Origin of the sequence: Catellatospora methionotrophica (assembly GCF_011297335.1) — a bacterium.
Lineage (GTDB): Bacteria > Actinomycetota > Actinomycetes > Mycobacteriales > Micromonosporaceae > Catellatospora > Catellatospora methionotrophica.
Genome location: NZ_JAAOTJ010000009.1, coordinates 169,914 through 227,584, shown reverse-complemented (window position 1 = coordinate 227,584; position 57,671 = coordinate 169,914). Strand labels below are relative to the sequence as shown.

The window sequence follows — 57,671 nt, the reverse complement described above, 5'->3', positions numbered from 1 at the left end:
CGTACCGGTCCGCAGCCCTGGTCCGCATCGGCTGGTCCACAGGCCGGTTCGCACGCCGGTTCGGTTGGCAGGGATCCGGGGGAGCTGCCCGGTGGGCTGGCGGGTTCACCGACCGGGCAAGATCGCTGTTTGCGGTCAAAAGGTGCGGTCTAACCACAGGTTTTGACCGCAAACAGCGATCTTCCCCAGTGGACACGGGGCGCGGGGTGGGCGGCGCGTTAAGGAAGGGCACCTTCCTCTACGCGAAGCGTTTGGAAGGTGCCCTTCCTTCGTCCGAAGCGCGCGGAGCGCGCGGCCCTGCGGAGCCCCCGGCCCCAGCCGGGCGCGCGGGGCTTGCCGGGCGCGCGGGGCTTGCCGAGGGTGCCGGGGGGTGGAGCAGTGGGGTTAGGCGAGGTTGGCGGAGCGGGGGTAGGCGTCGTCGGGGTCGGTGATGACGTTGACGAGGTAGGGGACGCCTGAGGAGAAGGCGCGGTCGAGGGCGGCGGGGAGGTCGGTGGCCTTGGCTACGGTTTCGCCGCCGCCGCCGAGGGCCTTGACGACGTCGTCGTAGCGCAGGCCGGGCTGGAGGTCGGCGGCGACATCGTAGCCGTACATGGCGCGCATGGGGTGCTTCTCCAGGCCCCAGATGCCGTTGTTGCCGACGACCATCACGACGGGAAGCTGCTGGCGGACCAGGGACTCGACGTCCATCAGGGAGAAGCCGGCCGCGCCGTCGCCCATCAGGACGCAGATCTGGCGGTCGGGGTAGGTGACGCGGGCGCCCATGGCGTAACCCATGCCGGTGCCGAGGCAGCCGTACGGGCCGGGGTCGAGCCAGCTGCCGGGCACGGACGGCTCCAGGTAGCGCCCGGCGTACGAGACGAAGTCGCCGCCGTCGCCGATGGTGACCGCGTCGGCAGCCAGCACCTTGCGCAGCTCGCCGTACACCCGGGCCGGTTTGATCAGCTCGGTGTCTGCCTGCATCTCCAGCTCGTGCTTGGCTGCCTGTGCCTGCTCGGCGGCCCGCAGCGTGGCCACCCAGTCGCCGTGGTCCACCCGGTCCCCGGCGTGTGCGGCGATGCCGGTCAGGATCGCGCGCAGGTCGCCCGCGGGCGAGACGGCGACCGCGACGTGCTCGGCGCGCTGGCTCGGCGCGTCGACGATGTGTACGACCTGTGCCGCGCCGAAGTCGCCGAAGCCCAGCCGGAAGTCGAGCGGGGTGCCCACGACGACGACCACGTCCGCCCCGTCCAGGGCCTTGCGGCGGGACTTGGCGAAGGCGAGCGGGTGGCTCGGCGGCAGCGTGCCGCGGCCCATGCCGTTGGCGAAGACGGGCACGGTCAGCGCCTCGGCGGCAGCGCGCAGGGCCTCGGTCGCGTTCCCGCCGTACACGTCGGAACCGGCGATGATCACCGGGCGCTGCGCACCCGCGATGAGCCGGGCGGCCTTCTCCACCAGCTCGGGGTCCGGTTCCAGCACCTGGATCTGCGGCGCGACCGCCTTGCCGTCGCCGGTGCTGAAGACGACTTCGAGAGGCAGGTCCAGGAACGACGGCCCGCGGTGCGGGGCGAGCGCGTGTTCCAGCGCGGTGGTGACCGCCGCGGCGATGTCGTCGGTGGCGCCGACGGTGGCGGCGTGTTTGGTGACCGGCGCGACGATCGGCAGGTGGTCGATCTCCTGCAGCGAGCCGGAGCCCCAGCGGAACTGCGGGGCCCGCCCGCCGAGCACGAGCACGGGCGCGGCGTTGAAGAAGGCGCTGGTCAGACCGGAGACACCGTTGGTGACGCCGGGACCGGCGGTGAGCACCGCGACGCCGGGACGGCGCTGCAGTTTGGCCACCGCCTCGGCGGCGAACACGGCGGTCTGCTCGTGCCGTACGTCGTAGAGCGGGAAGCCTTCCTGATGGGCCGCGTCGTATAGCGGGAAGACGTGCCCGCCGGAGAGGGTGAACATCTCGCGTACGCCCGCGGCCTGCAACGCGGCCAGCGCGAGCTGTCCACCGTGGCCGGAAACAGCGCTGTCAGAAGCCATGACCGTGTCCCTTCGTGTGCCGGGAGCCTATCCAGCACGCGAGAAAATATGAAGAGGACTCACGAAATCGCGAACGCAATGCCGCACCGCGTCGCGGTCGGCGGCGACGCGGCGGCTGTGACCGGGCGGTGTTCAGGGCCGAGGCCCGGCGCGCCGCCCGGTGGCCGGACTCAGCGGCCGATGAACTTGGCCTGGCGGCGCTCCACGAACGCGGTCATGCCCTCGCGCCGGTCCTCGGTGGCGAACAGCGCCGCGAACAGCTGGGACTCCCAGGCCAGACCCGTCGCGAGGTCGTGGTCCAGGCCGCCGTCGATGGCCAGCTTCGCCGCCTTCAGCGCCTGCGCGGGGCCGTTCACGAAACCGGCGACCAGAGCCTTGGCCTGGTCGTACACCATCTCGGCGGCGCACACCCGGTCGGCGAGCCCGATCTCCAGAGCCTCCTCGGCGTCGACCATACGGCCGGTGAAGATGATGTCCTTGGCCTTGGCCGGGCCGATCAGCCGCGCCAGCCGCTGGGTGCCGCCCGCGCCGGGGATGATGCCCAGCTTGATCTCGGGCTGGCCGAGTTTGGCGTCCTCGGCGACGACCCGCCAGTCACAGGCCAGCGCCAGCTCGCAGCCGCCGCCCAGGGCGTAACCGGTGATCGCCGCGACGACCGGTTTCGGGATGCGCGCGATGGCGTCGAAGGCGCTGCTCAGCGCACCGGCACGAGCGGACATGTCCACGTACGACATGTCTGCCATCTCTTTGATGTCGGCGCCCGCCGCGAAGACCTTCGGCCCGCCGTAGACGACGACGGCGGCGATCCGGCTGTCCGCGGTCACGGCCAGCGCCGCGGCCCGCAGCTCCTCCTGGACCTGCACGCTGAGCGCGTTCATCGGCGGGCGTTCCAACCGGATGGTGCCGATCCCCGCGTCGACTTCCACGTTCACGAATTCGCCCACCGCTGCCTCCTCGTCGAGTGCCGTTAGGACGATCTTAGGCGGTTTGCGTACATCGCCTACGGTGAGGGCCGGAGGCTGCGATGATCGTCTATTACCGCGATCCCGCGGTGGAAGTCACCTCCACCGCGATCCACATCCACGACCGCGTCTTCCAGCTCGGGGACCTGGAGTACGTCTGGCACCGCGAGATCACCGCGGATCCGCGGTCCATGCGCCGGATGGCCGGCCGGGGCGCCCTCAACGCGGGCCTCGTGGTCGGCGCGGCGCTGACCCTGCTCGGGCTCATCTACCTGGTCGCCACCACCGTCGGCGACTCCGGGGCGGCGGGCCGGGTGCTGGTGCCGCTGGCCATCGTGGTGCTGCTGGTCGGCCTGGCCGGCCCCGCCCTCGAATGGACCCTGCACCGCCTCGACCACAGCTACGACCAGGGCATCGCCATGCACGAGATCTGGGCGGTGTGGCGCGGCCGCGAGCTGCTCCTGCTCCGCGTGAACGACGAGGCCCGCTTCGGCCGCATCTACCGCTCCATCCAGCGCGCCCTGGAACAGCACCGCTGACCCTGCACCGACATTGCCCTACATAGACGCTGGCCTATTACATCGATTATTTGTAGATCAAACTCGACGTAATAGGCCAGCGTCTATCAAAAGCGGGGCCGGCCGACCGGGCCGGGGCGATCAGGGGCGTTCGACGATCTCTCGGCCCAGCGGCCACAGGGCGGCGGGGACCAGCTTGAAGTTGGCGACGCCGAACGGGATGCCGATGATGGTGATGCACTGGGCGACGCCGGTGACGATGTGCGTCAGCGCCAGCCACCAGCCCGCCACGATCAGCCAGACGACGTTGGCGAGCGTGGAGGCGAGCCCCGAACTCGGCTTCTCCACGATCGTGTAGCCGAACGGCCAGAGCGCGTACCGGGCGATCCGGAACGAGGCCACGCCGAACGGGATGGTCACGATCAGGACGAAGCAGATGATGCCGGCCAGCCCGTACGCGATGGCCAGCAGGAAGCCGCTGCCGAAGATGAACCACAGGATGTTCAGGAGCGTGCGCATACCTACGATCGTGACCGGTCAAGGCAAGGCCCGTGCCGCTTCGGCGGACGTCAGCGGGCGCGGGCGGTGAACCGGCCTCCGGTCGAGGCGACCTCCAGCGGCAGGCCGAACGTCGCCGACAGGTTGTCCGAGGTGATCGTCTGCGGGATCGGCCCGGCCGCCACGATGCCGCCCTCGCGCAGCAGCAGCGCGTGGGTGAAGCTCGGCGGGATCTCCTCGACATGGTGGGTGACCAGCACCAGCGCGGGCGCGTCCGGGTCGGCGGCCAGCTCGGACAGCCGGGCCACCAGGTCCTCGCGGCCGCCCAGGTCCAGCCCGGCGGCGGGCTCGTCGAGCAGCAGCAGCTCCGGGTCGGTCATCAGGGCGCGGGCGATCTGGGTGCGCTTGCGCTCGCCCTCCGACAGCGTGCCGTACTGGCGCTGCGCCAGCCCGGCCATGCCCCATTCGGCCAGCAGCGCCTCGGCGCGGGCCTCGTCCATCGGGTCGTACGACTCCCGGAAGCGCCCCACCACCGACCACGACGCGGTGACCACCACGTCGCGGACCAGCTCGGCCGGCGGCACCCGCTCGGCGAGCGCGGCCGTGGACAGCCCGATCCGGGTGCGCAACTCGTGCATGTCGACGCGGCCGATGCGCTCGCCGAGCACGTACACCGCGCCCTTGGTCGGGTGCGCGCGGCCCGCGGCCAGGTGCAGCAGCGTGGTCTTGCCCGCACCGTTGGGCCCGAGCACCACCCAGCGCTCGTCCAGCTCGACCCGCCACGAGATGTCCCGTAGCAGGTGCTTGCCTTCGCGCACGACATCGACGCCCTCGGCGGCGATGACGAGATCGGGGTCGTCCGGGGCGACCGCCCGGTTCACCTCGGGGACGGTCTGAGCAACGCGGTGCAGTCCTGACACGCCGATATCCAATCACGGCCGCCGCCGCACAGGTGCGACGTGCCAGCCAGATCACAGTCCGGGCCGCTGACCGACCCCACGGGCGACGCCGCATCACATACGGTGGCGTGGCACACAGACCGATGGGGAGGCGCTGTGACCGCCGTGATCGAGATCAACGGGCTGTGCAAGACGTTCGGCAGCCTGTGGCGTGACGACAAGACCGCGCTCGACGGATTCGACATGTACGTCGAGAAGGGCCAGGTCCACGGGTTCCTCGGCCCCAACGGCTCGGGCAAGACCACCACCCTGCGTACGCTGCTCGGCCTGCTGCGGCCCGACGAGGGCGTGCTGCGCATCCTGGACCGGCCCAGCACCGAGTTCGGCGCGGTGGCGCACCGGGTCGGCGCGATCGTGGAGAGTCCCGCGTTCTTCACCCCGTTCAGCGGTCGCAAGACCCTGCAGTTGCTGGCCACCGCGGGCGGGCTGCCCCGGGGGCGGGTCGACGAGGCGCTGACCGCCGTCGGGCTGCGCGACCGCGCCGACGAGCCGGTCAAGGTGTACTCGCTGGGCATGCGCCAGCGGCTCGCCGTCGCCTCGGCCCTGCTCAAGCGGCCGGAGCTGCTGATCCTGGACGAGCCCGCGAACGGGCTGGACCCTTCCGGCATCCACGCCATGCGCACCCTGATGAGCGATCTCGCCGCGCAGGGTGTCACCGTGCTGTTGTCGAGCCACCTGCTGTCGGAGATCGAGCAGGTCTGCGACGCGGTCACCATCATCGACCGCGGCCGGCGGGTCGCCCACGGCCCGGTCTCGGTGGTGCTGGCCGGGCACGACACCGGTGAGCACCTGGTGCGGGTCGCCGACACCGAACGGGCCGCCGGGCTGCTGCGGGCGGCGGGCGCGACGGTGCGCATCGCCGAGGGCGCGCTGTTCGTCGGCGGCGTCAGCGGCCCGGCCGCGATCAGCGAGACGCTCGGCCAGGCCGGCCTGTGGCTGACCGAGCTGACGCCGCTCACCCCCGACCTGGAGAGCGTCTTCCTGGACCTCACCGGCACCCGGCCCGCGCCCGACGCCCCACCGCAGATCGCGATACCGGCCCGCCGCCGACCGCCCACGGACAGCGTCATCGACCTCGACGTGCGAAGCGAGGAGAAGGCATGAATCTGGTACGCGCCGAGGTGAGCCGCCTGCTGTCGCGCCGCTTCACCGTCATCATGGTGATCGGGCTGTTCGCCGTCTTCGGGATCACCGCCGCGACCACCCTGGCCAACTCCACCCGGCCGACCGGCGACGCCTGGGCCGCCGCGGAGCGGACCGCCCAGGAGCGGCGCAACAGCCTCGCCCAGTTCAAGGTGACCTGCCAGGAGGCGTTCGTCGAGGACAGGGAGGCAGCGGAGGCCGCGTTCCGGCAGGGCTGTGACGTCGCCGCCGACGCCTCCCACATCCGGCCGGAGCTCTACCTCGAGGACGCGTTCGTGTTCACGCAGGAGATCTCGGGCCTGACCGTCTTCCTGGCGGTGTACCTGAGCTTCTTCGCGTTCGTGATCGCCGCGTCGTTCATCGGGGCGGAGATGAGCAGCGGCGGCATCACCAACCTGCTGCTGTGGCGGCCGCAGCGCTCGTCGATCCTGGGCGCGAAACTCGCCGCGCTGACCGGCTGCGTGGTGGCGTTCTCGCTCGTGTTCACGGTGCTGTACGTCGGCGCGTTCTACCTGATCGCGTACACCTCGGGCTGGACCGGCGACACCGGCGCGGCGTTCTGGGGCGAACTGCTGGCGCTCTGCGGACGCGGGATCGCGCTGTCGACTGCCTCGGCCGCGTGCGCCTTCGCGCTGGCCACGCTGGCCCGGCACACGGCGGCCGCGCTGGGCATCGCGGTCGGCTACTTCCTCATCTGGGAGGCGGGCGCGCGCATCGTCTTCGAGATCGGCGGCATGCTCCCGTACGACCCGTACTTCCTGTCCAGCTACCTGTCCGCGTTCGTCACCGGCGACCTGAAGTACTGGACCGGCCTCGACGGCGCGGGCGACCTGGTGATCACCCGGCTGAGCGGCGGCATGGTCCTGGCCGGGCTGACCGCGGTGCTCACCGTCGCCGCGTTCGCGAACTTCCGCCGCCGCGACCTCACCTGATCCCCGGCGGGGCCGACCCGGCCGGTTCGGCGGGGTCGGCCTGGCCCGGTTCAGTCGACGGTGGAGCCGAACACCTCGTCGCGGACCGCGTCGAGGGCGGTGAGCAGCGCGCCCTGCAGCACGGGTTCGTCGGCCACGCCGGTCATCACGACCCGCGGGGCGACCGGGCTGATCGCGGCGACCTCGTGCTGTACGCGCTCGGCCAGCGGGGTGCCGCCCGCCGCGCCGACCTCACCGGCCAGCACGACCAGCGGCGGGTCGAGCACTATGCAGGAGGCCGCGACGCCCAGCGCCAGCCGCCGGGCGACCTCGTCGAGCACGGGGCCGCCCTTGGTCCCGGCGGCGATGGCGGCCTTGACCGCTTCGGCCGCCGTGCTCGCCCGGAAGCCGTGCTCGCGGGCCACCTGGCGGACCGCGTCGGCCCCGGCGACCTGCTGGAAAGCGCCCTTGCCGCGGCGGCTGACCTCGCGCGGGATGTCCGCGCCGGGCACCGGCAGGTAGCCGATCTCACCGGCAGCTCCGGCGGTGCCGCGGTGCAGCCGACCCCCGAGCATGACGGCCAGGCCGACGCCCTGGCCGATCCAGACGAGCAGGAAGTCGCCCACCTCGCGGGCCGCGCCGGTGTGCGCCTCGGCGACGGCGGCGAGGTTCACGTCGTTCTCGAACACGATCGTGGTGTGCAGGTCGTCGCGCAGGGCCGCGGCGAGGCCGCGCTGCCAGCGGGGCAGGTTGAAGGCGAAGACGATGTCGCCGGTGTTCGGGTCGACCAGGCCCGGGGTGCCGAGCACGATGCGGCGTACGTCGCCGAGCTGCGCGCCCGCCTGCTCGGCTGCCTGCACGACGGCGTTGTGCACGAGCCGGACCGGGTCCTCGCCGCCGCCGTTGGCGTCGGGCTTGGTGGACACCTCGACCCGCCCCACCACCGCGCCGGTGATGTCGGCGCAGGCGGCCACCACGTGCTCGTCGCCCACCTCGACGCCCACCACGTACGCGCTGTTCGGGGCGACGTTGTAGAGCTGCGCGTTGGGTCCGCGGCCGCCTGCCTGCTCACCGACCCGGCGCACCAGACCGCGCTCCTCCAGCCGCTCGACCAGCTGGGAGGCGGTGACCTTGGAGAGTCCGGTCAGCTCGCCGAGCTGGGAGCGGGTGAGCGGACCCCGGGCCAGCAGGAGTTCGAGCGCGGCCCGGTCGTTGAGCGCGCGGAGCAGCCGGGGCGTGCCTGGTTGGGATACTGCGGCCATGGTGCGTCATCCTAGAGTTCGGCATGCGGCACCACCGGTTACGGCGCGCGCTGGCTTTTAGTAAAGTTTCTTATTAGATTGGGTTACCTTAACCGGTACGGCCGTAGCCTACGGCCTACGCGCACAAAACCACTATGGATGGCAAGACCCGACACTCTGGCCGAAGGGCCTACCACCGAAGTCGGGTCGAAGCGGAGGACACCGTGACCACTGATCCAGGTCTGCGCCGGCTGGCACTGCGCACCATGCTCGCCGCGTTCCCGGGCCACACCGCACCCGAATGGGCCACCGGCCTGCTCGGCGAAGGCCTGGCCGGCTACACGCTGTTCGGGTTCAACGTCGCCGAGCCCGGCCAGCTCGCGGGGCTGACCGCGCAGCTGCGCGCCGCGCGCCGGGACACCCTGATCGCCATCGACGAGGAGGGCGGCGACGTCACCCGGCTGGCGCACCTCACCGGCAGCCCGTACCCGGGCAACGCGGCGCTGGGCGCGATCGGCGACCTCGACCTGACCCGCCGCGTCTACCACTCCATCGGGCGGGAACTGGCCGACGTCGGCGTCAACCTGAACCTCGCGCCGACCGTCGACGTCAACACCGCCACCGACAACCCGGTCATCGGCACCCGCTCGTTCGGCGCGGACCCGGTCCGGGTCGCCGCGCACGCCGCCGCAGCCGTCGTCGGCCTGCAGCAGGCCGGGGTCGCCGCCTGCGCCAAGCACTTCCCCGGGCACGGCGCGACCGTCGCCGACTCCCACCTCGAACTGCCGACCGTCGACGTGAGCCCGCAGCTGCTGCGCGACCGTGAGCTGCCCCCGTTCGCGGCCGTCATCGCGGCGGGCACCAAGGCGATCATGACGGCGCACATCCGGGTGCCCGCGATCACCGGCGACGACCCGGCCACCTTCAGCGAGAAGCTGCTGGTCGACGTGCTGCGCAAGGAGTACGGCTTCACCGGTTGCGTGGTCACCGACGCGCTGGAGATGCAGGGCGCTGCGCGGGCCGCGGGCGGCATCGGCCCGGCGGCGGTACGGGCGCTGGCGGCCGGGGCCGACCTGCTGTGCCTCGGCGCGGACATCGACCTGGAGATCACCGAGCAGGTGGCGGCCGCCATCGCCGGGGCGATCGCCGACGGCACGCTGCCGATCGCGCGGGTCGAGCAGGCCGTCGCCCGCAACCAGGCCCTCGCGGCCTGGACGCACGGGATCGAGGAGATCGAGCTCAGCCCACGGCTGGGCTACGACGCGGCGCGGCGCGCGGTGAGCGTCGAGGGCAGCCTGACCGGGTTCGAGCACCCCTTCGTCGTACAGCTGCGGGCCGGGCACACCATCGCCGAGGGCGCCGTGCCGTGGGGCCTGTCCCCGCACCTCGACGGCACGCCGCAACTGGCCGTGGCCGCCGACGAGACCAGCGCGGGCGCGCTCATCGACGCCGCCGCCGGGCGGCCCATCGTGCTCGTGGGGCGGCACACCCACCGCAACCCCGCCGCCCGGTCCCTGGCCGAGCAGCTGGCGCTGGCCCACCCGCTGGCCGTGGTCGAGATGGGCTGGCCCGCGGGCTGGCGGCCCAGCGGCGTGAAGGCCTTCGTCACCACGTACGGCGCGAGCCACGCCAACGGCCGCGCCGCCGCCGAGGTACTGGGCCTCGTCGCGTAGGCCATCACTCCGGTATGGACCGGCGACCCCCCCGATGGCGGCTCGCGCGCGCCCACCTCGCGGAACGACTGCGGGGACGACCCCCGATGAGGAGGGTCGCCCCCGCAGTTCAGGCGAGATCGCCGTGGCCGGGTCAGGCGGCGGCGGTGCGGACCAGCGTGCGGATCTGGCGGAGCAGCACGGACAGCGGGGCCAGGTCGGCCTTGATGCCCTCCAGCTCGCCGATCGACTTGCGGGCCTGGGCGATGGTCGCGGCGTTGCGCTGCTCCCACTGCGCCACGCGTTCCTGGGCGGCACCGGCTGGGGTGGCCGCCAGGACCTCGCCCGTCAGCGCCGCCAGGGCGGCGTAGAGGTCGTAGCGCAGGGCCATCCGGGCCAGGGTCTGCCAGCGATCGTCGCGCGGCAGCTGGGAGATCTTCGTCAGCAGCTCGTCGACGCGGAAGCGCTCCGACAGGACGAAGTAGACGCCCGCCACCTCGTCGAGGTCGTGGCCGGTCGCCGAGGCGACCTCGACGACGTCGAGCAGCGCGAAGCTGTACAGCGTGCGCGCGCCCCACTCGGCCAGCTCGGGCGTCGCGCCCAGGCCGGTCAGCTCGGCCTCGTGCTCGGCGATGCCCTCGCGCTCCGCGCCCAGGAACATCTCCTTCATGCGCGGGGCCAGCGCGGACACGCCGGGCTTGAGCTTGGCGATCTCGCCGGGCACGTCGAGCGGCGAGCGCCGGTTCTGGATCAGCCAGCGCACCGCCCGGTCCATCAGCCGCCGCGCCTTGAGGTAGACCGCCGTCTGCGCGGCCGTCGGCACGACGTTGTCGGTAGCCTCCACCGCCGCCCACAGCGAGGGCAGGTCGAAGACCTCCCACACGATCTCGAAGGCGCGCAGCACGTCCGCGGCGGACGCGCCCGTCTCCTCGACCGTACGGTGCACGAACGTGATGCCGCCCCGGTTGACGGTCTCGTTGACCAGCACCGTGGTGACGATCTCGCGGCGCAGCCGGTGCTCGGCCATCTGCTGGGTCATGCCGTGCAGCGGCGTCGGGAAGTAGTCGGCCATCGTCTGCGCGGTCCACGCGTCGTCGGGCAGGTCGGAGTGGACGATCTCCTCCTCCAGCGCGATCTTCACGTACGCCATCAGCACCGCGAACTCGGGCGTGGACAGTCCCTCGCCGTTCTCCGAGCGGGCCACCAGCTCCTCGTCGGTGGGCAGGCCCTCCAGCGCCCGGTCCAGGCGGCCGGAGCGCTCCAGCTCGGTGATGAGGCGGCGGTGCACGGGCAGCAGCGACAGGGTCTGCGCGCGGGCGTTGCCCAGCGCCGTGGCCTGGCTGTAGTTGTCCCGCAGCACCAGCGCGGCGACCTCGTCGGTCATCGAGGCCAGCAGCTCGTTGCGGGCGTCGCGGCCCAGCTCCGGGTCCGCGCCCAGCAGGATCTTGATGTTGACCTCGTGGTCGGAGCAGTCCACCCCGGCCGTGTTGTCGATGAAGTCGGTGAAGATCCGGCCACCGGCGCCCTGCGCGCCCTTGCGGGCGTACTCGATGCGCCCGGCCTGGGTCAGGCCCAGGTTGCCGCCCTCGCCGACGACCCGGGCGCGCAGGTGCCCGCCGTTGACCCGGATCGCGTCGTTGGCCTTGTCGCCTACCTCGGCGTGCGACTCGGTGGTCGCCTTGACGTACGTGCCGATGCCGCCGTTCCACAGCAGGTCGACCGGGGCGAGCAGGATGGCCTTCATCAGCTCGGCCGGGCTCATCGCGGTGACCGTGTCGGCGAGCCCGAGCGCGGCGCGGACCTGCGGGGTGACCGGGATCGACTTGGCGGTGCGCGGGAACACCCCGCCGCCCTGCGAGATCAGCAGCGTGTCGTAGTCGGCCCAGGAGCTGCGCGGCAGGGCGAACAGCCGCTGCCGCTCGGCGAACGACGCGGCCGCGTCGGGGTCCGGGTCGAGGAAGATGTGCCGGTGGTCGAACGCGCCCACCAGGCGGATGTGCTCCGACAGCAGCATGCCGTTGCCGAACACGTCACCGGACATGTCGCCGACGCCGACGACGGTGAAGTCCTCGGCCTGGATGTCGCGGTCCAGGTCGCGGAAGTGCCGCTTGACCGACTCCCACGCGCCCCGGGCGGTGATGCCCATGCCCTTGTGGTCGTATCCGGCTGAGCCGCCGGAGGCGAACGCGTCGCCGAGCCAGAACCCGTACGAGGCGGAGATCTCGTTGGCGATGTCGGAGAACGTCGCGGTCCCCTTGTCGGCGGCGACGACCAGGTACGGGTCGTCGCCGTCGTGGCGGACCACGTCGGCCGGCGGCACGATCTTGCCCGCGTCGAGGTTGTCGGTGATGTCGAGCAGCGCCGAGATGAACCGCTTGTAGCAGGCCACGCCCTCGGCCTGCAGGGCGTCACGGTCGCCGCCGACCGGAGCCTGCTTGAGCACGAAGCCGCCCTTGGCCCCGACCGGCACGATCACCGCGTTCTTGACCATCTGCGCCTTGACCAGGCCCAGCACCTCGGTCCGGAAGTCGTCGCGCCGGTCCGACCAGCGCAGCCCGCCCCGGGCCACCGCGCCGAAGCGCAGGTGCACGCCCTCGAAGCGGGGCGAGTACACGAAGATCTCGAACTTGGGCCGGGGCGCGGGCAGGTCCGGGATCGCCTGCGGGTCCAGCTTGAACGCGATGTAGGACTTCGGACGGCCGTCGGCCGCCTTCTGGAAGAAGGACGTACGCAGCGTCGCCTGCATCAGGGTCAGGTAGTTGCGCAGGATGCGGTCCTGGTCCAGGCTCGCCACGGACTCCAGCTGGCGGCCGATCGCCGAGATCAGCTCCTTGGCCTGGCTGCTGCGCTCGGTGTCACTCAGCTGCAGGTTCGGGTTGAACCGGGTCTCGAACAGCGCCACCAGCATCGCCGCGATCTGCGGGTACGCCGTGAAGGTGGCCTCCATCGACTCCTGCGCGAAGACGGTCCCGGCCTGGCGCAGGTACTTGGCGTACGCCCGCAGCACGACGACCTGACGCCACGTCAGCCCGGCGCGCAGCACCAGCTCGTTGAAGCCGTCGACCTCCGCCTCACCCCGCCACGCGGCGGCGAAGGCGTTCTCCACGTGCGCCCGCACCTCGGCCAGGTCACGCGCGCCCGAGGGCAGCTGCAGGCCGAAGTCGTACACGAACACGGTCGCGTCGTCACGGCGCACCTCGTACGGCCGCTCGTCGGTGACCCGCACGCCCAGCGAGTGCAGCACCGGCAGCACCGCCGACAGCAGCATCGGCTCGCCGTACCGGTACACCTTGAAGCGCACGTCGTTGCCGGGCGTGGTGGCCTCGACGACGCTGCCCGAACCGGCCGTGAAGCGCCGCCGGAACAGGTGCATCTCCAGCTGGCCGGGCTCGTCCAGCAGCTCCAGCTTCGCCAGGTCCTGCGCGCCCTCGTAGGGCAGGTGCCCGTCCTTGTACGTCTCCGGCAGCGCGTCGGTGTACCGCGCGGCCAGCAGCTTGGCCTGCTCGTCGCCGACCTTGCGCTCCAGCACGAGACGGAAGTCGTCGTCCCAGTTGCGGGTGGCGTCGCCCAGCATCTCGGCCAGCGCGTCGGCGTCGACCTCGCCGGGCGGGTCGTTGGGGTCGGTGCGCACGATGAAGTGGATACGCGCCAGGTTCGATTCGCTGACCCGCGTCGTGTAGTCGACGCCGACGCCGTTCAGCTCGCGCAGCAGGATGTCCTGCATGGCGAGGCGGTGCGCGGTGGTGAACCGGTCGCGGGGCAGGTAGATCAGGCAGGAGATGAACCGGCCGTAGCCGTCGCGGCGCAGGAACAGCCGCAGCTGGCGGCGGCCCGCCATGCGCAGCACCCCGGTCACGGCCGCGTACAGGTCGTCGGTGCTGATCTGGAACAGCTCGTCGCGCGGGTACGTCTCCAGGATCTCCAGCAGGTCCTTGCCGGAGTGGCTGCGCGCGGACAGGCCGGAGCGCTCCAGCACGTTGTCCACCTTGCGGCGGATCACCGGCAGGTCCCGCACGCTGGTGCGGTACGCCGCCGACGAGAACAGGCCGAGGAAACGGCGCTCGCCGACGACGTTGCCGTCGGTGTCGAACATCTTGAAGCCGATGTAGTCCAGGTAGGCCGAGCGGTGCACGGTGGCCCGCGAGTTCGCCTTGGTGATCACCAGCAGGCGCTTCTCCAGCGCCTTCTGCTGCGCCTCCGGCGTCATCGACTCCAGCGTGCGGGCGGTGGACTCGTCGCCGCGCAGGATGCCCAGGCCGGTGCCCGGCACGGCGCGCATCAGGTCGGTCGCCGACCCGGCCGCGCCGGGCACGTGGATCAGCTCGTACTCGCGGTAGCCGAGGAAGGTGAAGTGGTGGTCGGCCAGCCAGCGCAGCAGGTCCACCGAGTCGCTGATGTCGCGGTCCGGCACGGGCAGCTCGGCCCCGGAGATCTCGTCGGCCAGCGCGAGCGCCTGCGCCCGCATCCGCGGCCAGTCCTCGACCGCCCGGCGTACGTCGCCGAGCACCCGCTCCAGGTCGGCGCGCAGGCCCCTCAGCTCCGACTCGTCGCGGATCGCGCCGACCTCGATGCGCATCCAGCTCTCGACCAGGTCGCCGGCGATGGCGTCGTCGGGCTCGACCTCGGCGCAGACCTCGGTCAGGTGACCCTGCTCGTCGCGGCGCACCACCATCACCGGGTGCACCAGCAACTGCACGTCCTTGCGCGCGGACAGCGCCGCGGTCACCGAGTCGACCAGGAACGGCATGTCGTCGGTGACGACCTCCACGACGGTGTGGCGCGGTTCCTGGGACAGCGACAGGCGCAGTTTCAGCTCGCCGGGCATCCGCGACGCGGCCAGCTCCCGGTGTGCGCGGGCGGCCTCGACCAGGCGGGCCGGGGTGAGGTCGACGAGTTCCTCGTCGGGGGCGAAGCGCCAGTACCGCTGCACCAGCTGTGCCTCGGCCAGCCGGTCGTCGGCCAGGCTCGGAGTGTCCGGGCTGCCCCCGGCCGCCAGCGCGACCGCGGCCGCGATCAGGCGCTCGCCGTTGGGCAGCGGCTCGTCGAGATCGCTGTCATCCAGGTCGTCGGGGTGCGCCTGCGGCAGGCCCTCATTCCTGATGGTGTCGCCGCTCGCACCGGCCTCGACCTCGGCAGCAGCGCTGCCGCCGTCGATTGCGCCGCCAGACTCCATGAAAAGCACTCCCCTTCGCCCACCGCGCTGTGGGTCGTTGGTGGGACGAGCCGTTGCAGGGGCCGCCCCGTCGTCGAACCCCAGCCTAGCCAGCACCCCCCGCCTGGCACTCGTTCGGGGCCGCCGACATCAGCGGTCGCCGAGTCCGGTCCCGGACAGCGCGGGTGCGACACGGCCGGTGCCGTTGCGGCAGAATGCCCGCATGGCTCTGCGCGCGAACATCCGCCGTCCCAAGTTCGTCCTCTCCCTGGTGGCGATGTCGCTGCTGGTGCCCGCCATCGCCGCCTGTTCGAAGGACGACGGCCCCGAGCCCATGCTCGACGCGTTCCTGACCGGCTGGAAGACGGGGACCTATGACAAGGTCACTTTCGTCAGCCCGACCGGCCAGGGTGTGGCCGCCGACACGGTCAAGACCGAGCTGCGCGCGCTGGAGGGTGTCCTCCGGGACACTCCCCCGACGCTGACCAGGCAGGACCCGGCCGTGAACCAGGGCCTGGCGACCACCCAGATCAAGGTGGCCCAGCCGCTGCCGGACAAGACCGTCTGGGAGTACACCACCACGGTGCGGATGACCAAGGCCAAGGACAACTGGCAGGTCATCTGGGAGCCGTCGGTCGTACACGAGAAGCTGACCAAGGGCGACGAGCTGGCCGTACGCCGCCTCGCCCCGGCTCGGGCCGGCGTCTTCGACGGCACCGGAGCCGAGATCGTCCGGCCTCGGCCGGTCGTCGTGATCGGCATCGAGCCGCGCAAGGTCAAGGACATCGACGCGCTGGTCAAGGAGCTGACCACGATCTTCACCTCGGGGGCGTACGACGTCGGCAAGGACGACCTCGCCAAGCTGCCCGCCCGGGTCAAGGAGGCCAAGCCGGACGCGCTGGTCGAGATCGTGACCCTGCGCCGCGAGATCTACGAGCCGATCAGCGCACGGCTGCGGGCGCAGATGGAAGCCGGAGTGGCGTTCCGCGAGGAGGACTGGCTGCTCTCGCCGACCCGTACGTTCGCGCGGGCGCTGCTCGGCACCGTCGGGCCGGTCACCAAAGAGATCATGGACAGCAAGCCCGGCGTGTACCAGATCGGCGACCAGGCCGGCCTCGGCGGCATCCAGCGCAGCTACGACGACCGGCTGCGCGGCACCGCGGGCCTGAGCGTCGTGTCCAGCCGCAAGGCCTCCGACGGCACCGTGCAGGACACCCCGCTCTACAAGGTCGACAAGAAGGACGGCGAGAAGCTCCAACTCGCGATCGACCAGAAGTACCAGATCGCGGCCGAGAAGGCGCTGGCCACGGTCAAGCAGCGCAGCGCGATGGTGGCGATCCGGATCAGCGACGGCAAGCTCGTCGCGGTGGCCAACAGCGGCGCGGACAACCTCGCCTTCACCGCGCAGGTCCCGCCGGGCTCGACCTTCAAGGCCGTCTCGGCGTACGGGCTGCTCGACGCGGGCAAGGTGACCGCCAACCAGATCGTCGCCTGCCCGAAGTTCTTCACCGTCGAGGGCCGCCAGTTCAAGAACTCGAACTTCCTGGAGCTCGGCAACGTCCCGTTCCACACCGACTTCGCCAAGTCCTGCAACACCGCGTTCGCCTCGCTGGCCCCGCAGCTGGGCCCCGACGGCCTGCTCAACGCCGGTACGGCGCTGGGCCTGGGCCAGACCTGGGACCTGGGCGTGCCCGCGTTCACCGGACGCGTCTCGGCGGGCGGCAACGCCACCGAGCTGGCCGCGGCCAGCTTCGGCCAGGGCCAGACCATCGTCAGCCCGGTCGCCATGGCCGGGGTCGCCGCCGCGATCGCCCGTGGCCAGTGGAAGCAGCCCGTCCTGCTGCTCGACCCGGTCCCGGCCAAGCCCGCCGCCGACGGCCCGGCCCTCAAGCCGACCACCGTCGAGCCGCTGCGCGCCATGATGCGTGAGGTCGTCACCGTGGGCACCGCCACCGCCCTCAAGGACGTCCCCGGCGGGGCCGTCTTCGGCAAGACCGGCACCGCCGAGTACGACGACAACCCCGCGCACACGCACGCCTGGTTCATCGGCTGGCAGGGCGACTTCGCCTTCGCCGTCTTCGTCGAGAACGGCATCAAGCCCAGCGAGACCGCCGTCCCCGTCTCCGAAGCCTTCCTCCGCAACCTCCGCTGACCGGTTTTCCGCGATGATCGCTGTTTCGGGTCACATCCTCAGGCCACACCAGAGGTTCTGACCCGAGACAGCGATCATGCCTCCGCAGGTCCGGCGGGGGTCTTGCGGCGGAGCCAGATGAGGCCGAGGACGGGCAGGACGAGCGGGAGGTAGCCGTAGCCCTCGCCGAAGCCGGACCAGACGGTGGCGTCCGGGAAGTCCTGGGGCTGGAGCACGCTGAGCGTGCCGACGGCCAGCACGCCGACCAGCTCGACCGTGAAGCAGAGCCGCGCCAGGCGGCGGCCGCCCTCGTCGCCGCGCACCAGGCCGACGGTGGCGACGATGTAGAGCACCGCGGCGAGCGCACTGAGCAGGTACGAGACCGGGGCCTCGCCGAACTTCGTGATGATCTGCACGCCCGCCCGGCAGGTCGCCGCGACGGCGAACAGGCCGTAGACGAAGACGAGCACCCGGCCGAGGCCGGTGTTGACGGGTCTAGGCACCGAACACCTGCCCGATCCGCAGCACCAGCACGGGCACGATCAGCGCGGCCACGCCGATGATCACGCTGCCGAACCGGGTCGGCTCCATCCGGCCGACGACCCAGGCGCCCGCGGGCAGGAGCACCATCGTCAGGGCGTACCCCAGGAAGGTCGTCGTCTCGCGCGGCGAGTGACCACCGATCCAGCTCGCGACCGCCGCACCGACCAGCAGCACCGCGGCGATGGTGACCACGACGGTGCCGATCAGCTGCACGCGGTCCGGGGCGCGGTCGCGTGCCGCCGCGAGCAGGGCGACAGCGGCCAGCAGCAGGGCGACCACGGTCGTCGTGGTGGATAGCACAGCGGGCATGCGCGCCACATTAACCGCCGCGACCGCCCGCACCGCGCGCACCTCCACCCCGGGTAGCCCGCACCACCACCGCCCCCGCAGATCGATCATGAAGTTGCGGGCGGTGACACACCGTCGAACACGTGGACAAGTTCATGATCGACCCCGAGGGGGGGGTCAGGCGGCGGTGCGTTTCTCCGAGGCGGTGCGCGGGCTGGGGACGCGGGGGGCGCGGGTGGGGCGTTTGGGGGGGAGGAGGGGGGCCAGGCCGGTGACCAGGGTGGTGACCAGTTCGGCGGCGTGGCGACCGTCGGGGTCGTGGTCCGGGTCGAAGACGGTCAGTTCCATGCCGAGGCAGTCGGGGGTGTTGACGAGGCCGGTGAGGAGGAGTTCGAGTTCGGTGAGGGCGATGCCGCCGGGCTCGGGGGCGTCGACGGCGGGCATCACGGCGGGGTCGAGCACGTCGACGTCGATGTGCACCCAGTAGCCGGCGCAGTCGGCCAGGCGCTCGCGGGCCCACTGGGCGGTGCGGCGGGCGCCCTCGGCGCGCACGGCAGTGGCCGGGCGGGTGGCGAAACCGGCCGCCTGCAGGTCGAGGCGGTACTCGTCGTGCTCGCGGATGCCGAGCACGACGACGTCGGTGTCCCGGAAGTACGGGCGGCGTCCCTCGATCCCGGCCAGCTCGGTCTGGCCCCGGCCGGTGACCAGGGCAAGGTCCTCACCCGCGGCCGCGCCGACGTACGGCGCGTTGCCGGGGTGGCGGAAGTCGGAGTGCCCGTCGACGAAGACCAGGCCGATCCGTCCGCCGACCTCCTCGCCGAGCCGCCGCATGGCCAGCGCCGAACCGAGCAGGATCGAGCAGTCACCGCCCAGCACCAGCGGGAACTCCCCGGCGTCGACGATCGCGCCGATCCGCTCGGCCAGCCGCACGCTGTACGAGTGGATCTGCAGCGCGTGCGCCACCCCGTCGCCGGGACGCCAGTCGCCGGGGTCGTAGCGGGGCGGGGTCAGGCAACCGGCGTCGCGCGCGTCGAGACGGGTCAGCAGGTGCTTGTCCCGCAACGCGCCCGGCGCCTTGGCGCAGCCGGGCACGGAGGTCTCGGTGGGCGGGCGCAGGCCCAGGTTCGACGGCGCGTCGAGAACCGCGATGCGGCGCATACCTCTCCCCCCTGGCCTCATGCACGCTGGTGGGGAGTTCCCGGTGGCCCGCCGTACTGGCGGGCCGTCCGGGACGGGCCACGAGCGGTTCTAGAACAATGCGCTGGCCAGGGCACGCCGCGCGGCCGCCACCGCGGGGTCGTCCGGGCCGGCGACGGCGAACAGCGACACGAGGTGCTGGCGCACCGTCTCCCGATCGTCACCGTAGACGCGGCGCACGAGATTGACCAGCCGCTGATACGCCTGCTCTGCCTGACCGGCCAGCACCTCGACGTCGGCTGCTTTCAGCTGCGCGGGCAGGTCGTCGGGTGCGGCGTCGGCGGCGGCCACCGCGGCCTGCGGGTCCACCCCGGCGACCCGTTTGGCCAGCACGACCTGGGCCAGGCCGGCCTCTGCCGCGGCGTCCTTAGGCGAGTCCGACAAGATCTTGCGGTACGCCTTCTCGGCCTCGTCCAGGTTGCCCATGATCAGGGCCTCGTCGGCCTCTTCCAGGCGCGGGTCCTCGGGCACCGCCACGTCGACGCCACCGGCCCGCAGCACGGCGTCCAGCCACTGGCGCAGCTGCGCGGCCGGCACGGGCCCGGCGAACGCGTCGATCGGCTGCCCGCCGACCACGGCGTACACGGTGGGCACGCTCTGCACCCGGAACATGGCGGCCAGCCGGGGGTCGGCCTGCGCGTTCACCCGCGCGAGCACCCAGGTGCCGCCGTCGGCGGCGTTGAACTGCGCCAGCTCGTCGGCCAGCTGGTCCACCTCGGGGTAACCCGGGGCCAGGAACGCCACCACGACGGGCAGGGTCATCGACTTCTGCAGGACCTCGTCCTGCACGTTGGCCTCGGTGACGTCCACCACGTGACCGCCCCCCGCGGGCGCACCGGGGAAGCCGCCGTTACCACCGTTGCCGGGACCGGCCGGGGTGTTCGCGGGCGCGGCCGGGGTCGCGGCCGGTGCCTGCTGGGTGCGCGCAGCCAGCGCGCCGAGATCCACGGCACCGCGCGTGAAGATCGACTGTCCGGGTCGGAGATCGCTCATGGTTACCCAGTCTCCCACGCCCGTGACAATGCCCCCGCCATGGTCCCCACCCACGCCGCGAACCAAAGGAAGGGCACCTTCTTAACGTTTCGCGTTGCGGAAGGCGCCCTTCCCGACTCGCCCGTCGGCGCACGGCTGTCCGGCCCGCGACGGCAGGCCGGACAGCGGGCCCGCGCCTGCTACGGCACGGGCCGGTCATCCCATCGTCGGTCGGCGGATCAGAAGCGGGCGGGCTCCCGGTATACGCCCCACTCGCCGCGCAGCGCGTCGCAGATCTCGCCGAGAGTGGCTTCGGCGCGGCAGGCGTCGAGCATGGCGGGAACCATGTTGGCCTCGGTGCGGGAGATGTCGATCATCCGCTTGAGGGCGGCGTCGACGGTGGCCTGGTCGCGGTCGGCGCGACGGGCCTGGAGCAGCTTGACCTGCTCGCGCTCCACCTCGTGGGAGACGCGCATGATCTCCAGGTCCTTGGCGATGGTGCCGGTGTGGCAGTTCACGCCGACGATGCGCTTGTCGCCCTCCTCCAGCGCGCGCTGGAAGGTGTACGCCGAGTCGGCGATCGCCGAGGTGAACCAGCCGTCCTCGATGCCGCGCAGGATGCCGCTGGTGATGGTGCCGTCGGTGCCCCGCTCCTTGATGCGCTGGAAGATCGCCTCGGCCTCGGCCTCGATCTTGTCGGTGAGCGCCTCGACGTACCAGGAGCCGCCCAGCGGGTCAGCCACGTTGATCACGCCGGTCTCCTCCATCAGCACCTGCTGGGTACGCAGCGCGATCTCGGCCGACTCGTCGGTGGGCAGCGCCAGGGTCTCGTCCAGGGCGTTGGTGTGCAGCGAGTTCGTGCCGCCGAGGATCGCCGACAGCGCCTCGACGGCGGTGCGCACCACGTTGTTGACCGGCTGCTGCGCGGTCAGCGAGACACCGGCGGTCTGCGTGTGGAAGCGCAGCCACTGGGCCTTCTCGCTGGTCGCGCCGTACACGTCGCGCATCCAGCGGGCCCAGATGCGCCGGGCCGCGCGGAACTTCGCGATCTCCTCGAAGAAGTCCACGTGCGCGTCGAAGAAGAAGCTCAGACCGGGGGCGAACAGGTTGACGTCCAGGCCACGCGACAGGCCCAGCTCGACGTATCCGAAGCCGTCGGCCAGGGTGTACGCCAGTTCCTGCGCGGCCGTCGCACCCGCCTCGCGGATGTGGTAGCCCGACACCGACAGCGGCTTGTACTTCGGGATGTTGTGCGCGCAGTACTCCATCAGGTCGCCGATGAGGCGCAGGTGCGGCTCGGGGTCGAACAGCCACTCCTTCTGCGCGATGTACTCCTTGAAGATGTCGGTCTGCAGGGTGCCGTCGAGCTTGCTCAGGTCGGCACCCTGGCGCTCGGCGGCGACCAGGTACATGCAGAACACCGGCACCGCGGGCCCCGAAATGGTCATCGAGGTGGTGACCTTCTGCAGGTCGATGCCGCCGAACAGCACGTCCATGTCGGCGGCCGAGTCGATGGCGACGCCGCAGTGGCCGACCTCGCCCAGCGAGCGGCCGTCGTCGGAGTCGCGGCCCATCAGCGTCGGCATGTCGAAGGCGACCGACAGGCCGCCGCCGCCCGCGCCCAGGATCAGCTTGTAGCGCTCGTTGGTCTGCACCGCGTTGCCGAACCCGGCGAACTGGCGGATGGTCCAGGTCCGGCCCCGGTAGCCGGTCGGGTACAGGCCACGGGTGAACGGGAACTCGCCGGGCCAGCCGATACGCTCGAAGCCCGGGTAGTCGACGCCCTCGGCGGGACCGTACAGCGGCTCGACCTCGACCCCGCTGAGCGTGGTGAAGTCCGCGACGCGTTTGTGCGCCTTGTCGTACCGCTGCTGCCAGCGCTCGCGACCGGCAGCGATCTCGTTCGCGTCCACGTTTCCTCCCGGGGTCTGACACCTGGATCACAGGATCTCGAGCACAGCGTAGCCCGATTGCCTGAACGATCGCTCAGCCAGTCGCTACCCACCGGTCACATCGCCCCCGCGCACGCTTCACGCTCTTGACACCCCGCCCCCGGCATGGCGCATCGCGGCGTACCGGCAATCAGTGGTGACCCTTTCATCGCGGTCAATACTTCGTTACCATCCCGTACACGAAATTGCTTCACGTAAGTGCGTCGGCGGCGGACATGTCGCGCCAGGCTGCGCGTGGGCCTGCTGTCCGATGCGGATCAGCGGACCCGTCCCGTCCTGCCGAAGGGATCCACCCATGTCCCGACGCACCACCGCCCACGGCCCCTGGGCGAAACGCCCCCTCGCGGCCACCTTCGCCCTGCTCACGGCCGCCGCCTTCGCCGTGGTCGCCCCGTCGGCGCCCGCCGCCGCGGCCGTGCTCGCCCCCAACGACTACTGCCTGGCCGAGTGCTCCGACATCCTGCCGCCCGGTCAGAACGGCAACGCCACCCTCGTCGACATCCTCGGCCACCAGGTGTTCGGCACCCGGCCCGCGCACTCGGCCGACCAGCTCGACCGGTACGCCAACCTCGTCTACAACTACGCCGGGCTCACCGACGAGCAGATCCCGTCGTACTTCAACGACGCCTCGTTCGGTGTGCCCGCCGGGCAGGTCGAGCGCAGCTACGCGCCCCGCTCCGACGTGACCGTGGTCCGCGACAAGGCCACCGGCACGCCGCACGTCACCGGCACCACCCGCGCCGGGACCATGTTCGGGGCCGGTTACGCCGGTGCCGAGGACCGCCTGTTCACCATGGACCTGCTGCGCCACGTCGGGCGCGGCACGCTGACCCCGTTCGCGGGCGGCGCGGCGGGCAACCGCTCGCTGGAGCAGAGCGTGTGGCGCAACGCGCCGTACACCGAGGCAGACCTCCAGGCGCAGGTCAACGCGCTACAGAGCCTCGGCGGGCGCGGCGCGCAGCTCTACACCGACGTGCAGAACTACATCGCGGGCATCAACGCCTACATCGGCAAGTGCATGGCCGACCGCAACTGCCCCGGCGAGTACGTGCTCACCGGCCACCTCGACGCGATCACCAACGCGGGCGGCCCGGTGCAGTTCACGATGACCGACCTGATCGCCATCGCGGGCGTCGTCGGCGGCCTGTTCGGCGGCGGTGGCGGCGGCGAGATGGAGTCCGCCCTGGTCCGCGTGGCCGCGCGGGCCCGCTACGGCGCGGTCGAGGGCGACGCGGTGTGGAACGCGTTCCGCAGCCGCAACGACCCCGAGACCGTGCTGACCATCCACGACGGCACCAGCTTCCCGTACGGCGCGGCCGACGACAACGCCGCCGGGGTCGTACTGCCCGACGCGGGCTCGGCCGTGTCCGAACCCGTCGTCACCAACCCCACCGGCTCGGCCAACAGCGCCGTCACCGCGCAGTCCGACATCGCCGCCGCCCTGGGCAGCCTGACCATCGGCCACAAGGGCAAGGGCATGTCGAACGCCGCGGTCATCTCCGCCGCGCACTCGGCCACCGGGCACCCGGTCGCCGTGTTCGGGCCGCAGACCGGCTACTTCTCCCCGCAGCTGCTCATGGTCCAGGAGCTGCAGGGCCCCGGCATCAGCGCGCGCGGCGCGGCGTTCGCCGGGCTCAACCTGTACGTGCTGCTCGGCCGTGGCCAGGACTACGCGTGGAGCGCCACCTCGGCGGCCCACGACATCACCGACACGTACTCGCTGCCGCTGTGCACCACCGACGGCAGCGCCCCCACCCTGAACAGCAACAAGTACCTCTACCGGGGTGCGTGCACCGCGATGGAGGAGCTGTCGCACACCAACGCGTGGACGCCGACGACCGCCGACGGTACTGCCGCCGGGTCGTACAAGCTGGTCACGTACCGCACCAAGCTCGGCCTGGTGGCCTGGCGCGCCACCGTCGGCGGCGTGCCGCACGCCTTCACCCGCCTGCGCTCCACCTACCGCCACGAGGCCGACTCGGCGATCGGCTTCCAGATGTTCAACGACCCGGCCGCGATGGGCACCCCGGCCGACTTCAAGACCGCCGCGGGCAACGTCGGCTACTCGTTCAACTGGTTCTACGTCAACGCGACCGACACCGCCTACTTCATGTCCGGCAGCAACCCGCAGCGCGCCGCCGGGCACAACCCCAACCTGCCGGTACGCGGCGACGCGGCGTACGAATGGCAGGGTTACCAGGCCGACACCAACAACGCGACCTGGGCGGCCAACGCCACCCACCCGCAGTCGGTGAACCAGGACTACTACGTGAGCTGGAACAACCGGCAGGCCAAGGACTTCGGCGCGGCCGACGGCGACTTCAGCTTCGGCTCGGTGCACCGCGCCGACCTGCTCGACGCACCCGTCAAGGCCGCCATCGCGAGCGGGCACAAGTTCACCCGCTCCTCGCTGGCGACCCTGGTCGAGAACGCCGGGGTCACCGACCTGCGCGGCTGGAAGGTGCTCGACGACCTGCTCCGCGTGATCGAGAGCCAGGCCGTCACCGACCCCACCCTGGCCAGCGCGGTCAGCAAGCTCAAGGCCTGGCAGCAGTCCGGCGCCAAGCGCGTGGAGACCGCCCCCGGCTCGAAGGTGTACGCCCACGCCGACGCGATCCGGATCTTCGACGCCTGGTGGCCGCTGCTGGTGAGCGGCCAGTTCCAGTCCGCGCTCGGCGACGGCCTCTACGGGGCCCTGGTCGACGCCATGTCCATCAACGAGTCCCCGTCGGGCGGCCAGAACGGCCCCGGCTCCAGCCTGCCCGGCTCGCTCAGCTCGGCCCAGGCCCACAAGGGCTCGTCCTTCCAGCACGGCTGGTGGGGCTACGTCGAGAAGGACGTCCGGACCGTGCTCGGCGACCCGGTCGCGGGCGGGCTCGGCCGCACGTACTGCGGCAACGGCGTGCTCAGCGCCTGCCGCTCGGTGCTGCTGTCGACCCTGGGCAGCGCCAACGGCCAGGCGGCGACCGCCGTCTACCCCGGCGACGACCACTGCGCCGCCGGTGACCAGTGGTGCGCCGACGCGATCCTGCAGTCGGCCCTCGGCGGCATCACCGCGCCGCTGACCGCCTGGCAGAACCGCCCGACGTACCAGCAGGTGGTGTCGTTCCCGGCCAAGCGCGGCCAGGACATCGCCAACCTCGCCCAGGGCCGCCCCGCCTCGGCGAACGGCAGCCAGCTGTTCTACCCGGCCGGCAACGCCGTCGACGGCAACCCGACCACCCGCTGGAGCAGCAGTTCCGCCGACAACAGGCAGATCACCGTCGACCTGGGCAGCGTACGCACCGTCGGCCGGACCATCCTTCGCTGGGAGACGGCGTACGGCCGCTCGTACCGCATCGACGTCTCCACCGACGGCAGCACCTGGACCACCGCCTTCACCACCACCACCGGCAACGGCGCCGTCGACAACAACACCTTCACCCCTGTCAACGCCCGCTACATCCGCATGCAGGGCATCACCCGCGCCACCACCTACGGCTACTCCCTCTGGGAATTCGAGATCTACAGCCGCTGACGCGTTGCAGCTCCGTTCCCGGGTGCGTAGCATATATGCTACGCACCCGGGAACGGAGACTCATGGACAGCGCATTCTGGGACGACCTGGCAGGCAACCTCGACGACCCCGAGTTCCTGCGGGCGTACCTCACCGAATCAGTGCGGATCTCCACCGTCGACGCGCTCATCAACGCGCTGGAGGATGCCCGGGAGTCCGCGCACCTGAACAAGGCCGAACTCGCTCGGGCCATCGGAGCGGAACCCGCGGTCGTCCGTCGCCTGCTCTCAGCCACCAGCCCGAACCCCACGATCGGCACCCTGGCCGAGGTGGCCGCCGCCTTAGGCCTGCGGGTCAGGCTAGAGCCCATGCCGGAGCACGAGCGCCGGGCCGTCACCGACGCACTCCGCTCAGGCCGCCCCACCCCGGAGACCCGCGCCCGGCTCGCCGCCGCATGACATGTCAGCCGATCGATCTCGGATTGCGGGCGTGGTACTCCTCGCCCAGCCGCCGCACCGCCGCGTAGTCGCCGTCCGACAACGTCGTGGCGACCGGCTTCATCAGCCCGGTCACCACCACCAGCAGCGGCTTCTCCCTGCCGATCGCCGTGAAGTCGACCAGGCAGAAGAGCCGATAGTGGTGCCGCCCCCGACCTCCACCGGGCTTCGGCCCGTCCAGCCGCACCTCGTACCAGCCCGACATCGAGCCGTGCATCACCTCCCACAGGCCTCCCCCGGCAAAGCGGTGCGGCGGAGCCTTGGCCACCGCGACCAGCACGGCGAAGAACTTCGCGCGCACCGTCGGCGGGCAGGAACGCAGGAACACCTGCCCCGGTGCCGTCCGCCGCGCGTCGTCCGCCACATGACGACGGAAGTACACGACATCGTGAGGGTCATCGTGGTGCGGCGAGATCGGCACTTCATCAACTACCACAACAAGGCACCGTACCCCACCCTCCACATACGACACATCCCCGCCCACAACCTGCGACAACTCTTAAAGACTTGCGGCCTCCGAAGAACTCGGAGGCCGCAAGTCTTTAAGAGTTGCGGAAGAGGGGGGTCAGCGGGGCGCGGGGGTGGTGGCGTGGCCGTCGATGAGGTGGAGTTCGTCGTCGCAGGCGGCGGCGGCTTGGGGGTCGTGGGTGGTGAAGACGACGGCTGCGCCTCGGTCGGCTTCGGCGCGGAGGAGGGTCAGGACGGTTTGGCGGTTGGCGGCGTCCAGTTCGCTGGTCACCTCGTCGGCGAGCAGGACGGGGCCGCGTAGGGCGAGGCCGCGGGCGATGGCGGTGCGCTGCTGCTGGCCGCCGGACAGTTCCTCGACCAGTTGCTCGGCCTGGTTGGCGAGGCCTACGCGCTCCAGTGCCTCGGCGGTGAGGCGGCGCGCGTCTCCGGCCCGTACGCCCGCTGAGACCAGTGCGACGAGGATGTTCTCGGCGGCGGTCAGGGTCGGGGCGAGGCCGTTGTGCTGCGGGATCAGGATGATGCCCTGGGTGACGGCCTGGTCGCGGTCGCGCAGCGGGGCGCCGTCGAGGGTGACCTGGCCCTCGACCGGGCTCAGCAGTCCGGCCAGCGCCCACAGCAGCGTGGTCTTGCCCGCGCCGGACGCGCCGGTGACGGCCAGGATGCGGCCCGGCTGGGCGGCCACGGTGATGTCGCGCAGCACCGCCCGGTCCTTGCCGTACGCCATGGTGATCCGGTCGGCGAGCAGCATCCGGGTCATCAGGCCACCTCACGGCTGTAGTCGGGGACGATCTGCCCGCGCCGGTAGGCGGTCGCGTCGTCCTCGGGCTCGTACTCGTCGGCGGGCACCAGCTCGCTGCCGGGCTGGGCGGCGTGCGCGGGGGCCAGCACGACCGTGCCGTCGGGGCGCGGGTGCACGCGCAGCCGGGTGCCGGGCGGCAGCATGGCCAGCACGTCGGGGGGCAGGTGGACCGCGCCGTCCCGGCCGACGACGGCGAACTCCTCGCCGAGGCGGCCCTCGCCGCCGACCCGCCCGTCGCGGATGGTGACCTGGCGGCCCATGCCCGCGCCGACCTCGGGGTCGTGGGTGACCACGACGACGGTGGTGCCGTTGCGGCGCACCGACTCCAGGGCGGCGATGACCTCGTCGCGGGCGACGGAGTCGAGCTGGCTGGTCGGCTCGTCGGCCAGCAGCAGCCCCGGCTTGTGCGCCAGGGCCACGGCCAGGGCGAGGCGCTGCCGCTCGCCGGGGGTCAGCTCGTGCGGGCGCTGGCGCAGCCGTCCGCGTACGCCGAGCAGGCCGACCAGGGCCAGCACGTCGCGCGGGGCGGGCAGGTCGCCGACGCCGTGGGCGCGGGCGGCGCGCTGGGCGAAGCGCACGTTCTGCTCAGCGGTCAGGTACGGCAGCAGGTTGCGCTCGGCGCCCTGCAGCACGACGCCGACCTCGGTGGCGCGCATCCTGGCCAAGTCGGCCTCCGACGCCTTGGCCAGGTCGGTCTCGCCGACCGTGGCCCGCCCGGCGGCCGGGCGGATCAGCCCGGCCAGCAGGGAGAGCAGCGTGGACTTGCCGGAGCCGGACGGGCCCAGCAGGGCCACCGACTCGCCGGGTGCGATGTCCAGGTCCACCCCGCCGAGGGCGACGACGTCGTAGCCCTCGAGCCGGTAGATGTAGACCAGGCCGCGACAGGTAACCGTGCCGTTCACCGGCCGCCTCCTCGGATCAGTTCAGGGGTCGCCTGCTTGACCAGCCGGCCGCCGCGCAGCACCGCCACCACGAGCACCAGCAGCGCACCACCGATGGCCAGCGGCAGCGCGTCCAGGGCCAGGCCCGGCACCAGCGCGCCGAACACGTCCCCGGTCAGGTTCGGGGCTCCGGCCGTGCCGACGGTGACCAGCGGGATACCGGGCAGCATCAGGGCCGCGGCCCCGAGGCCGACCAGCAATCCGACGATCATCGGCAGGCCGATCAATGAGAACCGTTCCCGCCGCAGGCTGCGGCGCAGCACGTTGGGGCGTACGCCGGTGATGCGCAGCGCGGCCAGTTCGGCGCGGCGGTCACCGGCGCCGAGCCGGGTGCTGAGCATGAGCACGCCCAGCGCGAGCAGCGCCGCCGCGATACCGGCCAGCAGGTACAGCCGCAGGCCGAGCGCGGGTGCGCGGCGGCCGAGGCGGGCCAGCTCGTCCGGCACCGTCTCCGTGCGCAGCACGCGTACGCCCTGGCCGGCAAGCTTGGCGGCGAGGTCGGACGGGGCGTCTGCCGCGGCCCACACCTCGTAGCGCAGGTCGCTCGCGTCGGACAGGCCCTGCGTCACCGATGCCGCCCGGGTCGCCAGGTCCAGGTCGAACAGCAGGCCGCGCTCGCCGGCGCGGGGCAGCACGGCGGCCTTCTCCAGCACGCCGAACGACTGCGGGGCCTCGGCGAACGCGGGCAGGTCGAAGTGCTCCGGGTCGTCGCTGCTCGGCGCGGAACCAGCCAGCACCGCGGGCAGCTCCTCCGGGGTGTCCAGGTAGGAGACGAGCACGTCGCCCTGGTCGGCCGAGGTCACGCTGAGGCCGAGCTGCGGGCCGGGCGTGATCCGCACGGTCGCGTTGGGCGTACGGTCCCGCAGGAACCGCCACGCCGCCGTCGCGCCGAACCGCACCGGCAGCGGCTGCCCGCCCGAGCGCAGCTCGTCGACGCTCAGCTGGACCTGCACCGGCCCGGTCTCGCCGGTCACCCGGGCGACCGCGAGGCCGACCAGGCGGCACGGCACGGTCGCGCAGGCCGGGGCGGCGGCAGTGTAGCTGCGTACGCCCTCCTTCAGGCGGCCCAGCCAGACCACACTCGGCGGCTCGCCGGGCGAGGAGACCAGCGCGCCGATCCGGGCGGGGGTGTCACCGAGCACGCTCACCGACACCCGCGCGGTCAGCTGCCCGCCGACCTCGGCGACCTGGGGCACGTCGGCGCGCAGGCGTCCGGCCAGGGCGGACAGCTCGGCGGCGTCGTACCCGCGCCAGATGGCGACGGCGGGCAGCCGCTCCGACTGCACCCCGATCAGCTCGACCCGCTGGTTGTTGTAGAGCTCGTCGACGCGCACCACGGCCATCGACCGGTTCGTCGGGTCGGCCGAGGCGAGCGCCTTGACCAGTGCCTGCGGGTGCGCGGCGGAGACGGCGTAGACGGTCGGCGCGCCGACCGCGTCGTCGGCCCGCTCGGCGCGGGCGTCGGCCGCCACGTCCCACGCGGCGGCGGAGAAGGTCAGCAGCGCGACGGCGGCGGTGAGCACCGCGACGGTCCGGGCGGCGCCGGGACGGCGGGACAGCTGCGCGGCCGACAGCATGGCCGGTAGCCGCCCACGGCGGCGGGCCAGGCCGAGCCGCACCCGCGACCACAGGCTCAGCGTCCGGCCGGCCAGCACGCCCGCCACGATGGCGAGGGCGGCGGGCGCCAGCAGCGCCAGCGGGGCCGACCGGTCGCGCAGCGCCGCGGCCAGCGAGGCGATCGCCAGTGCCGCGGCGACGCCTTCGAGCACGCCCGCACGCCAGGTGCCGCGCTGCGGCACGCGCCGCAGCAGGCCCAGCACGCTGCGGCCCAGCGTGGCCCGCGCGGCCAGCCAGGCAGCGGCGCAGGCCAGCAGCAGGCCACCCGCGGCGGCGGCGAAAACCGGCCACCGGATCTCGACGTGTACGCCCTCCGCCAGCACCGAGCGTGCGGCCAGCTCGACCGCGCCCAGCCCGGCGGCCAGGCCGAGCGGAGCGCCGAGGGCGATCAGCAGCAGTGTCTCGCCGAGTCCGAAGCGGATCGTGCCGCCGCTGCCGTAGCCGCGCAGCCGGGCCAGCGCCAGCTCCGGGCCGCGCTCCTCGGTCAGCGCCGCGACCAGCAGCAGGAGCACCACGAACGCCAGCAGCACCAGCGGGACCGCGATGATGGGCACGGTCCGGGCGAGCGCGTCCTGGTCCTTGGCCGCGTCCTCGACGATCGACGGCAGCGCCGTCTCGACCTGCAGCTCGAAGCCGTTCAGCGCCAGGCCGAGGGTGCCCAGCTCACCGCGTAGCGCGGCGACGTCGTCCAGCCGCACCTGCCCGGGACGCAGTGGGTACGCCACCGACAGGGTCACCGGCACCGCGTCGCCCAGCCGTACGTCGTCCTCGGCACCGGTGAACACCGCGTCCAGCCGTGCCGCGCCCTCGCCGCCGGACTGCGCCTGCGCGAAGAAGCCGTTGTTGCCCCAGTAGGAGTCGTCGGGGGCGAGCGGGGTGTAGAGGCCGACGACCTCGTACGTCCGCGGTGCCGCCTCGCCCTGCGCCGGGCGTACCGACACCTTGTCGCCGACCTCGACGCCCGCCTCGGCCGCGGCCCGGTCGCTGAGCATCACCTGCTCGGCGTCGATGGCGCAGTCGCCGGTGATCCGCAGGTGCGTGCACGCGCCCTGGTGCCAGGCAAGCCGCGCGGCGTAGCGGGAGCCGCCGGCGGTCACCGACGTGTCCGTGCTGACCGTGCCGACCGGCCGGTCCAGCACCGCGGCCAGGTGCGGGGCCTTGGCGAGCGCGCCGTTGACGACCGACTGGGTGTCACCGACCGGCTGGTGCGCCGCCTCGGCGGTGTCAGCGCTGCCCTCGGCGGTCACCGTCACCGCTGCGGCGCTGGCCGGTGCGGCGCTGAGCGCGTCGGTCAGCACCGACTGCTGCGCGGCGCGGCCGTACGCCGGGGCGAGCACCGCCGCGGCGGTGGCGAAGGCCGCGAGCGACAGCACCACCAGCGATCGGCCGGAGCGGTGCCGGATGCCCCGCATCATGACGGACCAACCGGTCACCGTCGCCTCCACGCGTAAGAGCCCAATGTGCCCCGACACCTTAGCGATTGGTCAGTCCGCTCGTGAAGCCGCTTCGCCTATCGTTGCCAACCCGCGTCCTCGCAGCTCTCGGGGCGAATCCGCCCGCTCACGCAGCGTTAGCCGCCGCCCCTCGGCAGACGGTCAGACCAGGTCGTCCAGCAGCTGGGTGGCGGCCGCGTACGGGTCCAGCGACCCGGCGACGACCTTGTCGGCGAGCGCTGACAGGCCCTCGCCGGGCAGTTCGGCGAAGCGGGCGCGTAGCTGGCCCAGGGCCAGGGCCTCGATCTCGGCGGCGGCACGGCGGCGTCGTCGCACCGTCAGCTGCTCGGTGTCGACCAGCCAGGTCCGGTGCTCCTCGATCGCGTCGATGATGCCGTCGATGCCCTCAGCACGGGCCGCGACAGCTCTGACCACACGCGGCCGCCAGTCGCCGGGCCCGCGGTCGGACCCGCCGAGGGCGATCATGCCCTGGATGTCGCGGTGGGTGGCCTCCACGCCGTCGCGGTCGGCCTTGTTGATGACGAAGATGTCGGCGATCTCCAGGATGCCCGCCTTGACGGCCTGGATGGCATCGCCCATCCCGGGCGCGAGCAGCACCAGCGTCGTATCGGCCAGCGAAGCGATCTCCACCTCGGCCTGCCCGACGCCCACGGTCTCCACCAGCACCACGTCGAAGCCGACCCCGGCCAGCACCCGCACCGCCGCCGGAGTCGCCGCCGACAGCCCGCCGAGGTGCCCCCGGCTGGACATGGACCGGATATATACGCCCGGATCGGTGGCATGGTCCTGCATCCGAATCCGGTCCCCGAGGATCGCGCCCCCCGTGTACGGACTCGACGGGTCGATCGCCAGCACCGCGACCCGCTTACCCGCCGCCCGGTACGCCCGCACCAGCTCGTTCGTGGTGGTCGACTTCCCCACCCCCGGCGACCCGGTCAACCCCACGACCAGCGCGTCCCCCGCCGTGGGCGCCAGCATCGCCGCGATCTCCGCCAGCGCCGCAGCCCCCGACTCCACATAAGTGATCAGCCGGGCCACCGCCCTGGCCTCCCCCTGCCGCGCCCCCGCCACGAGTTCGCCCACCGACCGCTGCGACAAAGGCGACGGCACTCTCGACTCGCTCATCACATCAACCAATCACAGACAGCGGGGCAGGTCAGCAAGTGCGGCAACTCTTAAAGAGTCGCGGCCTCCGGTGGCCCGGAATGCCGCGACTCTTTAAGAGTTGCGCCAGGGGGTGCGGCGCGGAGCGCCGGGGGTGGGCGGCGCGCCGGAGGCGCGGGGGTGGTTAGGGGGTGACTTTGAGGATCAGGGCGTCGCCCTGGCCGCCGCCGCCGCAGAGGGCGGCCGCGCCGATGCCGCCGCCGCGGCGCTTGAGTTCGAGGGCGAGGGTGAGGGCGAGGCGGGCGCCCGACATGCCGATGGGGTGGCCCAGGGCGATCGCGCCGCCGTTGACGTTCACGATCTCGGGGTCGATGCCCAGCTCGCGGGTGGACTGGATGCCGACCGCGGCGAACGCCTCGTTGATCTCGACCAGGTCCAGGTCGGCCGTGGTCAGGCCGTCCTTGGCGAGGGCCTGCTTGATGGCGTTGGCGGGCTGGGCGTGCAGCGAGTTGTCGGGGCCCGCCACGTTGCCGTGCGCGCCGATCTCGGCGAGCCAGGTCAGGCCGAGCTCCTGCGCCTTCTCCTTGCGCATGACCACGACCGCGGCCGCGCCGTCGGAGATCGGCGAGGAGGACCCGGCGGTGATGGTGCCGTCCTTGGCGAACGCCGGGCGCAGCTTGCCCAGGGTGTCCGCGGTGGTGTCGGGGCGTACGCCCTCGTCCTCGCTGACCACGATCGGGTCGCCCTTGCGGGCGGGGATGGTGACCGGGGCGATCTCCTCGGCGAAGCGGCCGTCCTTGATCGCGGCGGCGGCGCGCTGGTGCGACGCGGCGGCGAAGGCGTCCTGCTCGGCGCGGCTGATCTCGTAGCGGCCGTTGTGGCGCTCGGTCGACTCGCCCATCGAGCACTGGTCCCAGGCGTCGGACAGGCCGTCGTGGGCCATGTGGTCCTTGACGACGACGTCGCCGTACTTGTAGCCGGTGCGCTGCCCGATCAGCAGGTGCGGGGCGTTGGTCATGGACTCCATGCCGCCGGCCACCACGATGTCGAACTCGCCCGCGCGGATGAGCTGGTCGGCCAGTGCGATCGCGTCGAGGCCGGACAGGCAGACCTTGTTGACGGTCAGCGCGGGCACGCTCATCGGCACCCCGGCGCCGACGGCGGCCTGGCGGGCGGTGATCTGGCCGCCACCGGCCTGCAGCACCTGACCCATGATCACGTACTGCACCTGGTCGGGGGAGACCCCGGCGCGCTCCAGGGCGGCCTTGATGGCGACCGACCCGAGCTGCGTGGCCGACAGGTCCTTCAGGTTGCCGAGCAGGCGGCCCATCGGGGTGCGCGCTCCGCTCACGATCACAGAAGTCATGGTGTACCCCTCCGAGTGGCCTGGTTCACGTATCGCCTTAACGATGGTTCGGTCAGACTAACCGCATGACCGATCCCGCATCCCTGTCGACCTCATCACAGAGCACTCCGTCACAGCTCGTGGGGCTACTGCGCATCGACCACGTGGGCATCGCGGTGCCGGATCTCGACGCCGCCATCGCCTTCTACGAAGGTACGTTCGGGATGACCTGCGTGCACACCGAGACCAACGACGAGCAGGGCGTACGCGAGGCGATGCTGCAGGTCGGGCCGAGTCCCGACGGCGGAGCCGTGCAGCTGCTCGCGCCCCTGCGCCCGGACTCCCCCATCGGCAGGTTCCTCGACCGCAACGGCCCCGGCATCCAGCAGATGGCGTACACCGTCGCCGACGTCGACGCGACCTGCGCGGCCCTGCGCGAGCGCGGCGTACGCCTGCTCTACGACACCCCCAAGCGCGGCACCGCGGGTTCGCGGATCAACTTCGTGCACCCGAAGGACGCGGGCGGCGTGCTGGTGGAGCTGGTCGAACCCGGCCACGGCCACTGATCCGACCCACGCCGACGCGCATGATCGCCGTTTGAGGTCGGGACCTCTGGCTCAACCGCAGTTTCTGACCCGAAACGGCGATCATCGCCGCGATGGCTGAATGATCGTTAAGTCGGGCGTGGAGTTTTTCACACACCCGTTCCCGCGAAAGCTACCGACCAGTAACGTCCGGCTCACCTGAAGCGCACATGTGTGCCCGACCACATGGCGACCCGCAGGAGGGCCCGCCAAGGATGGCCCGCAGACCCGGAACTACCGCCCGCAGCGCGAGCGCGGGACGCCGCAGTTCCCTCACCACGGAGGTGGCGCCGTGCAAGACATCCTCGACGTGATCATGGAAGCCGAGACGGCGGCCGACCCGGCCGCCGTGCTGCGGGGCCTGGCCGCCGTGCCGGTCCCGGCCGCATACCAGGGCATGGTGGTACGCGAGGACGAGACCGCGATGTTCGACGGGCTGGCCACTCGCGACAAAGACCCTCGTAAGGCGCTCCACCTGCAGGAAGTGCCCACACCGGAGCTGGGGCCCGGCGAGGCGCTGATCGCGGTGATGGCCAGTGCGGTCAACTACAACACGGTGTGGACGTCCATTTTCGAGCCGATGTCGACGTTCGGGTTCCTGAAGCGATACGGACGGTTGTCGGCGTTGACCAAGCGCCATGATCTGCCGTACCACGTGGTGGGTTCGGACGCGGCGGGAGTGGTGCTGCGCACCGGCCCCGGGGTGACGAAATGGCAGGCCGGGGACCAGATCGTGGCGCACTGCCTCAACGTCGAACTGGAGGACGCGGCCGGGCACGACGACACCATGCTCGACCCGCAGCAGCGCATCTGGGGCTTCGAGACCAACTTCGGCGGGCTGGCCCAGCTGGCGATCGTCAAGTCCAACCAGCTCATGCCCAAGCCCGCCCACCTGACCTGGGAGGAGGCGGCAAGCCCGGGGCTGGTCAACTCCACCGCCTACCGGCAGCTGGTGTCGCACCACGGCGCGAACATGAAGCAGGGCGACGTGGTGCTGATCTGGGGCGCGAGCGGCGGCCTCGGCTCGTACGCCACGCAGATGGCGCTCAACGGCGGCGCGATCCCGGTGTGCGTGGTGTCCTCTCCGGAGAAGGCCGAGATCTGCCGCCGCATGGGCGCGGACCTGGTCATCGACCGCGCCGCGGAGGGCTACCGGTTCTGGTCCGATGAGCACACCCAGGACCCGGCCGAGTGGAAGCGGTTCGGGGCCCGCATCCGCGAGCTGACCGGCGGCGACGACCCCGACATCGTGTTCGAGCACCCGGGCCGGGAGACCTTCGGCGCCAGCGTGTACGTCGCCAAGAAGGGCGGCACGATCGTCACCTGCGCCTCGACCAGCGGCTACGAGCACCAGTACGACAACCGCTACCTGTGGATGTCGCTGAAGCGGATCGTGGGCAGCCACTTCGCCAACTATCGCGAGGCATGGGAGGCCAACCGCCTGGTCGACCTGGGCCGGATCCACCCGACGCTGTCGAAGACCTTCACCATGGAGCAGACCGGGCAGGCCGCCTACGAGGTGCACCGCAACGCGCACCAGGGCAAGGTGGGCGTGCTGTGCCTGGCCCCCGCAGAAGGTCTGGGCGTACGCGATCAGGACAAGCGGGCCCGCCATCTGCCCGCCATCAACCGCTTCCGCGGGGTGTGACACTTCGCTCACAGCAAGTGAGGACACGGATGGCGGAGGTGCGACAGCGCACTTCCGTCATCCGTCATTTCCGGCAATACTGACTATTGGCTTGCGGTATGGATCTTCCATCCGCAAACCGGCCCACATCCGAGGGGCGAAAGTCCCCGCACGCCCTTGCGCGACACCCGGGGTCATCTGCGAGTATGTGCCAATGTCCCAGCCTCCCTCCTCCGTCGCGTTCTTCGAGGGCGCGAATACCCAACAAGACTTCACAGTCGTCCTGCGCGGTTTCGATCGCGAGCAGGTAAACGCGTTTGTCGGCCGCCTGAACGCACAGCTTGCCCAGTCGGAGCAGGCGCGCGGGGAGGCCGAGCAGCGCATGAACGACGCCCAGCGTCGTCTGCGCCAGGCTGAGCAGCGGCTCAACTCGGTCGAGCAGAAGCTCACCGACACGAGCAAGCAGCTGGAAGAGAACAGCCGTCCCACCCTGTCCGGCCTCGGCACCCGCGTGGAGCAGATCCTGCGCCTCGCCGAGGAGCAGGCCAACGACCACCGCGGCGAGTCCAAGCGCGAGTCCGAGGGCATCCTGTCCGCGGCCCGCCTCGAGGCCCGCGAGATCACCGACAAGGCGCGTGCCGAGGCCGCCGCCATGAAGGCGACCGCCGAGCGCGAGGCCGGCAACCTGCGCACCGCCGCCGAGCGTGAAGCCGCCGAGGTGCGGGTGCAGGCCCGCCGCGAGGCCGACACCCTGCGCGCCGACGCCGACCGCGAGACCAAGCAGCTGCGCACCGCCACCTCGCACGAGGTGGCCGAGCTCAAGGCCACCGTCGAGCGCGAGGTCGCGACGCTGCGCGCCACGGCCGAGCGGGAGATCACCCAGCTGCGCGCGAAGGCCGCCCGCGAGGCGGAGGAGAAGCGCGCCGAGGCTTCCAAGATGCTGGCCGACGCCCGCGACAAGCGCGACAAGGACCTGCAGGCCCTGCAGCTCGAGCTGGCCGAGCGCCGGGAGAAGTCCGAGCGCGAGGAGTCGCAGCGCCACTCGTCCGCCGTCGCCGCCACGCAGAAGCTGGTCGGCGAGGCCGAGGAGCGGGCCCGTGCCGCCGAGGACCGGGCCAAGGAGATCGAGCAGCGTGCCGAGGCGCGCCGGGTCGAGTCCGAGCGCACCGCCACCGAGACGACCGAGAAGGCCCGCGTCGCCGCGGAGAAGAACGTCAACGAGGCCAAGGCCGAGGCGCACCGCCTGGTCACCGAGGCCCGCAACGAGGCCGAGCTCACCACGACGGCCGCGCGTCGCGAGGTCGACGACCTCACCCGCCAGAAGAACGCGGTCACCGCGCAGCTCGGCCAGATGCTGTCCGGCCTGGCCGGCATCGTCCCCGGCGTCGGCAACCCCGCCCCGGCGCAGGCCGAGGAGAAGCCGAAGGCCGAAAAGGCCGAATAACGAGCCGAACCACATCTGATCACGCCGCGCCCGGCACCTGTCGGGCGCGGCGTGACCTTTTATGTGAAGATGGACCGCATGTCGCACGGCGGAGACCTGTTCGCGCTCGGTGAGGGCGTTTCCTCGGAACCCAGCTTCGATACCTCCCTCAAGGGCTTCGACAAGAAGCAGGTGAACCGCTACGTCGTCCAGGTCGAGTCCGAATTGGCGACTCTGGCCGCCGAACGGGACCAGGCCATCTCGCAGTTGCAGGCCCTGGCCGGGCAGGTGCAGCAGCTCCAGCTGGAGCTGGCCGACGCCGCCCGCCGCGCCGTGCCGTCCCGGGTCTCCTTCCGGCACCTGGGCGCGCGCGTGGAGCAGATCCTCTCCCTCGCCGAGGACCAGGCCGACGACCTGCGCAGCAGCGCCGCCCAGGAGATCGCCGACCAGCGCGGCGAGGCCGAGCGCCTGCTCGCCGACGCCCGCGAGCGTGCCGCGACCGCGTCCCGCGACTTCGACCTCGCCCTGGCCTCCCGCCGCGCCGAGGAGCGCAAGGCCGAGGAGCGCCACCGCACCGACCTGACCGAGGAGACCCAGCGCCTGCGCGCCGAGGCCCGCGAACTGCTCGCGCACGCCCAGCTCGAAGCGCAGGGCATGCGCACCGCCGCCGCGCAGGAGGCCGCCTCCCGGCGCATCCAGGCCGACAAGGAGATCGCGGCCGCCCGCGCCGCGGCCGACAAGCACGCCGCCGACAGCCGCGCCCAGGCCGAGCAGCAGCTCGCGGCCGCCGCCGCGGAAGCCGAGCAGCGGGTCGCCACGGCCACCACGGAGGGCGAGCAGAGACTCGCCGCCGCGACCGCCGCCGCCGCGCAGAAGCTGGCCGAGGTGGAGACCCAGGCGACGCAGCGCACCGACCGGGCCGAGCAGGAGGTGGCGCTCGCCCGCGGGCGGGCCGCCGCCGAGCAGGCCGCCGCCGACAACGCCAAGCAGCAGTACGAGGACGGCCAGACCCGCCTGGTGGCGATGCGGGCCGACGTCACCCAGGTCGAACACCGCCTGGCCGAGCTGAAGCAGCAGTTGCACGTCGAGCTGGAGCGCCTGGCCAAGGCTCAGCGCGAGGCCGAGGAGGCCGAGCGCCGCCGCGCCGAGGCGTCCCGTCCCGCCGACCCGGTTCCCGGCGACGAGCCGACCCAGGTCGTGACCCTGCCCGCCCCGGCACAGCCCGCGGTCCAGCCGCCCGCTCCGCCGAAGGCTCCCGAGTCGGCCGCCCCGTCGACCCCCGCCTCACCGACGCCGCCGCAGGCCGTCCAGCAGCAGCCGACCACGACTCAGGCTGGGGACGAGCCCACCATCATGCTGGCCGGCAACGAGCCCACCATCAGCCTCGACGGCCGCAGCGACGCCGGAGCCCCCAACCGCTGACCATCACCCGTCCACGCCTTGCGCAAACGCGCCCCGATTTCGATAGACGTTGGCCTATCTGGATGAAAAAACGTTGATCGTACTCATCCAGATAGGCCAACGTCTATCAGCGAGGGGTGCGGCAGCCCACGCGGAGCGCCGGGGCGGTGCGGTGCGGTGCGGGTCAGCGGGGTTTGTCGGCGAAGGCGGCTACGGTGCGGTCGGCGTACGCGCTGGCGTCGCCGTACTCCATGGGGCCTGGCCAGTCTTTGGGGAGTGGCACCTCGACCGCGGGGGCGACGCGGCGGACGATCTCGTCCAGCACCGTCTCGGCGTCGCCGACCCACAGGTGCTTCGCGCCGGGCACGCCCACGACCTCGGCGTGCGGGATGGCGGCGAAACGCTCGGCAGCCTCGGCGGGGCGCAGGTAGTCGTCGTGCTCGGGCACCAGCGCCGTCACCGGGCGGCCGGACTCGGCCCACACGGCCAGGTCTTCGGGCTTGCTGAAGCGCAGCGGCGGGGACAGCAGGATCGCGCCGGAGACCGCCGGGTCGCAGCCGTACCTGAGGGCCAGGTCGGTGCCGAAGGACCAGCCGACCAGCCAGCGGTTCGGCAGCTCGTGGAACTCGGCGTACTCGATGGCGGCGGCGACGTCGAAGCGCTCCCCCACGGCGTGGTCGAAGGCGCCCTCGCTGGTGCCGCGCACGCTGGAGGTGCCGCGGGTGTTGAAGCGCAGCACGGCGATCCCGGCCAGCGCGGGCAGCCGCCAGGCGGCCTTGCGGTAGACGTGGCTGTCCATCATGCCGCCGTGTGTCGGCAGCGGGTGCAGGCAGATCAGGGTGGCGACCGGGTCGCGGTCGGCGGGCAGCGCCAGCTCCCCGACCAGCTTCAACCCGTCGGCGGTATGCAGTTCGATGTCCTGGCGCCGGGCGGGCAGGATCGAGTTGGCACGGATCGCGGTCACGCCTACAGTCTGCCCGCGCGGCGGCCCGCCACACCCCCGGACGTCACGGTGATCACACCGGGGCCGTCAGCCGTAACGGGGCGCGTTGCGGGACCGTTCGACGTTGGGTTTGCGCTGGTGACGACTCCCCCAGCAGCTGCTGTGCCAGTGCCTGCGGTCGCCCGCGTCACCCCAGCCCTGCGACGGCCACGCGACCACGTGCGGCACGCCCGGCCGGATCTCCTGGTGGCACCCGGGGCACTTGTAGGTCTTGTCGGACCGCTCACCACTCAGATGCCGGACGGTGAACTCCCCGTCGGGATCGTCATGGACGTACTCCACCCCGCGTCGCGACATGGCTTCGTCAAGATCGCGCTCCGGGCGATCCTTCTTGTTGTTACGACGCGGACTCATGTCCCCAAGATACGGCGGCGTGCGCCGTATCTCAACGATCTTGCGCGGACTGTTGGGCATATGCCCGATTAGGGCGTGTCTCCCGACAACCCGCGCAAGATGCCGGATCAGCGGTGGGTGTGGTCGCGGAAGCCGCGGCCGGTTTTGCGGCCGAGGTAGCCGGCGGTGACCAGGTGTTCCAGGAGGGGGGCCGGGGAGAAGCCGGGTTCGCGGAGTTCGAGGTAGAGCTCGCGCTGGATGGCGAGGGAGACGTCGAGGCCGACGACGTCGAGGAGTTCGAACGGGCCCATGGGGTAGCCGCAGCCGAGCTTCATGGCGGCGTCGATGTCGTCGGCGGTGGCGTAGCTGGCCTCCAGCATCTTCACCGCGTCGTTCAGGTACGGGAACAGCAGCGCGTTGACGATGAAGCCCGCGCGGTCGGCGCAGTCGACGGCGGTCTTGCCGAGGCTGGAGACGACCGCGTCGGCCGTGGCCAGGGTCGCGGCGCTGGTACGGATGGTCGCGACGACCTCGATCAGCGGCATGACCTGGGCGGGGTTGAAGAAGTGCAGGCCGACCACGTCCGCGGGGCGGTGGGTGGCCATGGCGCACTCGACGACCGGCAGGCTGGAGGTGGTCGTGGCCAGTACGGTGCCCGGCTTGCAGATCTCGTCGAGGCTCGCGAACAGTGCCTTCTTGACGGTCAGCTCCTCGACGACGGCCTCGACGACCATGTCCACGTCGGCCAGGTGGTCCAGATTGGTGGACCAGGTGATCCGGCCGATGGCCGCGTCGCGCTCGGCCTCGGTGAGCTTGCCGCGCACCACGGCCTTGTTCAGCGAGACCTTGACGCTCTCGCAGACCTTCGCGGACTTCTCCGCGCCACGGGTCACGCTCAGCACCTCGTACCCCGCCTTGGCGAAGACCTCGATGATGCCGGTGGCCATGGTGCCCGAGCCGACGATGCCGACCGTGCCGATCGGCCGCGCGGCGGCCTCGTGCGCGCCCGTGGCCGGGGTCAGCTCGTCGGCGACGACGACCGGCGAACCCTGCTTGGTGTACGTGTAGAAGCCGCGCCCGGTCTTGCGGCCGAGCAGGCCCGCGGTGACCATCTGCTTGAGCAGCGGAGCCGGGGCGTGCCGCCGGTCGCGGCCGCCGCGGCGGTACATCGTGTCGAGGATCTCGTACGCCGTGTCCAGGCCGATCAGGTCCATCAGCGCGAGCGGGCCCATCGGCAGGCCGCAGCCCTGCTTCATGGCCACGTCGATGTCCTCGCGGGTGGCGTAGTGGTTCTCGAACATCGTCACGGCGTGGTTCAGGTAGCCGAACAGCAGGGCGTTGGCGATGAACCCGGCCCGGTCACTGATGGTCACGTCGGTCTTGCCGAGGCGGGCGCACAGCGCCTCCACGTCGGCGACGACCTCCGGCGCGGTCACCACGGTACGGATGATCTCGACCAGCTTCATGACCGGCGCGGGGTTGAAGAAGTGCACGCCGATGACCTGGTGGGGCCGGTGGGTGGCCACCGAGATCTCGGTGACCGACAGCGAGCTGGTGTTGGTGGCCAGGATGGCGTGTGGCGGGCAGACCTTGTCCAGCTCGGCGAAGATCGCCTGCTTGAGGTCCAGGTGCTCGGGCACGGCCTCGATCACGAAGTCGACGCTGTGCAGCGCGGCCAGCCCGACCTGGAAGTCGACCCGGGCGTGCAGCGCGTCGCGGTCCTGCGCCGACAGCTTGCCCTTGGCCACCGCGCGGTCGGTCGAGCCGCTGAGGTTGGCCCGGCCCCGTTCCAGCGCGCCCTCGCTGATCTCGACGGCCACGACGTCCAGGCCGTTGCGCGCGAATACCTCGACGATGCCGGCGCCCATGGTGCCGAGGCCGACCACGCCCACCGTGTTGATCTCGCGAGCCACAGTGCCCATCCCATCTCCCAAACGATCGCTAAGGCTACTCGGGAGTCTCCCACGGGCCCCGCGTTCCCACATCGTGTGCCGAAAGTGAACATAGCCACTCGCGAACAAGGCGAAGGAAGGGCACCTTCCACAACGCTCCGCGTTGTGGAAGGTGCCCTTGTCAACGCCCGCCGCGCGGGGCCGCCGCCTCGGCTTGCCTGCGTCGCAGGTCAACGGGGGGCGGGGTCGCCTGTTCGGACGGCGGCGGCCACGGCCGACGCACCCTCGCGGCCCAGGGTGATCGTGTAGTGGTTCACATCCGGCACGTCGTGCTCCGTCACGCCCGGCAGCCACTCGCCCGCCCGGCCCGGGGTGTAGAGCGGGGCGTCCGGGTCGTCGAACATGCCGCGCGGGGCCCGCAGGAACACCGCAGGCCTCGGCAGCGGCGCGGGCGTGGCGCCCGGCAGCGCGTACAGGTCCTGGCCGTCGCGGACCGCGGCCTCCATACGGCAGGCGGCCCGCAACAGCGGCTGCTCGCCGACCAGGTCGTAGTCGAGATACGCGTCGGCCCCGTCCGGCCACGGGTCGAAGGACGGGTGCTGCCGCCACAGCGCCAGGTAGCTCTCCCGGTCCGGGAAGGTCATCGACAGCCTGGCGAAGACGGCTCCCACGGTCGTGGCGATCGCCTCTTCGAGGGCGGCCGGGCCCGCTGCCGCGTCGACGCCCGGCGGCAGCGGCAGCGGGGCTCCGCCGTCGACCAGGATGAGCCGTTCGACCAGGTCCGGGAAGCGGCGCGCGGTCTCGGCGGCCACGAAGCCGCCCATCGAGTGGCCGATCAGGGCCACCGGACCGTCGGCGTACGCCCGGACGACCGCGGCGATGTCGGCGGCGTGCTCGGCCATGCCGTACGGGCCGGGCAGGTCGCGGCTGCCGCCGCGCCCGCGCAGGTCCACCGCCACCACCCGGTGGTCGCGGCCGAGCTCGGGCCCGATCAGCGTCCAGGCCAGATGCGACGAGGTGATCCCGTGCACCGCGACGAGCACCGGCCCGTCCTCGCCCCACACACCCACCCGCAGCTCGCCGCCGCGCACGGGCACGCTGTCCATCCGATACGCCACCTGGTCGCCCATTGCCGCTCCCTCCCACGCCGTGCGCGGGATGCTGCCACACCGCACCCGCCCCGGCAGTGGGGTCCGCCCACACAATCCGCGGCGCGCACCCGTCGGGAACGGCGGCTTCGGCCACGCACCGTGCCGTGCGCGCCGGCAGGAATGCGGTTGCCGGGGACAGGCGGGGCGGTGAGGATCATTCGCATGTCGACACTCAAGGTCATCGTTGAACGGCTGGTGATCCACCCGCATCCCAACGCCGACGCGCTCGAACTCGCGGAGGTCGGACGGCTGCGCGCGGTGGTCGCCAAGGGCGCGTTCCGGACCGGGGACCACGCCGTGTACCTGCCCGAGGGCTCCGTGCTGCCGGAGCCGCTGATCGCCGAACTCGGCCTCACCGGACGGCTGTCAGGGGCGAGCAAGGACCGCATCACCGCGGTACGCCTGCGCGGCGAGCTGTCCCAGGGCATCGTCTGCCTGCCCAAGGCGCTGGCCGACGTCGACCTGGCAGGGGCCGCCGCGGCGGGCACGGACTTCGCGGAACTGCTCGGCGTCGTCAAGTGGACGCCGCCGGTGCCGGTGCACCTGGCCGGGGACATGGTGCCTGCGGCCGACCTGCTGCCCTGGCTGGAGGTGGAGAACATCCGCCGCTTCCCCGACCTGTTCACGGCCGGCGAGCCGGTGATCGCCACGGAGAAGATCCACGGCTCGGCGACGCTGATGACGCTGGTCGCGGCCACCGGCGAGGTGTACGCGTCCTCGAAGGGCTTCGGCAAGCAGCGCCTGGCGATCAAGGAGGCCGACGGCAACCTGTACTGGCGGGCGATCCGTGCCTACGGGCTGCCCGCGTTCGCCACGGCGGTCGCCGGAGCGTTCGACACGGCACGGGTGGGCGTGTTCGGCGAGGTGTACGGCAGGGGAGTGCAGGACCTGCCGTACGGCGCCAACGCCGGGGTGCGTCCCGGCTACGCGGTGTTCGACGTGTGCGTGGACGACGGCGAGGGCGTGCGCTGGCTGACGCTGGACGAGTACGCGCCGCTCGCCGCGGAGCACGGGGTGCCGCTGGTGCCGGTGCTGTACCGGGGCGCGTACGACGAGGGGGCGCTGACCGCGCTGGCCGACGGGGTCGAGACGGTGTCCGGTACGGGCGCGAACCTGCGCGAGGGCCTGGTCGTGCGCGCGGCCCCCGAGCGCTACAGCCCGGTGACCGGTGGCCGGGCCATCGGCAAGCTGGTCTCCCCCGCCTACCTGACCCGCCGGGGCGGCACCGAGTACGAGTGATCCATCCGGCGGTCCGGGCATCCGTGGCCCGGGCCGCCGGTCGCGTAGGTGGCGGCGGGCCGACGCACTAGCCTGTGAAAGTGCGTTATGTCGTGATCACAGGCGTGTCCCGCGGGCTGGGTGAGGCCCTGCTGAACCAGTTCGAGACCGACGAGGGCACCACGGTGCTGGCACTGGGCCGCAGCTTCACCGACGCGCAGCGCATCGCCGCCGGCAAGCGGCTGATCCTGCGCCACTGCGAGCTGGCCGAGCCGTCGACCCTGCCGCACGCCGCGGAGCTGGGCGAGCTGATCGCCGACGCCGACGAGGTGGTGCTGATCCACAACGCGGCGGTGGTCGCGCCGATCGGGCCGATCGGCGACCTCGATCCCGACGAGGTCGCCAACGCGGTCGCGGTGAACCTGACGGCCCCGATGCTGCTGACCAACTCGCTGCTGGCCGCCCTGCCCGCGACGGCCCGCGCCGTGATCATGTTCGTCTCCTCGAACGCGGCGCACGGCATCATCGACGGCTGGTCGGCGTACTCGGCGACCAAGCGCGGGGCGGAGGAGTTCTTCAGGCACCTGGCCGAGCAGTGCGCCGACGATGCCCGGATCCGGGTGGAGGTCCTCAACCCGGGCGTGATGGACACCGGCATGCAGGAGACGATCCGGGCGGCCCGGTTCGCCGGACAGCAGCGCTTCCTCGACCTGTTCGAGAACGACGAGCTGCCCGACCCGGCCGCGGTCGCGGCAAGGCTGATCGAGGAGCACCTCCATGCGTGAGGATCTTTCGGATTACTGACGGGTAGGCCTAGACTGCGCGCGTGACCACCACCTCATCCCTGCCGCCCGGCGCGAGTGTCGTCGAGGCCGGCGAGCTGATCTCGACGAATCCCGCCACCGGTGACGTGGTGGCCCGCCTGCCCGTCGCGACCGCCGCGGACGTGGCCGCCGCCGTCGAGCGCGCCCGCGCGGCCGCCGCGTGGTGGGCCGGGCTGGGCTGGCGCGAGCGCCGCCGGCGGCTGCTGGCCTGGCGCAGCCTGCTGGTCACCCGCATGCAGGAACTGGCCGAGCTGATGCACCGCGAGGGCGGCAAGCCGGTCGACGAGGCGCTGCTGGAGATCGTCGTCTCGGTCGACCACGCCGCCTGGGCCGCCAAGCACGCCCGCAAGGTGCTCGGCCCGCGCCGAGTCGGCGGCTCGTTGATGCAGTCCGAGTACGCCGCGCACCTGGAGTACCAGCCGTTCGGCGTCATCGGCGTGCTCGGCCCGTGGAACTTCCCGATCTTCACCCCGTTCGGCTCCATCGCGTACGGGCTGGCGGCGGGCAACGCCGTGGTGTTCAAGCCCAGCGAGTACACCCCCGCGGTCGGCCAGTTCTACGTGGACGCGTTCAACGAGGTAGTGCCGGAGCACCCTGTGCTGCAGATCGTGCACGGCACCGGTGAGACCGGCGCGGCGCTGTGCCGCTCGGGCGTGGACAAGCTCGCCTTCACCGGCTCCGCGGCGACCGGCCGCAAGGTGATGGCCGCCTGCGCCGAGACGCTGACCCCGGTGCTCATCGAGTGCGGCGGCAAGGACGCGCTGATCGTGGCCGACGACGCCGACCTCGACGCGGCCGCCGAGGCCACGGCCTGGGGCGCCAACTTCAACGCCGGGCAGGCCTGCGTCGGCATCGAGCGGGCGTACGTGCACGAGCGGGTGTACGACGCGTTCGTCGCCAAGCTGGTCGCGCGTACCGAGAAGCTGACGGTCGGCGAGCAGGTCGGCCCGATCACCATGCCCGGCCAGCGCGACATCATCGCCCGGCACATCGGCGACGCCCTGAGCAGCGGCGGCCGCGCCCTGCTCGGCGGCCCGGACTCGGTGCAGGGCGCGTACGTCAAGCCGACGATCCTCGTCGACGTGCCGGAGTCGTCCGCCGCCGTGCGCGAGGAGACGTTCGGGCCGACCATCACGGTCACCAAGGTCGCCTCGGTCGAGGAGGCGATCACGCTGGCCAACGACTCCGCGTACGGGCTGGGCTCGGCGGTGTTCTCCAAGCGCCACGGCATGGCCATCGCGCGGCGGCTGCGTACCGGCATGACCGCCGTGAACTCGGCGTTCTCGTTCGCGGTGCTGCCCACGCTGCCGTTCGGCGGGGTCGGCGCGTCGGGCTTCGGCCGTATCCACGGCGCGGACGGCCTGCGCGAGTTCACCCGCGCCAAGGCCATCGCGCGCCGCCGCCTGCCAAGCCTGCCCGCCCTGCTCACCTTCGACCGCACGCCCGCGGCCGTCCGCATAGCTCTGGCCGTGACCAGACTCCTCCACGGCCGCGACCGCTGACCCGCCGTCCACGCTGATGATCGTCCGACTTGCCGGGCACCTGTGCGAATCATGACCGCACTTTCGCCCACCTGCCTGGCAAGTCGGACGACCATGTTCAGAAGAGGGTGAGTTCGTCCTTCTTGGTGCCGCGCAGGCGGTCGTAGTCGACGACGACGCAGCGGATGCCACGGTCCTCGGCGAGCACGCGCGCCTGCGGCTTGATCTCCTGGGCGGCGAAGATGCCCGCGACCGGGGCCAGCAGCGGATCCCGGTTGAGCAGTTCGAGGTAGCGGGTGAGCTGCTCGACGCCGTCGATCTCGCCACGGCGCTTGATCTCCACCGCGACGTGGGCCTTGGCGGCGTCGCGGCAGAGCAGGTCCACCGGGCCGATGGCGGTCATGTACTCGCGGCGGACCAGGGTGTAGCCCTCGCCGAAGGTGTGCGGGGCGGCTGCCAGCAACTCCTGGAGGTGGGCTTCGACGCCGTCCTTCTGCAGGCCGGGGTCGGGGCCGAAGACGTGCGAGGTGTCCTCGAAGACCTCTTCGAGGGCGATGCGCAGTTCCTCACCGGCCTTGTTGACCACGCGCCACACGCCGGGCTCCTCGACCAGCTTGCAGGGTGGGCTCATCCAGTTGAGCGGCTTGTATGCCCGGTCGTCGGCGTGGATCGAGACCGAACCGTCCGCCTTCACGATGAGCAGGCGTTTGGCGGAGGGGAGATGGGATGACAGCCGTCCGACATAGTCGACGGTGCACCGGGCGATGACGAGACGCACCGAAACAGCCTAAGGGACGCGAATAAGCCGCAGCGTTCGCATCGGTTGCGCGTGCGGGGCATGCTGGGATCGTGCTCGAACTTCTCACTGGTACGGGACTGGCCACCGCGGCGGGGCTCAATGCGTACATCCCGCTGATGGTGATCGGCCTGCTCGACCGGTACACGAATCTGATCAATCTGCCGTCGGCCTGGTCCTGGCTCGGCAACGGCTGGGTGCTGATGATCCTGGCGGTGCTGCTGGCGATCGAGTTCGTCGCCGACAAGGTGCCGGTGGTGGACAGCGTCAACGACGTGGTGCAGACCGTGGTCCGGCCGACGGCCGGCGGCATGGCCTTCGCGGCGGGTTCGGGCTCCGAGACGGTCACGGTCACCGACCCGTCGGCCCTGTGGACGCAGAAGCTGTGGATACCGATCGCCATCGGCCTGCTCATCGCGCTCACCGTGCACGGCACCAAGGCGGCCGCCCGGCCGGTGATGAACGCGGCTTCGTTCGGCGTGGCGGCTCCGGTCGTGTCGACCGTGGAGGACGGTGCGAGCATCGGCCTGGCCGTGGTGGCGATCGTCATGCCGTTCCTGGTGATCATCTTTGTCTTCGTGTTTTTCTGGTGGATGTTGACCGTTTCGCGCAGGCGTCGGCGGCGGCGCGAGCAGCGTGCGCTGTCGGAAAATGCACAACGGCCTACAGGCGTGGCGAAACGGCTGTAAAGGGTCCAAAACGTCATACTCTCGCGGAGGAAATCCATCCCGATCCCCCGTGGAGGTCTCGTGGCCAGCGTCGCCGAGGTCAAAGCCGCCATCGATGCCGCCATGCTGCACGTGCAGGAAGGCCAGGACGCGGTCCGCTCCGCCAACGACCGGCTCGGCGAGGCCCAGCTCAGCCTCGCCACCGCCGTCGAGGGGTCCGGGCACGAGGCCGTGACCTCGGCGCAGGCGGCGCTCGCCCAGGCCGCCGCCGAACTCGAGGAGTGCCTCACCGCGACGCTGCACGCGGTGGAGCAGGCCGAGTCGTACGTCGCGACGCTGTGAGCCTCCGATGAGCCTTGTGCAAGATCTCGCCGACCAGCTGCGCGTCGCCCGCGAGGAGCTGCCCCTGCCGCAGGTCTCCGCCGCCGCCGAGCGCCTGCGCAGCGCCACCGGCCTGCTGGCCTGGGTGCTGCACCACAGCGCGACCCCGATCAGCGTGCCCGACCTGAGCCGCGCCGTCGAGCGCCTGGACCACGCCGCCGCCGCGCTGCGCGTCGCCCAGGACCGGCTCGACGAGTACGCGCTGGCACTGGGCATGCCCGCCGACGCCCACGCCCGCCACGACGAGGGCTGGCAGACCGCCGTGCCCGCGCAGGCCCCGCGCGGCGAGGCCACCGGCTCCGGCGACTGCCGGCTGGCCGACTGGTGGGGCGAGCGCATCGCCGCGCTGACCGGCGAGTCCTTCTCCGCCTCCACGCTCACCGGGGACCGGGCCGACGCCGCACAGTCCAGCGCGGAGCTGCTGCGCCGCTGCGTACAGGCGGCCCACGACGGCGACCGCAGGCGGCTGCACCGGCACCTGACCGCGGCGGGACCCGCCGTCGGGCTGGGCCTGGCCGCGATCGCCCCACCGCTGCTGCGCCACCTCGCCACCGACCTCGTCGGCTACCCGCCCCGGCTGGAGGACCTGGCCCGGGTGCGCCGGGCAGCCCTGCCGCTGCCCGCGGAGCTGCTGCCGCAGCTGCCCGCCGACGCGACCGCGGAGATCGTGGCGCGGGTCTGCCACGTCGCGCCCCAGCGCACCCCCGACCGCGCGCCCACCCACCCGGTGGACGCCGCCACCGCCGCCGCGCTGCTGGTCGCCGCGCTGCTGCGGGCCAACGGCCGGGCCGCCGACGAACTGAACGAGATCATCGACGCCGAACGTGCCGTCGCCGGTGCCGCGCAGCAGCGGGCCACCCAGCGGGCCGAGGCCCACCGGGCCGCGCTGCGCATCACCGACAGCGGCCGCCGCCGCTCCGCCGTAGACGAGCTGGGCCGCCAGCCCACGGCACGCCGCCGCAGCGGTGGCTGAGCAGGACGCCGCGACTGCGCCGACCAGCCGAGGCATCGTCGCGGCGGTACGCAGGGAACTGGCCGCGGCCCGGCACGCCGCCCGCGCCTCGCTGGCCGCCACCGTGGCCGCCCGGACCGCCGCACTCGCGCAGCTCGACGCCGTACGGCGCTCGGCACCGGTCCGGCGCGACGAACTGCTGTCCACGCGGGACACCGCGCTGGCCGAGGCGCGGGCCCGCCGCGAGCGGGAGACCGTGAAACTGGGCCGGGGCCTGCTCACGCTCGCCGAGGCGGCGGCGCCGGGCACCGCGGGCAGCCCGTGGGCGTCATGGCGACCCGGTATGCGGCCGGAGCCGCAGGCCGGGCTGACCCCGGGGCTGCTGCGCATCGGCTGGCTGGTGCAGGAGCCCGCCCCGGACGCACCCGTCCCGGCCCTGGTGCCGCTGCTGGACACCGCGCACCTGAGCGTGTCCGGCGACGGCACGGCGGCGGTGGACGCCCTGATCGGGGCGATGCTGCTGCGCGCGCTGGCGTCGGTGCCGCCGGGTTCGCTGCGGATCAGCGTGTACGACCCGGGCCGTCTCGGCGGCGCACTGGCCGGGCTCGCCCCGCTGGCCCCGGCCGGGCTGATCTCCTACCTCGGGCCGGGCGGGCTCGCCCCGCTGCTCGACGACCTCGCCGAGCAGATCCGGCGCATCAACGAGAACGTGCTCGGCGGGGTCTACCTGAGCGTGGCCGAACTGGCCGCCGAGACCGGCCGCCGCCCGGAGCCGTGGCGGGTGGCGGTGCTGCTGGCCGACCCCAACGGCACGGACCTGTCCAAGGCGGAGCGCGCCCAGCTCGACCGGGTCGCCCGGACCGGGGTCGCGGCCGGCGTACACCTGATCAGCCGGGGTTTCGGCCTCGCCCCCGACGCCGACGTCGAGACGATCGCGCTGCGCGCGGGCGGCACCGCCCGGACCAGCCTGACCGGCGAGATCCCGGTGCGCCTGGACGCCCCGCCCGGCGCGGCCCTGGTCACCGGCGTCTGCCGCGCGCTGGCCGAGCAGGCCACCGCCGGGCCGCCGCCGGTGCCGTTCGCGGCGCTGCTGCCCGACGAGATCTGGCAGCAGTCCTCGGCCGAGGCGCTGCGCGCGCCCATCGGCGAGGGCACCGACGGGCGGCTGGTGGAACTGGTGCTCGGCGACGACCCGCCGCACGCGCTGATCGGCGGCCCGTCCGGCTCGGGCAAGACGAACCTGATCTACTGCTGGCTGGCCGCGCTGGCCACCCGCTACTCCCCCGGCGAGCTGTCGCTGTACCTGCTGGACTTCAAGGAGGGCGTGTCCTTCGCGCGCTTCGCCCCCGGCACCCGCGATCCGAGCTGGCTGCCGCAGGTGCGGCTGGTCGGCGTCAACGTCAACAGCGACCGGGAGTTCGGCCTGGCGCTGCTGCGGCACCTGGCCGAGGAGCTCAAGCGCCGGGCCGCCGCCGCCAAGCAGCACGAGGCGACCAAGCTCGCCGAGCTGCGGGCCGAGGACCCGGCCGGGGACTGGCCGCGCATCGTGGCCGTCATCGACGAGTTCCAGGTGCTGCTGGGCGCCCGCGACGCGGTGACCAGCGAGGCCGTCGACCTGCTGGAGGACCTGGCCCGCCGGGGCCGCTCCCAGGGCATCCATCTCGTACTGGCCAGCCAGGACGTGTCCGGCATCGAGGCGCTGTGGGGCCGCTCGGGCCTGGTCTCGCAGTTCACGCTGCGCATCGCGCTGCCCAAGGCGCGGCGCATCCTGTCCGACGTGAACCTGGCCGCCGAGCTGATCCCGCGCTGCCACGCCGTGGTCAACGCCGACTCGGGTGTGCCCTCGGCCAACACCATCGTGCGCCTGCCCGACGCGGGCGACCGCGCGACCTGGCTCGGGCTGCAGGAGCAGCTGTGGGCGGCACGGCCCGAGGGGGCAGAGCCGCCGCGGCTGTTCGACGGCGACTCCCGTCCGCTGTTCCCGCTGCTGCCGCCCCCGCCCGCGCCGGAGCTGCCCGCCGCGATCGGCGCGGTGGCGCTGCTCGGCGAGACCATCGACGTGACGGGCCGCCCGGCCACGCTGCGTCTCAACCGCGCCCCCGGCCGCAACCTCGCCGTGCTCGGCACCCGCGCCGACGAGGCCTGCGCGGTGCTGCTGGCCGCCGGGCACGCCCTGGGCAGCCAGCACACGGCAGGCTCGGCCCGGTTCAGCGTGCTGTGCCTGGACTCCGACGCGACCACCGCCGCCAAGTCGCTGCACGCGGTGCTCGACGCCCGCCACCGCTGCGACTGGTACGACGCCGACGGCGTGACCGGTCTGCTGGCCGAACTGGCCGGGAGCACCGGCGAGGGGCACGACGACGCCACGGCGTCCCCCCACTACGTGTTCGCGTTCGCCCTGGACGCCGTGGCCGCCCGCCTGGCCGCCAAGCCCGGACCGGGCCTGCCCAGCGGCCACGAACTGCTGCGCACCGTGCTGACGCGGGGCCCGGAACGGCGTACCCACCTGCTCGGGTGGTGGCGGACCGTCGCCCGGCTGCGCGACGATCTGGGCGGCCCCGGGGCCCGCTTCGACGCGATCGGGGCGTGGGTGGCCCTGGACGTACACGGGCCGGAGCTGTCTGCCCTGTATCCGCAGCCCGGCGGCCCGGCCTGGTATCCGAGGCTCAACCGCGCCCTGCACTTCGACCGCGCGGTACACCAGCGGGCGCAGATCATCATCCCGTACGAGGTGGCCCCGTGACCTCTCCCCCGACGGTCCGCTACCGCGCGATGATCGCCGATCTGGTCGCCGCGTCCCGGCGGCACGAGTCGGCGCTGACCGCGGCCGTGCAGTCCCACGCGGACGGCATCGCCACCATCGAGCACGACCTCGCCGCGGCCGACGACGCCGTGGTCGCGGCGAGCGCCCGGATGGCGCACGCGCAGCGCCTCGTCGCGCAGACCGACCTCGCGGCGGGCGCGCTGTGGGACGAACTGAAGGAGGTACGCGGCCGCCGTGGCCGCCGCCTGGGGCCCGTGCCGCCCCCGCTGCCGCTGCCCGAGCAGCCCGCCGCCGCGAACACCGACCCGATCGCGCTGCTGGAGACCGCCGCCGCCCGCATCGACCGGGCCCGCCGGGGCGGCGAGAAGCTGCCCCCGCTGATCCTGCCGCTGCTGTTCGCCCTGGGCGCGGCCTGCGCCGCGGTGGTCACCCTGCTCGCGGCCTTCCTCCAGGCCCAGGGCCCGGTCGGGCTGCTCGCAGGCTGGCTGGTCCTGCTCGGCGCACCGCTGTCCGGCCTGCTCCCCGCCGACGACCTGGCCGACCGCTGGTTCGGCGCCCGCCTGGACGCCGGTGCCATCGCCCTGACCATCCTGGCCGGCATGCTCGCCACCACCGCCCTGACCCTGGCCTGACCGCCACCCCGCCCTGTGGTCGGCGATCATCGGGCGGCTGCGGCCCCGGCCACGGGGCGGCGTGGGTCAGGGGAGGTCGTGGCGGTTGCGGATGACGGTGACCAGGTCGGACATGATGTCGGTGAGGGCGAAGTCCTTCGGGGTGAAGACGCGGGCGACGCCCGCCTCGCGGAGGACCTCGGCGTCGTCGTCGGGGATGATGCCGCCGACCACGACCGGCAGGTCGGGCAGCCCGGCCGCGCGCAGCCCGGCCAGCACCGCGGGGACCGCGTTGAGGTGTGAGCCGGACAGCACGGACAAGCCGACCAGGTCGACGTCCTCCTGCACGGCCGCCGCCACGATCTGCGCGGGCGTCAGCCGGATGCCCTGGTAGACGACCTCGAACCCGGCGTCGCGGGCGCGTACGGCGATCTGCTCCGCGCCGTTGGAGTGCCCGTCGAGACCGGGCTTGCCGACGAGCAGCCGCAGCGCCGGGCGGCCGAGTTCGCGGGCCGTGGCCTGCACCCGCTCGCGCACCCGGACCAGCGTTCCGTCCGCGCCGCCCGAGACGCCGCTGCTCAGGCCGGTCGGCGCGCGGTACTCCCCGAACACCTCGCGCAGCACACCGGCCCACTCGCCCGTGGTCACCCCGGCGCGTACGCAGTCCAGCGTCGCGGGCATCAGGTTGCCCGATCCGGCGGCCTCGGCCCGCAGCCGGTCCAGCGCCGCGGCGGCGGCCGACGCGTCACGCTCGGCACGCCAGCGCTGGACGGCGTCGATCGCGGCCTTCTCCGCGGCCGGGTCGACCTGCTCGATGGCCTGCGCGCCCGCGGCGGTCAGCGGCGAGGCCTCGGTCTCCACGAACCGGTTGACCCCGACCACCACGTCCTCGTCGGACTCGACCCGGCCGCGCCGCCGGGCCAGCGAGGCGACCAGCGCGCTCTTGAGGTGCCCGCTCTCCACCGCGACGACCGCGCCGCCGAGGTCGAGCACTTCGGCGAGCTGCCTGCGGGCCCCGTCGGCGATCTCGTCGACCAGCCCTTCGACGACGTGCGACCCGGCGAACAGGTCGGGGTATTCCAGCAGGTCGGACTCGTACGCCAGGACCTGCTGGAGGCGCAGGGACCACTGCTGGTCCCAGGGGCGGGGCAGGCCCAGCGCCTCGTTCCAGGCGGGCAGCTGCACGGCGCGGGCGCGGGCGTCGCGGGACATGGTGACGCCGAGCATCTCCAGCACGATCCGGGCGACGTTGTTCTCCGGCTGCGACTCGGTCAGGCCCAGCGAGTTGACCTGTACGCCGTAGCGCAGCCGCCGCTGCCGGGGGTCGGTGACGCCGTACCGGTCGCGGGTGATCTCGTCCCAGAGCCGGTTGAACGCGCGCATCTTCGCCATCTCCTCGACGAAGCGCACACCGGAGTTGACGAAGAACGACACGCGCTGCACCACGTCGCCCATGCGCTCGGGCGCGACCTGGCCGCCGTCGCGCACCCGGTCGAGCACCGCGACCGCGGTGGCCAGCGCGAAGCCGACCTCCTGCACGGGCGTCGCGCCCGCCTCCTGGAGGTGGTACGAGCAGATGTTGACCGGGTTCCAGGCGGGCGCGTTCGCGACGGTCCACGCGACGACGTCGGTGGTCAGCCGCAGCGACGGGCCGGGCGGGAAGATGTACGTCCCCCGCGACAGGTACTCCTTGATGATGTCGTTCTGCGTCGTCCCGGCCAGCGCGGCGGGGTCGGCGCCCTGCTCCTTCGCGACGGTGACGTACAGCGCGAGCAGCCACATCGCGGTGGCGTTGATGGTCATGCTGGTGTTCGCGGCGGCGAGGTCGATGCCGTCGAACAGGGTCCGCGCGTCGCCCAGGTGCGCCACCGGCACGCCGACCCGGCCGACCTCACCGGCGGCGAGCTCGTGGTCGGGGTCGTAGCCGGTCTGCGTGGGCAGGTCGAAGGCGACCGACAGCCCGGTCTGGCCCTTGGCCAGGTTGCGCCGGAACAGCGCGTTGGTGGCCGCCGCGTTCGAGTGACCGGCGTAGGTGCGCATGACCCAGGGACGGTCACGATCAGCGAGACGAGGCTCCATACGCCGATGCTAAGTGAACGTTCAGTAACTTGTGCCGGTGAAGAATCTCATAGGGGGACGTGGCGTCGCTCGCCCCCGGCCGAGCAGGGGCGGACCTCGATGGGGCGCTGACGTATCGTGCCGGGTGTGACTCACGAAGAGCTGGCGATCAGCGTTTCCGGGCTGCGCAAGTCCTATGCGGACAACGTCGCCGTCGCGGGCGTGGACCTGGCCGTGCCACCCGGCGAGGTGTTCGCGCTGCTGGGCCCCAACGGGGCGGGCAAGACCACGACGGTGGAGATCCTGGAGGGCTTCCGCGCCCGGGATGCCGGCACGGTCTCCGTGCTCGGCGTCGACCCGGCCAGGGCCGACCGCGACTGGCGTCGCCGGGTCGGCATCGTGCTGCAGGGCACGGGCGAGTTCGACGAGCTCAAAGTGCACGAGGTGGTACGCCACTTCGCCCGCTTCTACCCGAACCCGGCCGACCCCGACGAGGTCATCGAGCGGGTCGGGCTGAGCGAGAAGGCGAACTCGCGTACGCACACCCTGTCCGGTGGCCAGAAACGCCGCCTCGACGTGGCGCTGGGCATCGTCAACCAGCCCGAGGTGCTGTTCCTCGACGAGCCGACGACGGGCTTCGACCCGGCCGCGCGCCGCGAGTTCTGGGAGCTGATCCGCCAGCTCTCGCACACCGGCACCACGATCCTGCTGACCACGCACTACCTGGACGAGGCCGAGGCGCTCGCGGACCGGGTCGGCGTGATCGCCCGCGGCACCATGATCGCCGTGTCGACCCCCGCCGAGCTGGGCGGGCGGCACCTGGCCACGGCCACGGTGAGCTGGCGCGAGGGCGGCGGGCAGCGCACCGAGGAGACCGACCGGCCCACCGAGGTGGTGCAGCGCCTGGCCGCCTCGTTCGGCGGTGAGGTGCCCGAGCTGACCGTCACCCGGCCCACGCTGGAGGACGTCTACCTGAAGATGATCGGCGAGAACGGGCAGGAGCCGGCGTGAGCGCGACGACTACCGAGAAGGAAACCGCGCGACCTGCCGTCCGGCAGGCGAGCGGGTTGAGCCTGGCCCTGGCGCAGGGCGGGATCGAGTTCAAGCAGTTCGTGCGTACCCGGGAGTCCCTGGTCTTCACGCTGCTGTTCCCCGTGATGCTGATGCTGATCTTCGGGTCGATCTTCGGCAGCGTGGTCATCACCCCGCCCGGTGAGATCCCGGCGGTGACCCTGTCGCAGTACTTCGTCACCGGCATGATCGCTTCCGGCATCATGGCCACCGGGTTCCAGAACCTGGCCATCACCATCCCCATCGAGCGGGACCGGGGCGTGCTCAAGCGCTACCGGGGCACGCCGATGCCGAAGTGGGTCTTCTTCGCCGGCAAGATCCTGTGCGTGGCGGCGCTGGCCTTCGTCTCCGTCGTGATGCTGCTGGCCGTCGCCGTCGCCTTCTACGACCTCCAGCTGCCCGACACCGGGCAGAAGTGGTTCACCTTCGCGTGGGTCAGCGTGCTCGGCCTGATCGCCTGCACGCTGTGCGGCATCGCCTTCTCCGGCGTCGCGAAGACCGGCCGCGCCGGACCGGCCGTGGTCACCCCGATCGCGCTGATCCTGCAGTTCACGTCGGGCGTGTTCTTCGAGTACAACGACCTGCCGCACTGGATGCAGCAGTTCGCGGCGCTGTTCCCGCTCAAGTGGATGTGCCAGGGACTGCGCAGCGTCTTCCTGCCCGAGTCGTTCGCCGCCCAGGAGGTCGCCGGGTCGTACGAGCTGGGCCGGGTCGCCCTCGTGCTGGCCGCCTGGTGCGTCGGCGGACTGGTCCTGTGCCTGGTCGGATTCCGCTGGACGACCAAGCGGGAGGGCTGATGGAGCGCCGCCGGATGCTGCGGGTCGCGGCGGGGGTGACCCTCGGCGCGGCGGCGCTCGGCGGCGTCCTGGCCTGGCGCGGCAACCGCCCCGACGACGCCGAGACCGCCGCCGCGCTGGTCCCGGACGTTCCGCTCGGCGACGAGCGGCTGGAGCAGCGGCGCTCGGCCGCCCGCGGCGCGACCGTCGACTTCTACACCGCGGTCCCCGCCGGTCACGGCGACGGCCGCGGCCTGCCCGTCTGCCTGGTGCTGCACGGCGCGTCGGCGACCGCCGCCGGCTACCCCGGTTTCGGCTTCGGCCGCTTCCTCAGCGACGCCGCCCAGCGCGGCGTGCCGCCGTTCGTGCTGGCCGGGGCGACCGGCGGGCGGCTGCGCTGGGAACCCTCAGGAGCAGACGACCCGCAGCGGATGGCGTACGAGGAGCTGCCCGCCTGGTGCGCCGAGCGGGGCTTCGACACGACTCGGCTGGCCCTGTGGGGCTGGTCGATGGGCGGCTACGGAGTCCTGCGCCTGGCCGAGTCACACCCCCGCGCGTACCGTGCCGTGGCCGCGTTCTCGCCCGCCGTCGCGCCCGGCGACCGCGTCTTCGCCGACGCGGCGGCGCTGGCGGGCACGCCCGTGGCGCTGTGGTGCGGCAAGCAGGACGGCTTCTACGGCGAGGTGCAGGCGCTCGCGCCCACGATCCCAGGCGCGACGACCGCCTACGCCGACGGCGCACACACCCGCACCTACTGGAACTCGATCACCCCGGCGGCCTTCGACTTCCTCGGCCGCGCCCTGTCCA

General features: G+C 72.3%; 45 protein-coding genes (1 of these 45 only partly in view). 22 read left to right on the top strand and 23 right to left on the bottom strand.

Annotation, left to right across the window (positions count from 1 at the left end):
• Nucleotides 1-384: 384 nt before the first annotated feature.
• Together HAV40_RS21560 and HAV40_RS21555 are read right to left on the bottom strand one after the other, a co-directional pair.
• Nucleotides 385-2,010: an acetolactate synthase gene (locus HAV40_RS21560; RefSeq protein WP_166384019.1), complete on the bottom strand. Its 1,626-nt coding sequence runs from the start codon at nucleotides 2,008-2,010 to the stop codon at nucleotides 385-387.
• A gap of 170 nt (nucleotides 2,011-2,180) precedes the next feature.
• The gene (locus HAV40_RS21555; protein ID WP_166384017.1) at nucleotides 2,181-2,954 is read right to left on the bottom strand and encodes an enoyl-CoA hydratase/isomerase family protein; all 774 of its coding nucleotides are present in this window, start codon (nucleotides 2,952-2,954) and stop codon (nucleotides 2,181-2,183) included.
• Nucleotides 2,955-3,034: 80 nt separating this feature from the next.
• Between HAV40_RS21555 and HAV40_RS21550 the strand changes: the two genes are divergently transcribed.
• On the top strand, nucleotides 3,035-3,511 hold the full coding sequence (locus HAV40_RS21550) for a DUF6232 family protein (protein ID WP_166384015.1): 477 nt from the start codon (nucleotides 3,035-3,037) through the stop codon (nucleotides 3,509-3,511).
• 120 nt (nucleotides 3,512-3,631) lie between these two features.
• Here the strand turns inward: HAV40_RS21550 and HAV40_RS21545 are convergent, their stop codons facing one another.
• Both HAV40_RS21545 and HAV40_RS21540 read right to left on the bottom strand, forming a co-directional pair.
• Nucleotides 3,632-4,009 (bottom strand): YccF domain-containing protein, encoded by a 378-nt coding sequence (locus tag HAV40_RS21545; RefSeq protein ID WP_166384013.1) that lies wholly within the window; start codon nucleotides 4,007-4,009, stop codon nucleotides 3,632-3,634.
• 50 nt (nucleotides 4,010-4,059) lie between these two features.
• Nucleotides 4,060-4,899, bottom strand: coding sequence for an ABC transporter ATP-binding protein (locus tag HAV40_RS21540; RefSeq protein ID WP_166384165.1), 840 nt, complete (start codon nucleotides 4,897-4,899; stop codon nucleotides 4,060-4,062).
• A gap of 144 nt (nucleotides 4,900-5,043) precedes the next feature.
• Between HAV40_RS21540 and HAV40_RS21535 the strand changes: the two genes are divergently transcribed.
• Both HAV40_RS21535 and HAV40_RS21530 read left to right on the top strand, forming a co-directional pair.
• The gene (locus HAV40_RS21535; RefSeq protein WP_166384011.1) at nucleotides 5,044-6,051 is read left to right on the top strand and encodes an ATP-binding cassette domain-containing protein; all 1,008 of its coding nucleotides are present in this window, start codon (nucleotides 5,044-5,046) and stop codon (nucleotides 6,049-6,051) included.
• Entirely contained in the window at nucleotides 6,048-7,022 is a 975-nt protein-coding gene (locus HAV40_RS21530; RefSeq protein WP_166384010.1) for an ABC transporter permease subunit, read from the top strand. Before HAV40_RS21535 ends, HAV40_RS21530 begins: the two co-directional genes overlap by 4 nt.
• Before the next feature lie 50 nt (nucleotides 7,023-7,072).
• On the opposite strand, the gene HAV40_RS21525 is transcribed toward HAV40_RS21530, so the two are convergent.
• Nucleotides 7,073-8,263 (bottom strand): ROK family transcriptional regulator, encoded by a 1,191-nt coding sequence (locus HAV40_RS21525; RefSeq protein ID WP_166384008.1) that lies wholly within the window; start codon nucleotides 8,261-8,263, stop codon nucleotides 7,073-7,075.
• A gap of 203 nt (nucleotides 8,264-8,466) precedes the next feature.
• On the opposite strand from HAV40_RS21525, the gene HAV40_RS21520 reads away from it, so the two are divergent.
• Entirely contained in the window at nucleotides 8,467-9,915 is a 1,449-nt protein-coding gene (locus HAV40_RS21520; RefSeq protein WP_166384006.1) for a glycoside hydrolase family 3 protein, read from the top strand.
• Nucleotides 9,916-10,048: 133 nt separating this feature from the next.
• On the opposite strand, the gene HAV40_RS21515 is transcribed toward HAV40_RS21520, so the two are convergent.
• Nucleotides 10,049-15,067, bottom strand: a complete 5,019-nt coding sequence (locus HAV40_RS21515; RefSeq protein ID WP_166384004.1) for an NAD-glutamate dehydrogenase — start codon at nucleotides 15,065-15,067, stop codon at nucleotides 10,049-10,051.
• Nucleotides 15,068-15,269: 202 nt separating this feature from the next.
• On the opposite strand from HAV40_RS21515, the gene HAV40_RS21510 reads away from it, so the two are divergent.
• Entirely contained in the window at nucleotides 15,270-17,198 is a 1,929-nt protein-coding gene (locus HAV40_RS21510; protein WP_166384002.1) for a penicillin-binding transpeptidase domain-containing protein, read from the top strand.
• 74 nt (nucleotides 17,199-17,272) lie between these two features.
• Here the strand turns inward: HAV40_RS21510 and HAV40_RS21505 are convergent, their stop codons facing one another.
• The 5 genes from HAV40_RS21505 to HAV40_RS21485 form a co-directional block, all read right to left on the bottom strand.
• Nucleotides 17,273-17,680, bottom strand: coding sequence for a hypothetical protein (locus tag HAV40_RS21505; RefSeq protein ID WP_166384000.1), 408 nt, complete (start codon nucleotides 17,678-17,680; stop codon nucleotides 17,273-17,275).
• Nucleotides 17,673-18,029 carry a hypothetical protein gene (locus HAV40_RS21500; protein ID WP_166383998.1) on the bottom strand — a complete coding sequence of 119 codons (357 nt, stop codon included), beginning with the start codon at nucleotides 18,027-18,029 and terminating at the stop codon, nucleotides 17,673-17,675. Before HAV40_RS21500 ends, HAV40_RS21505 begins: the two co-directional genes overlap by 8 nt.
• 156 nt (nucleotides 18,030-18,185) lie before the next feature.
• The gene (locus tag HAV40_RS21495) at nucleotides 18,186-19,166 is read right to left on the bottom strand and encodes an arginase family protein (RefSeq protein ID WP_166383996.1); all 981 of its coding nucleotides are present in this window, start codon (nucleotides 19,164-19,166) and stop codon (nucleotides 18,186-18,188) included.
• Between the two features lie 90 nt (nucleotides 19,167-19,256).
• Nucleotides 19,257-20,198, bottom strand: a complete 942-nt coding sequence (locus HAV40_RS21490) for a tetratricopeptide repeat protein (protein WP_166383994.1) — start codon at nucleotides 20,196-20,198, stop codon at nucleotides 19,257-19,259.
• 218 nt (nucleotides 20,199-20,416) lie between these two features.
• Entirely contained in the window at nucleotides 20,417-22,090 is a 1,674-nt protein-coding gene (locus HAV40_RS21485) for a coenzyme B12-dependent isobutyryl-CoA mutase large subunit (RefSeq protein ID WP_166383992.1), read from the bottom strand.
• A 334-nt stretch (nucleotides 22,091-22,424) separates the two neighbouring features.
• Here HAV40_RS21485 and HAV40_RS21480 point away from each other — a divergent pair, with 334 nt between their 5' ends.
• Both HAV40_RS21480 and HAV40_RS21475 read left to right on the top strand, forming a co-directional pair.
• Complete coding sequence (locus HAV40_RS21480; RefSeq protein ID WP_166383991.1) at nucleotides 22,425-25,646, top strand: penicillin acylase family protein; 3,222 nt, start codon at nucleotides 22,425-22,427, stop codon at nucleotides 25,644-25,646.
• A gap of 62 nt (nucleotides 25,647-25,708) precedes the next feature.
• Nucleotides 25,709-26,083, top strand: a complete 375-nt coding sequence (locus tag HAV40_RS21475) for a helix-turn-helix domain-containing protein (RefSeq protein ID WP_166383989.1) — start codon at nucleotides 25,709-25,711, stop codon at nucleotides 26,081-26,083.
• Between the two features lie 4 nt (nucleotides 26,084-26,087).
• Here the strand turns inward: HAV40_RS21475 and HAV40_RS21470 are convergent, their stop codons facing one another.
• The 6 genes from HAV40_RS21470 to HAV40_RS21445 form a co-directional block, all read right to left on the bottom strand.
• Nucleotides 26,088-26,543 (bottom strand): hypothetical protein, encoded by a 456-nt coding sequence (locus tag HAV40_RS21470; protein ID WP_203671515.1) that lies wholly within the window; start codon nucleotides 26,541-26,543, stop codon nucleotides 26,088-26,090.
• A 144-nt stretch (nucleotides 26,544-26,687) separates the two neighbouring features.
• The gene (locus tag HAV40_RS21465) at nucleotides 26,688-27,347 is read right to left on the bottom strand and encodes an ABC transporter ATP-binding protein (RefSeq protein WP_166383987.1); all 660 of its coding nucleotides are present in this window, start codon (nucleotides 27,345-27,347) and stop codon (nucleotides 26,688-26,690) included.
• A complete protein-coding gene (locus HAV40_RS21460; RefSeq protein WP_166383985.1) occupies nucleotides 27,347-28,291 on the bottom strand; it encodes an ABC transporter ATP-binding protein in 945 nt (314 codons plus the stop codon). The genes HAV40_RS21465 and HAV40_RS21460 overlap by 1 nt, the downstream gene beginning before the upstream one ends.
• The gene (locus HAV40_RS21455; RefSeq protein ID WP_166383983.1) at nucleotides 28,288-31,380 is read right to left on the bottom strand and encodes an FtsX-like permease family protein; all 3,093 of its coding nucleotides are present in this window, start codon (nucleotides 31,378-31,380) and stop codon (nucleotides 28,288-28,290) included. Before HAV40_RS21455 ends, HAV40_RS21460 begins: the two co-directional genes overlap by 4 nt.
• A 162-nt stretch (nucleotides 31,381-31,542) precedes the next feature.
• Nucleotides 31,543-32,526 (bottom strand): methylmalonyl Co-A mutase-associated GTPase MeaB, encoded by a 984-nt coding sequence (meaB, locus tag HAV40_RS21450; protein WP_166383981.1) that lies wholly within the window; start codon nucleotides 32,524-32,526, stop codon nucleotides 31,543-31,545.
• Nucleotides 32,527-32,689: 163 nt separating this feature from the next.
• Nucleotides 32,690-33,871: an acetyl-CoA C-acetyltransferase gene (locus tag HAV40_RS21445; RefSeq protein WP_166383979.1), complete on the bottom strand. Its 1,182-nt coding sequence runs from the start codon at nucleotides 33,869-33,871 to the stop codon at nucleotides 32,690-32,692.
• Between the two features lie 65 nt (nucleotides 33,872-33,936).
• Between HAV40_RS21445 and mce the strand changes: the two genes are divergently transcribed.
• The 4 genes from mce to HAV40_RS21425 all read left to right on the top strand — a co-directional run bounded on the left by mce (nucleotide 33,937) and on the right by HAV40_RS21425 (nucleotide 38,906).
• Nucleotides 33,937-34,416 carry a methylmalonyl-CoA epimerase gene (gene mce / locus HAV40_RS21440; protein WP_166383977.1) on the top strand — a complete coding sequence of 160 codons (480 nt, stop codon included), beginning with the start codon at nucleotides 33,937-33,939 and terminating at the stop codon, nucleotides 34,414-34,416.
• A 310-nt stretch (nucleotides 34,417-34,726) separates the two neighbouring features.
• Nucleotides 34,727-36,082: a crotonyl-CoA carboxylase/reductase gene (gene ccrA, locus HAV40_RS21435; RefSeq protein WP_166383975.1), complete on the top strand. Its 1,356-nt coding sequence runs from the start codon at nucleotides 34,727-34,729 to the stop codon at nucleotides 36,080-36,082.
• Nucleotides 36,083-36,275: 193 nt separating this feature from the next.
• Nucleotides 36,276-37,505, top strand: a complete 1,230-nt coding sequence (locus tag HAV40_RS21430; protein WP_166383973.1) for a coiled-coil domain-containing protein — start codon at nucleotides 36,276-36,278, stop codon at nucleotides 37,503-37,505.
• Nucleotides 37,506-37,583: 78 nt separating this feature from the next.
• A complete protein-coding gene (locus HAV40_RS21425; RefSeq protein ID WP_166383971.1) occupies nucleotides 37,584-38,906 on the top strand; it encodes a coiled-coil domain-containing protein in 1,323 nt (440 codons plus the stop codon).
• A gap of 163 nt (nucleotides 38,907-39,069) precedes the next feature.
• Here HAV40_RS21425 and HAV40_RS21420 read toward each other — a convergent pair whose 3' ends face one another.
• The 4 genes from HAV40_RS21420 to HAV40_RS21405 all read right to left on the bottom strand — a co-directional run bounded on the left by HAV40_RS21420 (nucleotide 39,070) and on the right by HAV40_RS21405 (nucleotide 43,243).
• Nucleotides 39,070-39,849, bottom strand: a complete 780-nt coding sequence (locus tag HAV40_RS21420; RefSeq protein WP_166383969.1) for an alpha/beta hydrolase — start codon at nucleotides 39,847-39,849, stop codon at nucleotides 39,070-39,072.
• A gap of 66 nt (nucleotides 39,850-39,915) precedes the next feature.
• A complete protein-coding gene (locus HAV40_RS21415) occupies nucleotides 39,916-40,242 on the bottom strand; it encodes a hypothetical protein (protein ID WP_373313424.1) in 327 nt (108 codons plus the stop codon).
• Between the two features lie 107 nt (nucleotides 40,243-40,349).
• Nucleotides 40,350-42,143 carry a 3-hydroxyacyl-CoA dehydrogenase family protein gene (locus HAV40_RS21410; protein ID WP_409364978.1) on the bottom strand — a complete coding sequence of 598 codons (1,794 nt, stop codon included), beginning with the start codon at nucleotides 42,141-42,143 and terminating at the stop codon, nucleotides 40,350-40,352.
• A 200-nt stretch (nucleotides 42,144-42,343) separates the two neighbouring features.
• Nucleotides 42,344-43,243: an alpha/beta fold hydrolase gene (locus HAV40_RS21405; protein ID WP_166383967.1), complete on the bottom strand. Its 900-nt coding sequence runs from the start codon at nucleotides 43,241-43,243 to the stop codon at nucleotides 42,344-42,346.
• Nucleotides 43,244-43,426: 183 nt separating this feature from the next.
• Here HAV40_RS21405 and HAV40_RS21400 point away from each other — a divergent pair, with 183 nt between their 5' ends.
• The 3 genes from HAV40_RS21400 (at nucleotide 43,427) to HAV40_RS21390 (ending at nucleotide 46,808) form a co-directional block, all read left to right on the top strand.
• Nucleotides 43,427-44,503, top strand: a complete 1,077-nt coding sequence (locus tag HAV40_RS21400; protein ID WP_166383965.1) for an RNA ligase (ATP) — start codon at nucleotides 43,427-43,429, stop codon at nucleotides 44,501-44,503.
• An 80-nt stretch (nucleotides 44,504-44,583) separates the two neighbouring features.
• Complete coding sequence (locus HAV40_RS21395; RefSeq protein WP_166383964.1) at nucleotides 44,584-45,267, top strand: SDR family NAD(P)-dependent oxidoreductase; 684 nt, start codon at nucleotides 44,584-44,586, stop codon at nucleotides 45,265-45,267.
• A gap of 41 nt (nucleotides 45,268-45,308) precedes the next feature.
• Complete coding sequence (locus tag HAV40_RS21390) at nucleotides 45,309-46,808, top strand: aldehyde dehydrogenase family protein (protein ID WP_166383963.1); 1,500 nt, start codon at nucleotides 45,309-45,311, stop codon at nucleotides 46,806-46,808.
• Nucleotides 46,809-46,905: 97 nt separating this feature from the next.
• On the opposite strand, the gene nucS is transcribed toward HAV40_RS21390, so the two are convergent.
• Entirely contained in the window at nucleotides 46,906-47,565 is a 660-nt protein-coding gene (nucS, locus tag HAV40_RS21385) for an endonuclease NucS (protein ID WP_155371955.1), read from the bottom strand.
• A gap of 71 nt (nucleotides 47,566-47,636) precedes the next feature.
• Here nucS and HAV40_RS21380 point away from each other — a divergent pair, with 71 nt between their 5' ends.
• The 5 genes from HAV40_RS21380 to HAV40_RS21360 are packed head-to-tail and all read left to right on the top strand — an operon-like array spanning nucleotide 47,637 to nucleotide 52,980.
• Nucleotides 47,637-48,272: a DUF4126 domain-containing protein gene (locus HAV40_RS21380; protein ID WP_166383961.1), complete on the top strand. Its 636-nt coding sequence runs from the start codon at nucleotides 47,637-47,639 to the stop codon at nucleotides 48,270-48,272.
• Between the two features lie 60 nt (nucleotides 48,273-48,332).
• Nucleotides 48,333-48,593 (top strand): hypothetical protein, encoded by a 261-nt coding sequence (locus HAV40_RS21375; RefSeq protein ID WP_166383959.1) that lies wholly within the window; start codon nucleotides 48,333-48,335, stop codon nucleotides 48,591-48,593.
• 7 nt (nucleotides 48,594-48,600) lie between these two features.
• Nucleotides 48,601-49,605 (top strand): hypothetical protein, encoded by a 1,005-nt coding sequence (locus HAV40_RS21370; protein ID WP_166383957.1) that lies wholly within the window; start codon nucleotides 48,601-48,603, stop codon nucleotides 49,603-49,605.
• On the top strand, nucleotides 49,598-52,327 hold the full coding sequence (locus HAV40_RS21365) for an FtsK/SpoIIIE domain-containing protein (protein WP_239086449.1): 2,730 nt from the start codon (nucleotides 49,598-49,600) through the stop codon (nucleotides 52,325-52,327). Before HAV40_RS21370 ends, HAV40_RS21365 begins: the two co-directional genes overlap by 8 nt.
• Nucleotides 52,324-52,980, top strand: coding sequence for a hypothetical protein (locus HAV40_RS21360; protein WP_166383955.1), 657 nt, complete (start codon nucleotides 52,324-52,326; stop codon nucleotides 52,978-52,980). Before HAV40_RS21365 ends, HAV40_RS21360 begins: the two co-directional genes overlap by 4 nt.
• A 66-nt stretch (nucleotides 52,981-53,046) precedes the next feature.
• On the opposite strand, the gene HAV40_RS21355 is transcribed toward HAV40_RS21360, so the two are convergent.
• Nucleotides 53,047-55,038 carry a protein meaA gene (locus HAV40_RS21355; RefSeq protein ID WP_166383953.1) on the bottom strand — a complete coding sequence of 664 codons (1,992 nt, stop codon included), beginning with the start codon at nucleotides 55,036-55,038 and terminating at the stop codon, nucleotides 53,047-53,049.
• Between the two features lie 126 nt (nucleotides 55,039-55,164).
• Between HAV40_RS21355 and HAV40_RS21350 the strand changes: the two genes are divergently transcribed.
• The 3 genes in view from HAV40_RS21350 to HAV40_RS21340 are tightly spaced (each overlapping or abutting the next) and all read left to right on the top strand, a layout consistent with a single transcriptional unit that may run on beyond the window.
• Nucleotides 55,165-56,028: an ABC transporter ATP-binding protein gene (locus tag HAV40_RS21350; RefSeq protein WP_166383951.1), complete on the top strand. Its 864-nt coding sequence runs from the start codon at nucleotides 55,165-55,167 to the stop codon at nucleotides 56,026-56,028.
• Nucleotides 56,025-56,885: an ABC transporter permease gene (locus HAV40_RS21345; RefSeq protein ID WP_239086450.1), complete on the top strand. Its 861-nt coding sequence runs from the start codon at nucleotides 56,025-56,027 to the stop codon at nucleotides 56,883-56,885. Before HAV40_RS21350 ends, HAV40_RS21345 begins: the two co-directional genes overlap by 4 nt.
• Nucleotides 56,885-57,671, top strand: partial view of an alpha/beta hydrolase-fold protein gene (locus HAV40_RS21340; RefSeq protein WP_166383949.1) — the 5' portion only. Its footprint extends 8 nt past the window's final position; the window shows 787 of its 795 coding nt (coding positions 1-787); its start codon is at nucleotides 56,885-56,887; its stop codon lies beyond the right edge, outside the window. Before HAV40_RS21345 ends, HAV40_RS21340 begins: the two co-directional genes overlap by 1 nt.

What these genes read in the sequence shown, in the direction of transcription:
- HAV40_RS21370 (WP_166383957.1), top strand. Translation starts at nt 48,601, where the DNA reads ATGAGCCTTGTGCAAGATCTCGCCGACCAGCTGCGCGTCGCCCGCGAG.
- HAV40_RS21525 (WP_166384008.1), bottom strand. Translation starts at nt 8,263, where the DNA reads ATGGCCGCAGTATCCCAACCAGGCACGCCCCGGCTGCTCCGCGCGCTC.
- HAV40_RS21355 (WP_166383953.1), bottom strand. Translation starts at nt 55,038, where the DNA reads ATGGAGCCTCGTCTCGCTGATCGTGACCGTCCCTGGGTCATGCGCACC.
- meaB (WP_166383981.1), bottom strand. Translation starts at nt 32,526, where the DNA reads ATGAGCGAGTCGAGAGTGCCGTCGCCTTTGTCGCAGCGGTCGGTGGGC.
- HAV40_RS21510 (WP_166384002.1), top strand. Translation starts at nt 15,270, where the DNA reads ATGGCTCTGCGCGCGAACATCCGCCGTCCCAAGTTCGTCCTCTCCCTG.
- HAV40_RS21560 (WP_166384019.1), bottom strand. Translation starts at nt 2,010, where the DNA reads ATGGCTTCTGACAGCGCTGTTTCCGGCCACGGTGGACAGCTCGCGCTG.
- HAV40_RS21400 (WP_166383965.1), top strand. Translation starts at nt 43,427, where the DNA reads ATGTCGACACTCAAGGTCATCGTTGAACGGCTGGTGATCCACCCGCAT.
- HAV40_RS21430 (WP_166383973.1), top strand. Translation starts at nt 36,276, where the DNA reads ATGTCCCAGCCTCCCTCCTCCGTCGCGTTCTTCGAGGGCGCGAATACC.
- HAV40_RS21490 (WP_166383994.1), bottom strand. Translation starts at nt 20,198, where the DNA reads ATGAGCGATCTCCGACCCGGACAGTCGATCTTCACGCGCGGTGCCGTG.
- HAV40_RS21480 (WP_166383991.1), top strand. Translation starts at nt 22,425, where the DNA reads ATGTCCCGACGCACCACCGCCCACGGCCCCTGGGCGAAACGCCCCCTC.
- HAV40_RS21410 (WP_409364978.1), bottom strand. Translation starts at nt 42,143, where the DNA reads ATGGGCACTGTGGCTCGCGAGATCAACACGGTGGGCGTGGTCGGCCTC.
- HAV40_RS21415 (WP_373313424.1), bottom strand. Translation starts at nt 40,242, where the DNA reads ATGAGTCCGCGTCGTAACAACAAGAAGGATCGCCCGGAGCGCGATCTT.
- HAV40_RS21495 (WP_166383996.1), bottom strand. Translation starts at nt 19,166, where the DNA reads ATGCGCCGCATCGCGGTTCTCGACGCGCCGTCGAACCTGGGCCTGCGC.
- HAV40_RS21530 (WP_166384010.1), top strand. Translation starts at nt 6,048, where the DNA reads ATGAATCTGGTACGCGCCGAGGTGAGCCGCCTGCTGTCGCGCCGCTTC.
- HAV40_RS21500 (WP_166383998.1), bottom strand. Translation starts at nt 18,029, where the DNA reads ATGCCCGCTGTGCTATCCACCACGACGACCGTGGTCGCCCTGCTGCTG.
- HAV40_RS21445 (WP_166383979.1), bottom strand. Translation starts at nt 33,871, where the DNA reads ATGACTTCTGTGATCGTGAGCGGAGCGCGCACCCCGATGGGCCGCCTG.
- HAV40_RS21475 (WP_166383989.1), top strand. Translation starts at nt 25,709, where the DNA reads ATGGACAGCGCATTCTGGGACGACCTGGCAGGCAACCTCGACGACCCC.
- HAV40_RS21405 (WP_166383967.1), bottom strand. Translation starts at nt 43,243, where the DNA reads ATGGGCGACCAGGTGGCGTATCGGATGGACAGCGTGCCCGTGCGCGGC.
- HAV40_RS21425 (WP_166383971.1), top strand. Translation starts at nt 37,584, where the DNA reads ATGTCGCACGGCGGAGACCTGTTCGCGCTCGGTGAGGGCGTTTCCTCG.
- HAV40_RS21550 (WP_166384015.1), top strand. Translation starts at nt 3,035, where the DNA reads ATGATCGTCTATTACCGCGATCCCGCGGTGGAAGTCACCTCCACCGCG.
- mce (WP_166383977.1), top strand. Translation starts at nt 33,937, where the DNA reads ATGACCGATCCCGCATCCCTGTCGACCTCATCACAGAGCACTCCGTCA.
- HAV40_RS21515 (WP_166384004.1), bottom strand. Translation starts at nt 15,067, where the DNA reads ATGGAGTCTGGCGGCGCAATCGACGGCGGCAGCGCTGCTGCCGAGGTC.
- HAV40_RS21465 (WP_166383987.1), bottom strand. Translation starts at nt 27,347, where the DNA reads ATGACCCGGATGCTGCTCGCCGACCGGATCACCATGGCGTACGGCAAG.
- HAV40_RS21545 (WP_166384013.1), bottom strand. Translation starts at nt 4,009, where the DNA reads ATGCGCACGCTCCTGAACATCCTGTGGTTCATCTTCGGCAGCGGCTTC.